The organism is Rugamonas aquatica, assembly GCF_009380215.1.
Classification (GTDB): Bacteria; Pseudomonadota; Gammaproteobacteria; order Burkholderiales; family Burkholderiaceae_D; genus Rugamonas; species Rugamonas aquatica_B.
The window spans coordinates 167,645-225,315 of record NZ_WHUG01000006.1 but is presented as its reverse complement, the minus strand read 5'-3'; the positions used below and the strand labels follow the sequence as shown (position 1 = coordinate 225,315).

The window sequence follows — 57,671 nt, the reverse complement described above, 5'->3', positions numbered from 1 at the left end:
GCGCCACCACCGGCCGGTTCAGCGCCGAGGCGATGTGCAGCAGGCCGGAATCGTTGGCGACCACGGCGGCGCTGGCGGCGATCAGCGCGATGGCGTCGGCCAGGCTGGTGGCGCCGGCCAGGTTGAAGGCGGCCGCGCCCGGCACGCCTTGCGCCACCTCGGCGCAGGCGTCGCGGTCCTTGGGCGAACCGAGCAGCACGATTTGCGTCGCGCCCTCGCGTTCGAGCACGGCGCGCGCCAGGCCGGCGAAATGCGCGGCCGGCCAGCGCTTGGCGCCGCCGAACTCGGCGCCCGGGGCGAAGGCGACGATGGGCCGCGCCGGATCCAGGCCCAGGCGGGCGCAAACGGCGGCGATCTGCGCCACGCCGGCCGCCATGCGCGGACGCGGCAGCGCGGCGCGCTGCGCAGCCTGCTGCGCGGCCTGCGGCGCCGCCGCCAGCGCGGCGTAGAACGCCACCATCGGCCGCGGCGGCGTTTCGTCGTGGTGCATCACGTTGATCAGGCCGTGCCGGCTTTCGCCTTTGTAGCCGACCCGGCGGCGGATGCCGGCCAGCCAGGGGATCAGCGCGTACTTGATGGTATTGGGCAGGACATAGGCTTCGGCATAGCCGCGCTGGCGCAGCAGGCGGGCGTATTTCCAGCGCTCGCGCAGTTGCAGCGCGCCGTGGCGGAACGGGGTTTCCAGCACTTCGTCGACTTCGGCCATCTGCCGCCACACCGGCGACACCGCAGGCGGCGCCAGCACGTCGATCGGCCGTTCGGGATGCGCGGCGCGCAGCAGTTGCAGCAAGGGCTGCGCCATGACGGCGTCGCCGATCCAGTTGGGGGAAATGACCAGGATGCGCGCTGCGGTCCCGGCGGTGACGTTTTTTTGTGGCAACACGGATTCTTTCATCATCGTCAGGCCGGTGGCCCATGCCGGCTCGATTATCGCCCATCGCGGCCCCAGCGACAAGCGCCTGCACAGCGCCGCCACCCTGGCCGCGAGCGCGAAAAACCGCCGAAATAGCGCGGCCTTGGCGCTATGGCGTGCTGCTATAATCGGGGCTTTTGCTCAGCCACCCCGGCCTCCTCTCGCGTGACCATGACTCCAGCCAGCCCCTCGACGCCGCAAATTGAATATGGCGGCCCGCTCTCCTCCACGATGATCTTCCTGCTGCCGGCGCTGGCGATGTCGAGCAAGGTCGGCCTCGGCCTGGTGCAGTTGATGATCTTATTGCTGCTGATACGCCGCCGCCGTCCGCTGCTGGCGCTGTACCGGCGCCACTGGGACGATATCGGTGGCGTGATGCTGGCCTTCGGCAGCTACTTCCTGGTGTCGCTGGTGCGCCTGCTGCTGGACCACCAGCGCCTGAACACCCTGGATGGCCCGTCGCGCCTGCTGTTTGGCCTCAGCTGCATCGGCGTGGTCTACTACCTGCGCCCGCGCGCCCGCCATTTCTGGCTGGGCCTGTCGTTTGCCGCCGTGCTGTCGGCGGTGATGGCGCTCTACCAGGTGACGCTGGGCGGCATGGACCGGGCGCTCGGCTTCACCCACCACGAAATCACCTTCGGCGACCTGGCGCTGGCCTGCGGCCTGCTGTCGCTGTGCGGCCTGGCCGACCTGCGCCATACGCGCATGAGCTGGCTGCCCGGCCTGGGCCTGGTGTGCGGCCTGCTGGCTTCGATGCTGTCGGGCTCGCGCGGCGGCTGGCTGGCGCTGCCGCTGGTGATGATCCCGGTGGCCCGCTTTGGCGTGCAGATCTATGGCCGCCGCCTGCTGACGGTGGGCGCGGTGCTGCTGGCACTGGTGGTGCTGGCCTTGGCCGTGCCGGCTACCGGCGTGGCGCTGCGGATCGAACAGGCGCTGGCGGAAATCCAGCGCTACCTGGCCATCGGCGACGCCACCACCTCGGTCGGCATCCGCCTGGAGCTGTGGAAGGCGTCGCTGATGATGTTCGCCGAACACCCATGGCTGGGCGTGGGCCGCGATCAATTCGACGTCGCGCTGCATGCGCTGGCGGCCCAGGGCCGGCTGCAGCCATCGCCGGCGCTGATCTATAGCAGCAGCCACAACGACATGCTGCACTGCCTGGCCACCGGCGGCCTGCTGGACTTCAGCCTGCTGCTGGCCATGTATATCGCCCCGCTGCGCTTCTTCTGGTCCCAGCTGCACCGTCCGGACCAGGGCCAGCGCGCACTGGCGCTGGCCGGGGTGATCGTGGTGGTGGCCTTCTTTGCCTTCGGCCTGACCGACGTCATGTTCTGGCTGATGATGCCCAAGGTGTTTTACGTGATGATGGTGTGCAGCCTGGTCGGCCTGTGCCTGGCGGCGCAGTATCCGGCGCCTGAGCCGCGCCGCATCCTGATCGCCCGCACCGACAATATCGGCGACGTGGTGCTGACCTTGCCGCTGGCCGGCTACCTGAAGCAGCGCTATCCGCAGGCCGAGGTGGTGTTCCTGTGCCGCCGCTACGCCGCCGCCGTGGTGGCGCAGTGCCGCCATGTGGACCAGGTGCTGACGCTGGAAGAGCTGGGCGACGACTGGGCCGACGGCCTGGCGCGCAGCGGCTGCGACACCATGATCTTCACCTTCCCGATGCGCACGCTGGCGGCGGCCGCGCGCCGCGCCGGCATCAACCGCCGCATCGGCAGCAGCCACCGCATCCACCACTGGTACCACTGCAACCGCCTGGCCACCTTCAGCCGCGCCGATTCGCCGCTGCACGAGGCGCAGCTGAACTTCAAGCTGCTGCTGCCGCTGGGCATAGACCACGTGCCGCCGCTGGAACAGTTGAAGACCATGTACGGCCTGAACACGCCGCGCCATCCGGCCGCCGACGCCGTGCTGGCCAAGCCCGGCTTCAGCGTGATCCTGCATCCCAAGTCCAACGGCAACGGCCGCGAATGGCCGCTGCAACACTACACGGCGCTGGCCGCGCTGCTGGGCAAGGTGGACGGCGTGCGCGTGCTGGTGACGGGCAGCGCCGCCGAGGGCGAGCTGCTGGCGCAACAGGCGCCGGCGCTGCTGGCCTTGCCGAATGTGGAAAACCTGTGCGGCAAGCTGGACCTGGATGGCTTCACCGCGCTGATCGGCGGCTGCGGCGGCCTGATCGCCAGCGGCACCGGGCCGCTGCACCTGGCGTCGGCGCTGGGCCGGCCGTCGGCCGGGCTGTTCCCGCCGCTCAAGCCGATTGATCCGGTGCGCTGGGGCGCGCTGGGTCCGCGCGCGCGCAGCCTGGTGACGTCGCCGGCCTGCGGCCACTGCGCCGATCCGGCGCGCTGCACCTGCATGCTGGCGATCACGCCGGAGCAGGTACTGGTGGTGGTGATGGAATGGCGCGCGGAAGCGCTGGTCGAGGCGACGCCTGCTTGAAACACCGAACAATGGGGGTCAAGTCTGACATTCGGACACGAGCTCTGCCGTAAAGGTCTCTACGGCAGAGCTCGTGTCCGAATGTCAGACTTGACCCCCATTGTTGACCCCCATTGTTTAATCCTGCATCGTAATCCGCACCAGGTCGGCGACGTTGTCGACCCCCAGCTTGGCCATCAGCCGCGCCTTGTGCACTTCCACCGTGCGCACGCTGATGCCCAGCGCCGGCCCGATCTCGCGATTGTGGCGGCCCGTGACCACCAACTCCATCACTTCGCGCTCGCGCGGCGTCAGCTCGCTCAGCAGGCTGACGTTGCGGCTGCGCTTCTGCTGCTCGCTGTGCACGCTGCGGGCGCGCGCCAGCGCCTCGTCGATGGCGCCGATCAGCTTGGCGTCGTCGAAGGGTTTTTCCAGGAAGTCCACCGCGTCGGCCTTGAACGCCGCGCGCGCCATGCTGACGTCGCCGTGGCCGCTCATGATGATGACCGGGATGCGGCAGCCGCGCCGCTGCAGCTCCAGCTGCAGGCTCAGGCCGTCCATGCCGGACATGCGGATGTCGATCAGCATGCAGCCGCTCCAGGCCGGCTGCCACGATTGCAGGAAGGCTTCGCCGCTGGCGAACATGGCGGTGCGGTAGCCGCGCACGCCCAGCAGCAGGCCCAGCGCGTCGCGCACCGAGGGATCGTCGTCGACGATGAATACGGTCAAATCATGCTGCATAGTGCTCTCCATCCTGCTCCAACGGGCGCGCCAAGGGCAGCGCCAACCTGAAAATTCCGTGCTCGCCCACCTCGGCCCACAGCGAACCGCCGTGTGCCTCCATGATGGCGCGGCTCAGCACCAGTCCCAGCCCCAGGCCACTGGCCTTGGACGAGACGAAGGGCTCGAACAAGCGCGCCGCCAGCGCCGCCGACACGCCGTTGCCGCTATCCTCCACCGACAGCTGCAAACAGCCGCCCCGCAGCGGCGCCTGCCCCGGGCGGCGCTTGCCGTCCAGCCGCTGCGCCGACAGCGTGATGCGGCGCGCGCCGGCGGGACGCTCCTGCACCGCCTCCAGCGCGTTGGCCAGCAGATTGCGCAGCACCAGCTCCAGCTGCAGGCGGTCGGCCAGGACGGCCAGCGGCGGGATCTCGCCCACCTTCAGCTCGACGCCGTGCTCGCGCATCTGGCTGAAGAACTGCTGGCTGATGCCCGACACCAGCTGGCCGGCGTCGACCGCCTCCAGCTTCATCGCGCCGGTGCGGAAGAAATCGCGCAGCCGCCGCACCACGTCGGCGGCCCGGCCCGACTCGGCGATCATGCGCTGGATCGCGCCCTTGAGCACGTCGCCGCTCTCGCCCCGCTCCAGCAGGAACTCGCAGGCCTTGCCGTAGGCGCCCAGCGCCGTCAGCGGCTGGTTCAACTCGTGCGCCAGCGCGGCCGCCATCTCGCCGGCCGCCGCCAGCCGCAGCGTCTGTTTCAATTCGCTGGCCACCTTGCGCAACTCGTCGACCGCGATGCCGATCGAAAAGCCCACCAGCGCCAGCACCGCGTCCAGCATCTGCAACTCATGCACGGCGATGTTGACCGCGTGGTTCCACTTGACCAGCGCGCCGATGCCGGCCTGCAGCACAAACACCATCAGCGCCGTCCCGAACAAGCCCTGGCGGAACGCCGCCCAGATCACCGGCAGGAACAGGAAATAAAAATGCTTGAACTCCGACGTGGCGATGGTGCCGAATACCATGTACAGCACGCAGATTGCCAGTGCCAGATAGGCCAGCGTCTCGGCCCGCCACACGGTCGCCTTCAAGCGCTGGCGCCCGCTGGGGCTGGCCAGCATCCAGATCAGCGGCATCGACACCAGCACGCCGACCATGTCGCCGATGCCGAAGCGCAGCACCGCCTCGCCCCACTGCCCGGCCGGAATCAGCCCGGCCGCCGACAGCACAGTGATGTAGCCGACATCGTTGACCAGGGTGCCGACCACCACGATCAACAGCCACTGGAACAGGCGGTCGCGGCTGTCGAACACGCCGCCGTCGCCGAAGCGCCGCCGCAGCGCCGCGCCCAGCAGGCCGTAACCGGCCGCCAGCCACAACGAACTGAGCAGGCTCACCGTCCAGCCGGCCGGCATGCCGCGCACCAGCAGCTCGCCGCCGACCAGGGCCAGCAGCCACGGCAGCGCCGCGCGCCAGCCATGGCGCAGCCAGAACACCAGGCCCAAGGCCGGATCCGGATTCCAGGGCGTGATGTTCAAGCCGTACAGCGGGTCGATATAGGTGGCCCAATCGAACAGCAGGTACAGCGCGATAAACGCTGGGAATTCCAGATAGGACAAACGCGACGGGTTGGGAGTAAGTGGCATGGTGGCTTTGTATCGTTATGTAGCATTATGCATTGCCAAAATTCATCGCGCATTGCTTTTCACTACTACGCGTTCCCCTTATTCCTGCGCTTTCGCCTCTATACAACACTTACTTTTCCGAAGCAGCAATTATTAAGGGAAAACCGTAAGCCTTTACCCCAATTTACAATACGTTACACAGGATTTACGATGCTCACATGTCGTAATGGCACCTACCATTGACGAGAAGACACTAAAGCAAGCGTGCCGCCCCCATCCTCGTCGGCCAGTGATTGATGTCTCCCGTGCAGCTGCCGCCATACCACCCTTTGCAGCCCGTTTTTCCTGAGAGACGATCGATGTCGCAGTTAATCACTATCCGCTCCGGCGCCGCCGATTTCCACGGCCTGAAACAAATGCGCGAGACATTCAAACTGTCGCTGCGCGCCTTCCTGCACCGCCAGGCCACCTATGGCTGGCTGCAACTGCTCAATTCCCATCCGCTGTTCATGGACCTGGTCAAGGCCAAGCCGCGGCTGATCTACAAGATTTACCGCCCTTACCTGAGCAACACCATGGACTGCGCCCAGCGCGTCGAACTGTTGCAGCAGCACTACCGCTTCATCTTCCGCCAGGGCCTGGGGCCGCTGACGGTGCGCGCCGCGCGCGGCGGCGTGGTGCTGGGCAGCGTCGAGGGCAAGTCCGGCGTGCAATACCAGATCGAGCTGCGCGCCATCGAGCCGATGGAACGCGAAGGCGAACTGGTGCTGCAACTGAAGCAGGACGGCGAGCTGATCTACAGCTGCGCATTCAGCTTCCTGCAGGGCGTGCGCGGCATGCAGCTGGGCATAGGCTGCATGCAGGGATCGAAGAGCGAACACGGCCTGCAGGTCATCAAGGACGCCACCCGCGAACTGCACGGCCTGCGGCCGAAGAATTTGATGGTCAAGCTGCTGAGCCAGATCGGCCACGACTACGGCTGCGTCGAACTGCGCCTGGTCAGCAACGCCAACCGCGTGGTCTGCGGCGCCGCCCGCCAGGGCAAGGTGCACGCCGACTACGACACGCTGTGGCAGGAGCTGGACGCCAGCCGCCGCGCCGACGGCGACTGGCGCCTGCCGTGCGAAGCACTGGCCGCGCCCGACCTGGCGGCGATCGCCTCGAAGAAACGCTCGGAAGCACGCAAGCGCCATGAAACGCTGGCGGCCCTGATCGTGGCAGTACGCGCCGGCCTGCACGCGCCGCGCTTCGAAGCGGTACCGACCTCGCTGGGCCAGCACTACGCAACGCTGCCGTTGGACGCACACGACGACGAATACGCGCTGGCCTGAAAAATCCGGTACCATGGCTTTTTCGTCCAAGGAGAAATACCATGCGTGTGGATATTTATTGCCGAGATGAAGCAATGGGCAAGCACAGCTATCTGGCCGTGCCAGAGGGCAAGCCCATCCCTGAAGAAGCCACCAATACCGACTGGCATCCCGAAGCCAGGCAGGTGGAAGTCGACGATGACAGCGACGACCTGCCGCGCTACCACATCGTCCACCCGCTGGAGCAGATAGGCTCCAAGGGTTACGCCATCACCAGCATCAGCGAACAGCTCTGACGTCGTTCCCGCGCAGGCGGGAATCCATGCACTGCATGAATTCCCCCCATAGAACGCTGGCTTGGCATGCGACGCATGGATTCCCGCTTTCGCGGGAATGACATCAGTATTCGATCGCCACGTCCTTGGCGCCCAGCACCTGCTGGAGCGCCAGTTGCAGTTCGTCCGACGGCGCCACGCGCCAGGCTTCGCCCAGCTGCACCACGCAGCCCACGCCCTGCGGCGTGATGCGCGCCGACACCGGCAAGCCGTCCGCGTTGCGATGCGGCGCCAACACCTCCGCCATCTTGCGCACATCCACCGAGGCCGGCAGCGCCATGCCCAGCTGCTTGCCGTAGTTGATGCGCGCCGTGACGATGTCGAACACCTTCTCGGCCGAGATGCGCAACCCGCCGGAGAAACGGTCTTCCGACACCTTGCCGACCACGGCCAGGAACTCGTCATCCTTGAACATGCGCTTGTTCTCTTCGAACACTTCGCTGTAGACCGTCACCTCGACCACCGCCGTCTTGTCGTCCAGCGTGACGATCAGGATCTTGCCCCGCTGCGTCATCTGCGGACGGATGCCGGTAATCACGCCGCACAACATGCGCGGCTCGCGCGACGGCTCCAGCTCGGACAGCTTGGTGCGGGCGAAGCGGCGCGCTTCCGGCGCGAACGAGTCGAACATATGGCCGGACAGGTAGAAGCCCAGCGCTATCTTTTCCTCGGCCAGCTTCTGGCGGTCGGTGAACGGCGCGGCCTTCACGTACTCGGGCGGCGCCACCAGATCGGAATCGTCGCCGCCGAACAGGCTGACCTGGTTGGCCGCCTTGGCTTCCTGGTCGGCGCACTCCATCGCGAAGCTGACCGAGGCCAGCAGGATGGCGCGGTCGATCGCCAGGCAATCGAAGGCGCCGGCACGTATCAGCGATTCGATGGTGCGGCGGTTGATCTGCTTCTTGTCCACGCGCTTGCAGAAATCGAACAGGCTGGTGAACGGGCCGCCGGCGGTGCGCGCGGCGATGATGGCCTCGATCGCATTCTGGCCCGCACCCTTGCAGGCGCCCAGGCCGTAGCGGATCTGCGTGACCTTCTTGCCCGTCACCGAAGGCGGCGGGCCGTCCGGCATGAAGCGGAAGTCGGATTTGTTGATGTCCGGCGGCAGGATGGTCAGGCCGCAGATGTCGATCGAATCCTCGACCAGGATCTTGACCTTCTCGGTATCCTCCATCGCCAGCGACATATTGGCTGCCATGAACGCGGCCGGATGGTGGGCCTTCAGGTAGGCCGTGTGATACGACAGCAGCGCGTACGCGGCGGCGTGCGACTTGTTGAAGCCGTAGCCCGCGAACTTTTCCATCAAGTCGAAAATCTCGTCGGCCTTCTGCGCGGTCAGGCCATCCTTGGCGGCGCCGGCGCGGAAGATTTCGCGGTGCTCGGCCATCTCCTCGGCCTTCTTCTTACCCATCGCGCGACGCAACATGTCGGCGCCGCCCAGCGAGTAGCCGCCGACGATCTGCGCCATCTGCATCACCTGCTCCTGATACACCATGATGCCGTAGGTTTCGGACAGAATCGATTCGGTGCGCGGATCGGGATAGTCGAATTTTTCGCCGTGCTTGCGTTTGCAGAAGTCCGGGATCAGGTCCATCGGGCCCGGACGGTACAGCGCCACCAGCGCGATAATGTCTTCGAAGCGGTCGGGACGGGCGTCTTTCAACATGCCCTGCATGCCGCGCGACTCCAGCTGGAACACGGCCACGGTCTTGGCCTTGGTCAGCAGCTCGTAGGACGGGCGGTCGTTCAGCGGCAGGCGCGCCAGGTCGAACCCGGACTGCTCGGGATCGAGCATCTTGATGTAGCGGACCGCGCGGTCCAGGATGGTCAGCGTGGTCAGGCCCAAGAAGTCGAACTTCACCAGGCCGACGGCCTCGACGTCGTCCTTGTCGTACTGCGACACCACGCCGCCATCGCCGCCCTGCGTGTACAGCGGGCAGAAGTCGGTCAGCTTGCCCGGTGCGATCAGCACGCCACCGGCGTGCATGCCGATGTTGCGGGTGATGCCCTCGACCTGTTGCGCCAGGTCCAGCAGCTGCGCCACTTCTTCCTCGTTCTGCTGGCGCTCCTTGAGCATCGGTTCTTCCTCGATCGCCTCGGCGATCGACACCGGCTTGCCAGGCTTGAACGGAATCAGCTTGGAGACGCCGTCGCAGAAGTTGTAGCCGAAGTCCATCACGCGGCCGACGTCGCGGATCGCGCCCTTGGCCGCCATGGTACCGAAGGTGGCGATCTGCGACACCGCGTCGCGGCCGTACAGATCCTTGACGTGCTGGATCACCAGGTCGCGTTTTTCCTGACAGAAGTCGATGTCGAAGTCGGGCATCGAAACCCGTTCAGGATTGAGGAAACGTTCGAACAGCAGGTTGTATTTCAGCGGATCCAGATCGGTGATCTTCAGCGCGTAAGCCACCAGCGAACCCGCGCCCGAACCCCGGCCCGGGCCGATCGGCACGTCGTTGTTCTTGCCCCACTGGATAAACTCCGCCACGATCAGGAAGTAACCCGGGAACTTCATGTTGATGATGGTGTTGTTCTCGAACTCCAGCCGCTCCTCGTAGCGCGGCCGTTGCTGCTCGCGCTTGACCGGGTCCGGATACAGCTGCTCCAGACGCTCCTCCAGGCCCTTTCTGGTTTCCGCGCGCAGGAATTCGTCAATGGTCATGCCCGGCGTCGGGAAGTTCGGCAGCTGCGGCTTGCCCAGCGTCAGCGTCAGATTGCAGCGCTTGGCGATCTCCACCGAGTTTTGCAGCGCGGCCGGCAAGTCGTGGAACAGCTCGCGCATCTCGGCCTGCGACAGGAAGCGCATCTGCTCGTTGAACTTGCGCACGCGCTTGTTATTGGCCAGCATCTCTCCTTCGGCGATACAGGTGCGCGCCTCGTGGGCGATGAACTCGTCCTTGTTGATGAACTGCACCGGATGCGTGGCCACCACCGGCAGGCCCAGCTTGGCGGCCAAGGCCACCGCGTGGCGCACCTGGGCTTCCTGGTTCGCCTGGCCGGCGCGCTGGATCTCGATGTAGAAATGGCCGGGGAAAATCTGCGCCCACTTCTCGGCGTTCTTTTCGGCCAGCGCCGGGTTGCCGTTTTCAATCGCCATGCCGACATCGCCGAAGTGCGCGCCGGACAGCACGATCAGGCCGTTGGCCGGATTGACGTCGGGCAGCAGCGGATAGGTCTTGGCGGTCAGCTCGGCCAGCCACTCGGTGCGGATCTCGGCGCGGCCCTTGTACTGGTTGGTCAGCCAGGCTTGCGACAGCAGTTCGCACAGCTGCAGATAGCCCATGTGGTTCTTGGCGAACAGCATCAGGCGATGCGGCTTGTCGCGGTTGTCGTCGTTGGTGATCCAGACATCGACGCCGACCACGGGCTTGATGCCCTTGCCGCGCGCGGCCTTGTAGAACTTGACCATGCCGAACATATTGGACAGATCGGTGACGGCCAGCGCCGCCTGCTTGTCCTTGGCGGCGGTGCCGACCAGGTCGTCGATGCGGACCAGGCCGTCGACGATGGAGTATTCCGAGTGCACCCGCAGATGGACGAAATCCGGTCCGGTAGGAATAACCGCTGCCGGTGCCGCCACTTCTTGTTCGTTTGCTACCATGTTCATACGCCGCTCAATGCTGGTTCAATAACCAGCTATTTTACCGTGCGGCGGCCGGGTGCGATAATCCTTTCACTGCCTGTTTTTTGGGCAGAAAAAGCGCGTATAATGTCGGCTCTTCACATTTTTTGCTCTTATCCACCATGCACGCTAATACTGCTTTACAAGCTGAAGCGCATGCCGCCGCCATCGCTGCCGCTGCCGCTCACGTCAACATCGCCGCCTACAAATTCGTCACCTTCGACGACACCGAGGCGATGCGCCCGCTGTACCAGGACATTTGCCAGCGGCTGGGCCTGAAGGGCACCATCCTGCTGACGCCGGAAGGCATCAATATGTTCCTGTCCGGCCCGCGCTCGCACATCGACGAGTTCCTGGCCTGGGTCCGCAGCGACGCCCGCTTCGCCGACCTGGAAGTGAAGGAAAGCTATTCGGCCGAACAGTCCCACAAGCGCATGCTGGTCAAGATCAAAAAAGAAATCATCACCATGCGCATGCCGCTGATTAAGCCGGAAGAAGGCCGCGCGCCCTTCGTCGAAGCGCACACGCTCAAGCGCTGGCTCGACAGCGGCGTCGACGACAACGGCCGCCCGGTGGTGATGGTCGATACCCGCAATGATTTCGAAGTCGATGTCGGCACCTTCGACCACACGGTCGACTACCGCATCAAGAAATTCACCGAGTTCCCGGAAGTGATCGCCGCCCACAAAGACGACTTCGCCGGCAAGACCGTGGTGACGTTCTGCACCGGCGGCATCCGCTGCGAAAAAGCCGCGATCCACATGCAGAACATCGGCTACGACAACGTCTACCAGCTCGAAGGCGGCATCCTCAAGTATTTCGAGGAAGTCGGCGGCGCCCACTACACCGGCGACTGCTTCGTGTTCGACTACCGCACCGCGCTCAATCCGAAGCTGGAACCGACCGAGACCGTGCAATGCTTCGTCTGCCGCTCGGTGGTGACGCCGCGCCAGCAACTGGCGCCGGAATACGTGTACGAGAAATCGTGCCCGCATTGCTACGGCAAGCACCAGGCGGCGTAAGCATCGCCCAAGAAAAAAAGCCGCGCATCCTACGATGCGCGGCTTTTTTTATTTCATTTGCTGGATTACTGCTTGGTGACTGGCAGCAGCAACTGCAACGCCGACTGATAGGCATTCCGCGCAGTCTGGTAGACCGCCAGCTTGGCGGTCAGGTCAGCGATCTGCGCATCGACAAATTGCAGGTTGGTCACCTGCTCCTGCGCGGCATCGCTCAGCTCGCGAACCTTGTAGCTGACGCCATTGACAGTCACCTCCAACTCGTCATCCATCATCATGACTCGGCGCGGAAGTAAGGCGCTATCTCCTGCACATCAGTCTCGGACAGCGTACCCGCTGCCGCACGCATGCGCAGTGTGTTCAACAAGTAGTTGTAGCGGGCCTGCGCCAGGTCGCGCTTGTTGGTGAAGAGTTGCTGCGTGGCGTTGAGCACGTCCAGATTGATGCGCACACCGCCCTTGACGCTTTGCTGCGTGGCCTTGATCAGCAGCTCCGACGACGCAACGGCCTTCTTCAACGCATCGATGCGCGCCACACTGCTCGCCAAGGAATCGTAGTCCTTGCGCAGTTCAAGCAGCACCTTGTCTTTTTGCCCCTGCAGATCCGCCTTGGCCTTTTCCTGATTGGCCACGGCCTGACGACTCTGCGCACTGACGGCGCCGCCGGAATACAGCGGAATGTTCACCTGCACGCCGATACTGCGGACGATGTTGTCTTGATTGAAGGTCTGCACCGTATCGGCAGAACTGCGGCCATAGGATGCGACAAAATCCACGCGCGGCGTATGGCCCGAGTAAGCCTTGTTGACTTCCTGCTTCGCGATCTCGACACCATACACCAGCGTCTTGATATCGGGATTGCGCTCCAGCGCGACGGTCTTCCACGCCTCATAGCCCTGCGTATCGGCCGGCCGGGTTTCAAAGTTCGACACCAGTCTGTCCAGCTCGCCGACATCGCCGCCGATCACGGCCGCCAGCGCACTGCGCGAATTGTTCAGCGCATCCTGCCCTTCCAGCACGGTCGCTTCGGCCGCATCCAGACGCGCCTGGCTTTCCAGCATATCGGTGCGGGTGCCTTCGCCTTTTTCGAACAGCCGGTCGTTGACCTTGCGCTGCTCGACGTAGACATCGCGCTCAACCTTGAACAGTGCCAGCAGATCCTGCTTGTACAGCACATCAAAATAGGCGTTCACCACGCGCGAGATCACTTCCTGCTGCTGGCTTTCGAACTGCGCCGCCGCGTAGTTGCTCTGGGCGGCACCCTGCTTGTAACGCGCATAGGCATCCAGGCTGAACAGTGTTTGGCGCACCTGTATCGTGGCGTTGCGGCTGATGTAGTCGCGCGCCACCGACGCACTGCCCTCGGAGATGGTAGTCCGGTTCTTGCTGGCATTGTAGCTGCCCGAAATCGACGGCAGCAAATTGGAGCGGCCGAGGAGGCGGTTCTCTTTGCCAGCCTCGCTGGCATAGTATGCCGCGCGGTACGCCGCATCGTTCTTCAGCGCGGCTTGATACGCTTCCACCAAGCCCAGGGCACTGGCGGCAGGCGCGTACAGCAGCACCGCGCCGGCCACTGCCGCCGCGACTGTCTTCAGCGTCTTGCCTTGCTTCGAGAGGTAGCTCACTTTACTCCTCCGTCATCGAAGTTTTGGCACGGTCAAACAAAGGCTTGAGCAGATAACTCATCATGCTGCGCTCACCCGTTTTGACGAACATCTCGACCGGCATGCCGGGGATGACGTTCATTTTCTTGGCAGTGATCATCTTCATGCCTTCCGGCGTAACCCTGGCCCGGACCTTGTAGTAAGGCGAGCCGTTGTGTTCGTCGATCGAACGGTCGGCAGCGACTTGGACAACGGTGCCGCTGATGTGCGGCGTCTTGTTGGTATTGAAGGCAGCAAAGATCAGTTCCACAGGCAAGCCATCATGCACCTTGTCGACCAGATTCACGGCCAACTGGCCCTCGACCACCAGCGTATCTTCGGTCGGTACAATCTCCATCATCTTCACGCCGGCACCAACGACACCGCCTTTGGTGAATACCGTAGAGCCGAGCACGATACCGTCAGCCGGCGACTTGACTTCGACGTTGCCAACATCAAATTGCTGCGCTTCCAGCCGCGCTTCCAACGCCGTGGCTTCTTTTTGCACATCGCTCAGCAGGCCACGCAGTTCGCGTTGGGTATCCTGCGTACGTTGAATTTTCTTCAGACGCAGTTCCGCAATCTGCCGCTTGGCACGGCCGATGTTCCCGATGTCTTCGGAGATCGCACCTTCGACTTGCGAATACGTGCGTTGAATATCGAGGAAGCGGTTACGCGCCATATAGCCATCACGCACCAAGTCGCGAGCACCGTCGAGCTGCTCCTTCAACATCGCCAGCTGCTCCTTCTTGTTGCCGCGGGATTCCTCCAGCCCCCTGGACTGGCTTTCAATACCTGCGATGTTCTCATCGGCACCAGCAAGCTCGGAGCGCAGTGCCGATTGACGCGAGTTCATCAACTGATTTTGCAATTCCATCATTGAAGCCACGCGCGGATCTGCTTTATAGGGCACCAGCGCCTCAGGGAACGGCACGCTTGATTTATCCGCCAATTCAGCCAACAGGCGTGCTTCGGAGGCGCGCGCACTCAGGTACTGGGCCAACGTGACGTCCAGGGAAGATTTAACCTGGATATTATTCATCCGCACAAGTACCTGACCTTGCTTCACATGGTCGCCGTCATGCACCAGAATGTCTTGCACAATACCGCCGGCCATATACTGAACGGCTTTGCGGCTGTTTTCCTTCACCACCGTGCCGGATAGCGGTACCCCCTTATCCAACGGCGCCAAGGTCGCCCAAATCAGAAAGCCGACCACCCCGGCCAGCACGATAATCCAACCGAGTTTGGCATAGGCGCCAGCATCGGTATTGACCGTCAACGGTTCAACGTCATGGCTGATCACCTCAACCGCCGGTTGCTCTTTCTTGATAATGTTCATCGCTTATTCCTGTTCTGCTTGTTGCGCAGCGGCCTGCTGCGCTGCCTGCTGCTGTTGCGCTACCCGCATCGCATCCTCTTGCGCCGCACGCTGAGCCGCTTGCGCTTGCTGTTGCTGCGCTTCCAGCTGCTTCTGGGTTGCGTCCTGCAGCGCCTGCAGCACCTGATTGCTTGGACCGAAAGCAGCCACCGCGCCATCGCGCAATAGCAACAGCTTGTTGGTTGCGCTAATCACGCTGGTACGGTGAGTAATCAGCACAATAGTCTTGCCACGCGAACGCAGGTCATTGATCGCTTGCAGCAGAGCCTGTTCGCCGATATCGTCCAGGTTAGAATTCGGTTCGTCCAGCACGATCAGCGATGGGTCGCCATACATGGCGCGGGCCAGTCCCAGACGCTGACGCTGGCCGCCGGACAAGCCGGCGCCGCCGTCGCCCAGACGGGTGTCGTAGCCGTCCGGGAAATGCAGAATCAGCTCGTGCACACCGGCGCGTTTAGCCGCCAACACCACCTTCTCTGCGTCCACCTCGCCAAAACGGGCGATATTTTCACTGATGGTACCGCCGAACAATTCGATATCCTGCGGCAGATAACCGATATGCGGCCCCAGTTCGGCCTTGTTCCAATGATAGATATCGGCGCTGTCGAGACGCACTTTACCCAGGCCTGCGGGCCAGACGCCAACCAGCAGCCGCGCCAGCGTCGACTTGCCCGAGCCGCTAGGGCCGATCACGCCCAGCACGTCGCCGGCCTGGATCGCGAAATTCACACCGCGCAGTACTGGCACATTCGTGCCAGGCACTGCGGCCGTGACCGACTCCACCGACAAGTTGCCTTGCGGTCTAGGCAGTTCCATGCCCGCCGTGCGGGCAGGGTTTGCAGCCAACAAATTATTAAGGCGTTCATAGGCGCTGCGCACCGTACTGAACGATTTCCATACACCGATGACTTGCTGCACCGGCGCCAAGGCGCGCCCCACCAGAATAGACGCTGCAATCATCATCCCGGGGGAGATTTTATTCTCCAGCACCAGCAATGCACCGAAACCCAGTACCAGCGATTGCAGTGAGACTTGCACGAATTTGGTCACTGCGCCGACTACACCGGCCTTCTCGCTAGCTTCGGCTTGCAGGTGAAGGAACTTGCCATGTAACTTGTACCAGCGCCCCATCAGGTTCGGCAGCATGCCCATGGATTCGATCACCTCCGCATTGCGCAGATTATTGGTCGCCAGCGTATTCGCGGCGATCGACATGGAATTCGCCTCCGACAGCGGCTTGTGCGAAACGCGCTCATTGACGTACGCGCACAACACCAGCAGCGCAGTGCCACACAACGAAAACAGCCCCAAGCTAGGTTCAAAGACAAAGATAACGATTAGGTAAACCGGGAACCACGGCGCATCGAAAAACGCAAACAGCGCGTTACCAGTAAGGAATTGTCGGACACTGGTCAGATCTGCCAGGGACTGGCCGGCGTTACCGCCCGCGCGCTTCAGATTCTGTTCAAACGCCGCCGTATAGACGCGCTTGTTGAGCTGCATGTCGAATTTCGCCCCGACTCGCACCAGCACAAAACTACGGATCAATTCCAATGCTCCCATGAATGCATACGCCCCCAGGATCATCAGGGTAAGCATCAGCAGCGTAATCTCGTTGCGGCTACCCAGCACGCGATCATACACCTGCAACATGTACAGCGATGGCGCCAACATCAGCAGATTGCTGATCGCACTGAAAGTGCCAACGGTAACGAACGTTCCTTTGAAGGTGCGCAGCACCTGTGCAATTTCGCTATTCGGGTCTATTAACTGTTTTTTCATATCATTACGCGCAGAGCGCGGCCTATCAATGGTGCTAAATTGACAACCACCCTATATCAATATAGTCGCGAGGATGGGGAATGGTCAAAGAATTCGCTGGTACAGCGAGAGCAGACATTATCGCCGAATTTCCACAAAAAATGTGATGCTCATCACATTTTTTACAAAGACCCAGCAACAAAGAAGAAATACAAGAGGGATGGCGACTTTTTTTACGACACCAATAAACAAAGGCCGAGCGTGAGCTCGGCCTTTGCGGGTCGGAGAGCCAACTGCGCTCTCCGAATCAATACGACTCTAGCGAGCGATTAGCCCAGGGTTACGATACCAGCAGCAGCGGTCGTCGCGGTCGAGCTAGCGTGGTAGCCGACCAGGACGATGCTTTGACCAGCAACAGCACCGGTAGCGTCGGTGTCGTAGGTCACGATGGTGTCAGCACCGCTAGCACCGTAGTTGAAGATGCCGTTGGCTGCGTCATAGGTACCCGAAGCGAATACCACTTTACCGTCAGCAGCTGCCAGGTTGGTAGCGCCGAAAGTCAGGTTGGCGGAAACGTAGGTGAAGCCGGTGATGCCGGACAGATCCAGCTTGTCGCCAACAGCGATACCTTTAACCACGTCGAACGAACCGGTCAGAACCGAGGTCTGGGTATTCAGGGCGGTGTTATTGCCCGAATCACCAACACCGGCGCTAGCCGAAGTTTGAACGATGGTGTCCACTTTGCCTACGTGAGCAGCCAGGGTGATGGTATCGGCACCAGCACCACCTTTGATCGAGTTGGCACCCGAACCTACGGTGATGATGTCGTTGCCAGCTTTAGCATCGATGGTGTTCGAACCATTGCCTGCGGTGATGGTGTCAGCAGCAGCGCCGCCGGTAACTGCATTGGTGCCGCCAGCAACGGTGATGGTCAGCGCTTTGGTAGCGTTGGTGCCGTCGATGATGTCGCCGCCGTTTGCCGAACCTTTGATGGTAGCAGCAGCAGCCAAGTTGGCAGTTGCCCACTGGAAGCCGGTGCCTGCTGCGCCGGTGCCGGAAACAACCAGACCCGAAGCGTCAGCCGAGGTGATGGCGGTATCGGTATCGATCAGGGTCAGACCCATCGTGCCGTTACCGGTGATTGCCAGCTTGGCTGCCGAGCTAGCCGACAGGGTCAGCGTTTCGGAGAATGCAGCGTGACCAGCGGTGGTGTTGGTATCAACTACCGAGATGTTCACGGTTTCGATGCCAGCAGCCGACACGTTGTTTGCAGCAGCAGCAGCGGCGCTCAGTTTCAGGCTCAGCACGTCGGTCAGGCCGGTGGCGTTAGCCAGCGAGTAACCAACGGAGAAACCAGCAGCGCCGGTGATGGCCAGATCTGCGCCACCAGCTACGTTACCGAAGACCACGTTACCTGCAACGCCGCTAGCGATCGACAGGTGAGCGAAGCCGGTAGCGTCGAAGGTGTTACCGCCACCAGCCAGAACACCCAGACCCAGGGTTTCGAAACCGGTGATCTTGGTGTTGCCGGTCAGGATGTCGGTCAGCGAGTTTTCGATGATCACGTCAGCGGTACCTGCGCCACCGTCGATAGCTACGGTAGGAGCAGTTGCCACGGTCACGGTGTCAACACCCGAACCGCCTTTGTAAGCGGTCAGAGCTGCGTTCAGGGTGATGGAGTTAGCACCGCTCGAACCCGAAGCGTCAACCGAGGTCAGTACCGATTGAGCCGATACGTCAGCTTTCAGGCCGCCAGCACCGGTTACCGTTACGGTAGCCAGTTTGTTGGTGGTGCCGAAGGCGCTGATGGTGGTCAGGGCGCTGTCGTTGACGGTCAGTGCGGTTGCCGCAGCTGCGTTCAGCGAGGTCAGGGTCAGTGCCTTGTCGCCGCTCAGGGTAACAGCGGTTGCAGCAGCAGCAGCCAGGGTTACGCCGGTGCTCTTCGCATCGCCAGTGCTCTTCACGGTCAGCGTGGTAGCAGTGTTGTCGGTGATGATGCCACCGGTCAGCGAGTTCACGGTCAGTGCCAGTGCGCGGGTAGCAGCAGCAGCGGTAACGGTAACGTTCTGGTTGCCGTTAGCAACACCCAGGGTGGTCAGCGCGTCGGACTGGATGGTTGCAGCACCCGAGTTGCCGTCCAGGGTAACGGTGGTCAGCTTGTCGACCAGGGAACCGCTGGCGTTGGTTTGAACGTCAACAGTGCTACCGCCTTTAACGTTGGCGGTGGTCAGGCCACCAGCGTTACCAGCGACGATAACAGCGCCAGTAGCAGCGTTAACCTTGGTAACCAGGCCACCGGTCACGGTCACAGCTGCATTAGCGGTGTCGGTAACGGTGGTGGTGGTGGTTTCCGAAACTTTCAGGTTCACCGAACCAGCTGCATTTACGGTCACGTTGGTCAGACCGCCGAAGCCGGAAACGTCGTAGACTGCGTTGGTCGAACCAGCGACAGCAGCACCGTTAGCGGTTGGGGTGGTTACGGTGATGGTAGCAGCATCGCCAGCAACCGAGAACGACGAGAAGCTGATAACTGGCAGCGCGGTACCGGCCACTGGTGCAGTCACGTTAACCGAGGTGCCGGCGCCAGCGGTGGCAACGGTGCCGCCAGCCAGTGCGTTGATGGCAGCGATGAAGTTAGCCTGGTTGGTTGCCGCAGTTGCGGTCAAGTTCATCGTGGTCGACAGGGTGCCGTAGTTCACAACAACGGTGTCAGCGCCAGCAGCAGCAGCGAAAGCGTAGTTGTTCACTTGTGCAGTTGCTGGGGTGCCAGCAGCGCCAACGGTACCCAGGCCAGCAGCGGTGTTTACCGAGAAGGTTTGCACGTTTTTCACGACTACGCCAGCAGGAACCGAACCACCCAGTACGCCAGCTGCGTCGGAGATTACCAGCGAGTTGTTACCAGCGCCGCCGTCGATGCTGTCCAGAGCGGAGAAGGTGGTGCCGGTGCCGTTGAAGACATCGTTACCAGCGGTGCCCAGCTGAGTTTCAGGACCAGCAATCAGGGAGATTGGGTTGGTCACTGGAATGATCAGGTTAGCGATGGCCGTGGTCACGTTAGCGTGGAAGGCGGTCAGATCGGTGGTCGAGTTGACTTGCAGCAGCAGGCCACGTGCAGCAGCAGCAGCAGCATCACCCGAGAACGAGTTGATCTTAGGGATGGTGTCCAGCGAGTTGGTGAAGTCGATAGCGACCGCTGCGGTGTTTTTCACCAGAGCGGCGTCGATCAGACCTTGTGGCGAGGTGTTACCCAGCGCGCCTTGGGTGATCGCCAGGGCTGCGTTTTCTTTGCTCACGCCACCGGAAACGATAGCGTTGATCCAGTAAGCGCCGCCTTCGTTGTCTGCATCGCGGTGCAGAACGTTTTGGTAGATGGCATTGACAAATTTCGAGATCGAGCCGATGTCGGTGCCGGTGCCGTACAGAGCAACTGCTTCTGGCTTGCCTGCGAAGCTAGCAACCAGTTTGCCAGCTGCCGAAGTTGGGTTAGCTTGAGCGTAGGCGCTCAGAGCTTCGGTGGTAACCAGGGTGCCGCCGGTGGTGTCTGCAGCTGCCAGTTGGGTCGTGAAAGCCTGCAGAGCGTAGTAATCGGCAGGACGGCCGAAGTAGGAAATGTACAGTTGTTGTACTACTGCTGCGTAATCAGTTGCCGCCATGATGATATTCCTTAAAAAGTTTTGGTTTAAACCATAAATTCTGCTGTTCAGAGCATACAGCGCCGTATCACACTGAACACTTCTTGCAGAGGTGGGTGTATATTGCCACACCACGCCACAAACTTTGTGACGGGCATCACAAATCAAAAAGTTTTTCCGCCCAATTTGAAACTATTTGTATCCAACTGCTCAATAATTATGCAAATAGGTCAAAAAAACTACTGCTGAACTGACAGCGGGCATCATTCTATCCGCTCATTCAGCACGACGCCATCATGCAAAAAAAATCGGATAATGTCGCGCATGCGATATTACCCGATTATTAATACTGACAGCAAATTAAGCAGCAATCATTAATCCCACTCTGCAGCCTAATATATGCACATCATTTCTAGCGCGACCAGGTGGTTCCACCGGTGACGGTAACTCCAGGCTGGATATTCTGGAAGATATAGGCAGCCTCAGTGGCATTGGCGCCTCCCAGATAACCACGAACGATGGTACTACCCAGCGTCGGGTTGACGAACATGCCCTTAGAGATAATGCTGTTGGTAATAGTGCCGCTGGAACTAATCGGCACCCGCAAGCCATCGCCGACCACGGTAAGGCCGGTATCAAAGGCTTTGGTGGCGAAATTCACGTTCAGGTGCGCATCCTCGACGGCCGCCACTACCGCATCGCGTCCGGTTCGCTGTAGCGTCGCATCACTACTGGTCAAGGCAAATGACACACTGCCCTCTTTCGGCATCGTCAAGTTGTTCGCGATCGGGCGGGTAATCTGATAACCGCCGGCAAACAACGGCGCTTCGTACTTGCCACTATTAAGCTTAGCCTGCAACTCAGCATCGACCTTGGCGCCGGCGATCGCCTGGTAACGCCCCCAGAAAACTTCTGGCTCAGAACGCACCACAACCGGCGGCGTCACATCGACCGGAGGATTGACCAACGGTACGTCCGGCTTTTGATCCACCAGCGGCGGCACCGTCGTGCCACCACCGGGGTTATTATTACTGGTCTGAGTAATCTGCTTGCTATTATTCAGTACGTTATTGGACTTCTGCGCGTCGAGATTGACATCGCCGCTCGGGCTGGTCGCACCAACTTTACCCGCAGGCTCGTCAGGACGCGCCGGCGCCCCCTGATCGGCCGGCGACATCACCGGGCTGCGCAGCAGTTGCGGGCTGGTCTGGCCGCGCTGCACCTGCAGCATCAGCCCGGCCTGGCCGGCGAACAGTTCACGGCTGGCGCCGCCCTCGCAAGGGCCGCCGCCTTCCGGACCGCAGCCGCCGGCAAAGCCGCTGACCACCACGCCGCCCGACACCACGGTCACGCGCGACGTCTGCTGGTCGGTGTAGACGACGAAATCGGTGCCGCGCACGCCGATCGCGGCGACCGGCGTATTGAAGCGGAAGTTCTGCCGCGCCTGCTTGACGCCGGCGCCGGAGATGCTACGCGCCACGCCCTGCAGCAACTCCAGCTTGACGCGGGTGTTGGCCGGGTTTTGCGTATCGATATGGTAGGCGACGATGCGGGCCTTGCTGTTCGGGCGCAGCACCAGGAAACCCTGGTCGACGGTCTTGACGTAGACATAACCGTCGGCGCCGGTGGTCAATTCGTCACCCTCCTGGATGGCCGCGTCGAGCGCGACAGGACGCGTGCCGACACTGGCCTGGCCAGCGACGAACACGACCTTCCCGGCTTCGCCAGCCTGGGCGGCGGATGCCAGCAGTCCCAGGCCCAGCAACATGGCCGCTAATATGGTGTGAAATTGATTGCGCATAATAAGTTTCTCCCTCAGCCTACATTCTCCGCTATCCTCCTTGAAAGTATGTGACTCGGGTCACATTCTTTCATTTGGATACAATTGAGTGGAGGCCGCCGCCACACCAGTCGCTGTGATTTTGGAAACAATATAAAAAAAATAATTCGCACTATTCCTTCCCAGCACAAGCCGTTATACTGGGCGATTATTTTACCGCAGCAACTACTTTATTTTGCGCGGCCCACCAGCGGCCGCCCCACCTGGATCACCGGCTATTTTGCGCATTCCGTTCCCCTCCACCTCTGTCGCGCGCAGCTGCATCGCCGTTGCCGCGCTGCTGATCACCGCCTGGGTCCAGTGGGACCACGACGGCGCGGCGCAGCGGCTGGACAACTGGCTGCGCGACCGCTCCACCCTGCTGCGCGCCAGCCCCCAGCCGGAACAGCGCATGCTGCTGGTGGACATCGATGAAACCAGCCTCGAACGCTACCCCTGGCCCTGGCCGCGCACCCGCATGGCGGAAATGGTGGAAGCCCTGCTGGCCGACGGCGCCCGCGGCGTCGCGCTCGACATCCTGCAGGAAAAACCGGCCGACGCCGCCGGCGACGCCCGCATGACGATGCTGTCCCAGCACGCGCCGCTGGTGGTGGCCCAGCTGTTCGATTTCGGCCAGCGCGAAGATCCGCTGCACAGCGGCATGCTGGCCGGCGGCGCGCCCGGCGCCGTGCCCGGCGGCGTGCCGGCCTACGGCTACATCGCCAACCACGCCGGCCTGGCGCAGGCCAGCCACTTCGGCAACATCGGCGTCGCCCCCGATCCCGACGGCGTGCTGCGCCAGGTGCCGATGCAAACCGTCTTCAACGGCCGCAGCTATCCGACGCTGTCGCGCGCGCTGTTCGACTGCTGCGCCGGCGGCCGCCCGCTGCCGGACACCGCCAACGGCTGGGTACGCATCCCCTACACCCGCGACTGGCCCGCCTACGAGGTCGCCAAGGCCGCCGACCTGTTGGACCAGCGCGTGCCGCCCGAGTTCATCCAGGGCCGGCTGGTGCTGATCGGCTCTTCCGCGCTGAGCATCGGCGACCGCGTCGCCACGCCGCTGGGCGCGCTCAGCGCCGGGCTGATGGTGCACGCCTCCATGCTGACCGGCCTGCTGGACCGCCAGGCCGGCCTGGCCCCCGCGCCCTGGCCCGGCAGCCTGATCGCGCTGCTGTTCTGCCTGGGCGTGACGGCGCTGGCCACCTACACGCTGCCGCGCCGCACGGCCGCCGTCAACGTCACGCTGCTGGTCGCCAGCTCGGCGCTGTGGCTGCTGCTGGCCTACGCCATCGCCCCGCACGACGCCAGCTTCGGCCCGTCCGGCCCGCTGCTGTCCAATCTGTTCCTGCTGATGGTGGCCGTGCCGTTCCACTGGCAGCAGGCGCAGACCCGCTCGCGCCGCCTGCTCGACACGCTGCGCCAGTACGTCGCGGGCGACGTGGTCGACGAACTGTTGCGCAGCAACCTGCAAGACCCGCTGGCCCCGCGCCAGCTGGACGTGACCACGCTGATCGCCGACATGGAAGGCTACACCACCCACGTCGAATCGCTGCCGGTCGAAGAAGCCGCGCGCCTGACCACCGAATTCCTCGACTGCCTGACCCGCCCGGTGCTGGCGATGCGCGGCACCCTCGACAAATACACCGGCGACGGCATGGTCGCGTTCTGGGGCGCGCCGCTGCCCAATCCCGACCACGCCAACCTGGCGCTGGACGCCGCCCGCGCCATGCTGCAGGCGGTCCGGCACTTGAACACGCGCCGCGCCGCCGCCGGCCTGCCGCCGCTGCGGGTACGCATCGGCATCGAAAGCGGGCTGGCGATGGCGGGCGACTTTGGCACCGCCATGCGCAGCATCTATACTGCCGTGGGTGACAGCGTCAACACGGCCTCAAGGCTGGAGCAGGCGGCGCGCGATTACCCGTACGACATCATCATCGGCGAAGGCACGGTGAGCCGCGCGAGCCGCCACCGTTTCCGCCAACTGGGCCAGCGCGTATTGCGCGGCAAGGAGCACCCGATTAATCTGTACACCCTTGAGGACGCGCCATGCGCGCCGTAAGCCCGCCGCTGCTGCTGGCATCGCTGCTGCTGCCGCTGCTATGGAGCGGCGCGTCGGCGGCCGCCCAGGCGCAGGCGGCCGCGCCGCAGCGCGACATCGTGGTCGCCTCGGCCGATGCCGGCGGTCACGCGGACGCCAATGCCGAGCCGTACGCGCCCATCCAGCAGGAAGAGCTGTACCTGGAAGCGATGCGCGCGCTGGCGGCCGACCAGCCGGAGCGCGCCAACGCCCTGCTGCTGCGCTTCCTGGAAGGCGAGCCGCGCCACGCCGGCGCCTGGCTGGACCTGGCGTTCAGCCAATGCACGCTGGGCCACGGCGCCGAGGCCGAACGCCTGTTCCGCGAGATCGAAACGCGCTTCAAGCCGCCGCCGGCCATTCAGGAACTGATCGACCAGCACCGCGCGCGCGGCTGCAACACCAAGCCATCGTGGCGGCCGCTGTGGGCGGTGTCGCTGGGCCGCGGCTACGACAACAACATCAACCAGGGCGCCAGCAGCAACCAGTTCTTCATCGGCAGCGGCAGCACGCAGACGCAATGGGAGCTCGACCCCGAGTACTGGCCCAAGCCCGACCGCCTGACGACGGTAGGGGTAGACTACCTGCAACAGCTCGACGAGACCGGCTCGCTGCTGATCGCCCAGCTGCGCATGCGCCAGAACGACAATGTGCACACGCAGGACACCGGCTCGCTGCTGCTGGGCTACGAGCGGCCCTGGCAATGGGGCGGCTGGCGCGGCTACGGCACGGTCGCGCTCAGCGCGCTGCAACTGGAACGCCAGCTTTACCAGCGCCAGGAACAGCTGCAGGTACGCGCCACGCCGCCGCTGGACTTGCCGGAAAACCTGCAATGGTCGCTGCTGGCCAGCGTCAGCCATGTGCGCTACCCGACCCGCACCAAGTACGATTCCAACACGCTGGAGCTGGGCACCAATCTGTACTGGCGCGGCGCGCAGCAGGTATCGTTCTCGCTGAGCGGATTGTCGGACCAGGGCCAGAACGGCCGCCTCGGCGGCGACCGCCACGGCTGGTACAGCTCGCTGCAACTGACCCAGCCGCTGCCCTTCAATCTGAAGGGGGAGCTGGGCTGGACGCGCCAGGTCTGGCAAAGCAGCGAGGTGTATTCGCAGAACATCATCGACATCATCCGCCACCAGGACATGCGGCAGTTGCGCGCGGCCATACAGATGCCGCTGGGTAGCCATCAGAGCCTGCAGCTGGAATGGCGCGCGGTAAGAAATCAGGAAAACATCCCGCTGTTTCAATATAATAGCCATGCTATCCAGCTCAATTGGCGCTGGGACAACTTTTAATAACAGCTATTTGCCGCAGGTTCGCCGCGTATTCCATGATTCCAGTCCGCCTCATCTCCTCCGCCAACGCGGCGCCGTCGCCATGACTACGCCCGAAGCAGACCTGCCGGCAGCTCCGCCATTGGACCCGGTAGCGGCGGCGCTGGAGTCCGGTCAGCCAGCCAACTTTCAAATTCACCTGCGCAAGATTCCGCTGTTGGCCGAGCTGACAGACGAGGAGATGCTCAAGGTCCGCGCCGACATCCGCATCCGCCAATACGCCAAGCGCGATGTGGTGCTGCAAAAAGGCGCGACCGGCGACAGCCTGCTGTTCCTGCTGCAAGGCCAGCTGCAAGTGGTCGATATTACGGAGGATGGCCGCGCGATAGGCCTGCGCATGCTGGTGCCGGGCGACTTCTTTGGCGAGATCGCCGTCATCAACGGCACCATGCGTTCGGCTTCGGTGGTGGCGACCACGCCGGTGCTGGTGGCGCTGCTGCCGCGCGCCACCGCGCTGCATCTGTTCTCGCACTCGCCGTCGGTGGCCAACCAGATGCTGCGCTTCCTGGCCGCCAAGGTGCAGCGCGATTCGGAATTCCGTGCTTTGCTCAGCATCCACAACACCGCCAAGCGCATCTACGGCTTCCTGGAACTGGTCAAGGAAAAGAAGGACGGCGAAGAAGAAGTGGTCGAGAACCTGCCGACCCACCAGGATATCGCCAACATGATCAACACCAGCCGCGAGACCGTGACCCGCACGCTGCTGGCGCTGACCCAGCAAGGCATCATCAAGAAGGGCACGCACCGGCTCATCATCGTCGATCCGGAAGCGCTGCAGAAACTGGCCCAGAGCTAACGTCGTTCCCGCGTAGGCGGGAACCCATGCTGAGTGTCCTGCCCGGCGAAATATTGAGGGAATTCAGGCAATGTATGGATTCCCGCTTTCGCGGGAATGACGTGTCAAGCCTTGCCGGTCAGCGCAGACAGCCAGCGCTTGAAGCGGCCGCCACTGGCGACTTCCGCCGCGACCACCGGTTCAGGCTGCACCTCGGCCGGCGGCGCCGGCTCAGGCTCGGCAACCGGCGCCTCCATCTTCAACTCGCCCTGCCGCACCCCCGCCTCGAACAGCATGATGCCCAGCGAACGCCGGTCGTCGCCGCCATGCGCCTCGGCCGGCACAAAGGTCGGCGACAGCAGGTCGACACGGTACAACTGCCCCTGCTTCAGGCTCACCGGCAACTCGGCGTCGATCATCTGGTTCTGCACGCCGAAGAACACCTGCTGCTGCACCACCTCGCCGAACTCCTTGCCCTCCTGGACGCGCACCTGCACCGTCAGCGGCGTCGCGCTGTCGTAAATGCTCATGATGCGCAGATTGAGGATATTGCTGTCCTGGCGCGCCAGGAAATACAGCCAGCCATTGCCGTTCGACCAGCGCCCGCCGATGCCGTTCATGTCCGGCTCGAACGGATGCCAGCCGCGTCCGAACTTGTCGAACTTCGTGGCGCGCTCGTCCCTGGCCTCGCTGTCGAACACGAAGATATTGCCCTGGCAGCGGCGGCACACCTCGGACTTCATCGAATCCTTGGCGATGGCCTCGCGCTCCGGCGCGCGCAGCAGCTCGACGATCGAGGTGTCGCGCATATTCGGCAAGCCCATCTCACCCTCGTAGTCCAGGCAGCACAGCGACATCTGGCCGTCCGCCAGCATCGACACATTGTGCGCCATCGAGCAATCCAGCGCTTCCTCGCGCTCCTCCACGTAGACCACCGATTCCTTCGGCAGGAAGGTCTTCATGAAGGTCTCTTCCTTGGTCCACAGCCCGAAGGTCTTGAAACGGATGAAGCAGTTCGGCGCGAACATATAGCCCCAGAACTGGTCCTCGGTCATGTCGATCGCGCCGTCGGGGATGGTGTCGCGGCTGGCGGCCAGGTGGTTGCGGCCCAGCTGCTCGGCATACTGCTGCAGCGAGCGCACGCGCTCGGTCTCGAACTGTTCGGGGAATTCCGCGCGCAGCTGCTCCGAGAAACCGTCAAAACGGTTTAGCAGATTCAGCACGAAGGCATCCTTGTCCTCGACATCGAACGGATCCCACATATTCAGGTCGAAGTCGGACTGGATGGTCGAATCGGCGCGCATATTCGAGGTCGACGTCACGTGCACCTCCACCCGCGACTCGCTGCCGGCAGCGAACTTTTCGCGCAGCGCCGGGAAGATGCGGTCGAAATACTGCTCGAAGTTCAGCTTGTCGTAGCCGCGCATGCGCTTGTACGAATCCTCGGTCGGCGTCTGCAGGCTGAGCACCAGCGCAACGTTGTCGTGCTGGAAGATCTTCTTCGCGCGCTCGGCGTCCAGGATGGCGAAATTGCTGATCAGGTAGACCTCGATGCCGTACTGCTCGCACAGGTCGATGTATTTGTAGATCTTCTTGTTCAGCAGCGGCTCGCCCAGCACGTTGAACTGGATGGGCTTGTTCAAGCCCAGGTCGCGCACCTCTTCGATGAAGCGCACCGCCAGCTCGTCGTCCGCGTTGCCGCGCTCCTTCTTCAGGTAGTCCGACGGGCAGAAGGTGCAGTGCATATTGCAGTGGTTGGTCAGTTCCAGGAAAAACACTTCCGGCTGCACCGCCCAGTCGTTGACCGGCGCCGGCCGCGCCTCCGTCACGGGCAGCGGTGGAGCGGCGGCGGCGCTGTCGTTCTGGAGATGGATTTTGATCATGGGAGGCGGCTGGGACGGGTGACTGGAAACATCTGGATACAAATTCTATCCGCGATCTGAATGACGGGGATTATATAGCAGTTATCCCCGTCCCTGCTGGGTCGCCGCCCCGTTTGGCGCGCTCGGGCGTACAGTTGCCCATGTTATAATCCGCCGCTTTGCCACCCGGCCTGTGCGCCACCGCCCCATGACGAAAATCACCTGCCCGCTCCACCGCCGCACCCCGCGCCGGACCACCAGCCAGAGCGGAGTGGCACGATGATTTCCCGCGCAATGTTCAGCGGCCTGTGGCGCTATCGCGGCTTCGTGCTGGGCAGCGTGCAGCGCGAGTTCCAGTCGCGCTACCGCAACTCCCTGCTGGGCGCCACCTGGACCATCCTCAACCCGCTGGCCATGATCCTGGTCTACACCGTGATCTTCTCGCAGGTGATGGGCAGCCGCCTGCAGGGCAGTACCGCCACCTTCGCCTACAGCATCTACCTGTGCGCCGGCGCGCTGACCTGGGGCCTGTTCGCCGAGATCACCGGGCGCAGCCAGTCGGTCTTCATCGACCATGCCAACCTGATCAAGAAACTCCAGTTCCCGCGCATCTGCCTGCCCATCATCGTGGTGCTCAATGCGCTGGTCAACTTCGCCATCATCTTCGGCCTGTTCACCGCCTTCCTGCTGATCTCCGGCAGCTTCCCCGGCTGGGTCTACTTCGCGGTGTTCCCGGTGCTGCTGCTGCAGATCGTCTTCGCGATCGGCCTCGGCATGGTGCTGGGCGTGCTCAACGTCTTCTTCCGCGACGTCGGCCAGTTCTTCACCATCGTGCTGCAATTCTGGTTCTGGTTCACGCCCATAGTCTACCCGGCCAGCACGCTGCCGGCGCCGGTGCGCGAGCTGCTGGTGTGGAATCCGATGGCGGCCGTGATCGGCGCCTACCAGCACATCCTGGTCAACGGCCAGATGCCGCAGTGGGGCAGCCTGCTGCCGGTCGCCATTGCCGGCCTGCTCTGCTGCGCGCTGGGACTGCAACTGTTCCGCAAGCGCGCCGGCGAGATGGTCGATGAACTGTAAGCGCCACACCGAAAGCACACCATGGGCACCATAAGCGTCAAACAACTGGGCAAGGCCTACAAACAATACGGCAACCGCTGGAGCCGCCTTGCGGAATGGATGTTGCCGTCGCTGGGCAAGCGCCACCGCCTCAAGTGGGTGATCCAGGACATCAACTTCGAGCTGACGGCGGGCGAAGCGGTCGGCATCATCGGCATCAACGGCGCCGGCAAGAGCACGCTGCTCAAGCTCATCACCGGCACCGCCCAGCCCACCACCGGCAGCGTGCAGATCACCGGCCGCGTGGCCGCGCTGCTGGAACTGGGCATGGGCTTCCATCCCGAGTTCAGCGGCCGCCAGAACGCCTACATGGCGGGCCAGCTGCTGGGCCTGACCGTCGAGGAAATCAGCACGCTGATGCCCGAGATCGAAGCCTTCGCCGACATCGGCGAATACATCGACCAGCCGGTGCGCGTGTACTCGTCCGGCATGCAGATGCGGCTGGCCTTCAGCGTGGCCACCGTGCGCCGCCCGGACGTGCTGATCGTCGACGAGGCGCTGTCGGTCGGCGACGCCTGGTTCCAGCACAAGAGCTTTGAGCGCATCCGCCAGTTCCGCAAGCTCGGCACCACGCTGCTGATCGTCAGCCACGACCGCGCCGCGATCCAGTCGATCTGCGACCGCGCGCTGCTGCTCGACCGCGGCCACCTGGCCTTCCAGGGCAAGCCGGAAGAAGTGATGGACTACTACAACGCCCTGATCGCCGAGCGCGACGGCGTCAACATCGAACAAACCACCGGCGCCGACGGCCGCACCCAGACCAGCTCCGGCAACGGCAAGGCCACCGTCACCGCCATCAGCCTGGAGAACGCCGACGGCGATCCGGTGGAGACGGTCAACGTCGGCGTGCCGGTCACGCTGCGCATCAAGGTACAGATCCACGCAGACCTGCCGCGCCTGGTGCTCGGCTACCTGATCAAGGACCGCCTGGGCCAGCACATCTACGGCACCAACACCCACCACATGGAGCAGCCGCTGACCGATCTGCGCGCCGGCGAACAGATCGAGTATTGCTTCCGCTTCCCGCTCAACCTCGGCCCCGGCAGCTACTCGGTGACGACCGCGCTGACCAGCAGCGAAACCCATCTGGCCGACAACTACGAATGGCGCGACCTGGCGCTACTGTTCCTCGTCATGAATATGAACCGCAAACCCTTTGCAGGCACCAGCTGGATGGAACCGGCGATCGAGATCGCCCGATGAGCGCCGGCTTCTACCGCGCCTTCGAAGACCGCTACCGCGGCTCGCGCGAGCTCATCAAGCAGCGCCTGCGCGCCTACGAGCCCTTCTTCGCGCCGCTGCGCACGCTGCAAGACCCGCCCGCCGCGCTCGACCTCGGCTGCGGCCGCGGCGAATGGCTGGAGCTGCTGGGCGAACAGGGCTTCCGCGCCCACGGCGTCGACCTCGACGACGGCATGCTGGCGGCCTGCCGCGAGCGCGGCCTCGACGTTGAACTGGGTGACGCCATCGCCTGCCTGCGCGCGCTGCCGGACAACAGCCTGGCCGTGGTGTCGGCCTTCCACCTGGTCGAGCACATTCCCTTCGAACTGCTGCAGACGCTGGTGGCGGAAACCCGCCGCGTGCTGCTGCCGGGCGGCCTGCTCATCATGGAAACGCCGAACCCGGAAAACCTGGTGGTCGGCGCTTCCAGCTTCTACCTCGACCCCACCCACCTGCGGCCGATCCCGCCGCAGCTGCTGGCCTTCGTCACCGAGTTCGGCGGCTTCAGCCGCCACAAGGTGGTGCGCCTGCAGGAGGAAGCCGGCCTGCGCGGCGACACGCCGATCGCCCTGATCAACGTGCTCGACGGCGTCAGCCCGGACTACGCGGTGGTCGCGCAAAAAGATGGCGCGGCCGCCGTGCTGGCGCCGTTCGAAACCGCCTTCGACGCCGGCTACGGCCTGGCGCTGGGCCAGCTGGCGCAGCGCTTCGAGCAGCGCCTGGTCGACCGCGACGACGCCCTGCGCGCCGCGCTGGCCCAGCTGGAACAGCACACCATCGACAGCAAGCTGCGCCTGGCCGGCGCCGAATCCGGCCTGGAAGGCCTGACCCGACAAGGCCAGACCAACGCCGCCCGCAGCGAGGAACTGGCGCACGCGCTGGCCGCACTCGACGGCCGCATGCACGCCGCCGAACAGGCGCTGCAGCAGGCCGAACAGGCACGCCAGCAGGCGGCCCAGCAAGTCGCCGCGCTGCTGGCCAGCAGCTCGTGGCGCATCACCGCGCCGTGGCGCATGGTCGGCGGCTGGGTGCTGCAGGTGCGCGCCCGCGCCCGGCTGCGCACGCGCGCCAGGACCGCCTTGCTGACCGTCGCCCGCGCCCTGATGCGCCGGCCGCGCATCAGGCGCCTGCTGCGGCCGCTGCTGCGGGTGCCGGGCGTGATGCAGATCTACCAGGCCAGCATCGCCGCCAGCCAGGCCATGCCGCCGCAAGCCCCGGCGCCGTTGGGCGACATGTCGCCGCGCGCGCTGCGCGCCTATCGCGATCTTCAATCCGCGCTCAAGAAGACAAGGAAACATTGATGCGTATCGTCATCGATTTGCAGGGAGCCCAATCCGAAAGCCGCTTCCGCGGCATCGGCCGTTATTCGCTGGCGCTGGCGCTGGGCGTGGCGCGCAACGCCGGCCCGCATGAAGTGTGGCTGCTGCTGAACGGCGCGCTGGCCGACGCCATCGCCGACCTGCGCACCGCCTTTGCCGGCCTGGTGCCGCCCGAACGCATCTGCGTGTTCGACGTGCCGGCGCCGCTGGCCGAACTGCACACCGACAACAGCGCGCGCACCCGCGCCGCCGAGCTGCTGCGCGAACACGCGATCGTCCAGCTGAAGCCGGACGCGGTGCTCGTCACCAGCCTGTTCGAAGGCTATGTCGACGACGCCGTGGTCTCGGTCGGCAACTTCGCCGGCGCCGAGCGCACCGCCGTGGTGCTGTACGACCTGATCCCCTTCCTCAATCCCGACGCCTACCTCGGCACGCAGACCCAGCGCCAGTACTACGACCGCAAGATCGCCTCGCTGCGCAACGCCGGCCTGCTGCTGTCGATCTCCGACTACTCGCGCCAGGAAGCCATCGACGCGCTGCAACTGGCGCCCGAGCACGTGGTATCGATTTCCACCGCGGTCGACGACAGCTTCCACCCGGCCGCGCCGGACGCCCGGCGCTGGGGCGAGCTGCGCAGCCGCTTCGGCCTGACGCGCGCGATGCTGATGTACGCGCCCGGCGGCTTCGACACCCGCAAGAACATCGACGGCCTGATCACCGCCTACAGCCTGCTGCCAAAGGCGGTGCGGGCCGGCCACCAGTTGCTGATCGCCAGCAAGCTGGGCCAGCACGACCGCGATCAGCTGCTGGCGCACGCGGCGCGCGCCGGCGTAGTCGCGGACGAGCTGGTGCTGACCGGCTACGTCAGCGACGCCGACTTGGTCGAGCTGTACCGCAATGCCGCGCTGTTCATCTTCCCGTCGCGCCACGAAGGCTTCGGCCTGCCGGCGCTGGAAGCCATGGCCTGCGGCGCGCTGGTGATCGGCGCCGACAACACCAGCATTCCGGAAGTGATAGGCTGCGACGAAGCGATGTTCAACGCCGACGATCCGGCCGCCATCGCCGCCAAGATCGCCGAAGTGCTGACCGACGACGCCTTGCAGCAACGCCTGCGCGAGCACGGCCGCCAGCAAGCCAAACGCTTCTCGTGGGACGTGACGGCGCAGCGCACCGTGCGCGCGCTGGAGGCGTGGCGCTCCCAGGCCGACGCCGTGGCGGCCCCGGCCAGGCCGGCGCGCAAGCCCAGGCTGGCCTTCGTCACGCCGCTGCCGCCCGAGCGCACCGGCATCGCCGACTACGCCGCGCAGCTGCTGCCGGCCATGCTCGACCATTTCGACATCGAACTGGTGCTGCAACAGGACAAGCTGACGCTGTCGCCCGAACTGGCCGCGCTGCCGCAACGCAGCGTCGCCTGGTTCGACGAGCACGCGGACGGGTACGACCAGATCCTCTACCAGTTCGGCAACAGCCCCTTCCACACCCACATGTTCGACCTGCTGCGCCGCCATCCGGGCGTGGTGGTGCTGCACGATTTCTTCCTCAGCGGCGTGCTGGCCTACGAGCAGCGCACCGGCAACATGCCGGGCGTGTGGTCGCAGGCGCTGTTCGACAGCCACGGCTACCCGGCCCTGCTGGCCGGCCAGCACACCGACCACGCCGAAGCGACGCGCATCTATCCGTGCAACCTGGCGGTGCTGCAGGACGCCACCCGCGTCATCGTCCATTCCGAGCACGCCCGCAGTCTGGCGCGCCAGTGGTACGGCGCGCAGGCGGCGGCCAACTGGAACGTGGTGCCGCTGCCGCGCGCGCTGCCGGCGCAGCAGGATCGCGGCGGCGCCCGCAAGGCGCTGGGCATCGCCGACGACGCGCTGCTGGTGTGCAGCTTCGGCTTCATCGCGTCGACCAAGCTGACGCTGGAACTGATACAGGCCTGGCTGGCCTCGCGCCTGCACGCCGACCCGCGCTGCATCCTGGTGCTGGTGGGCGAGAACCACGGCGGCGACTACGGCGCCGACGTGTCGGCCGCCATCGCCGGCCACGAGCGCATCCGCATCGCCGGCTGGACCGACGACGCCGTCTACCACCAGTATCTGCAGGCCGCCGACATCGGCGTGCAACTGCGCAGCGTATCGCGCGGCGAGACTTCTGCCGCCGTGCTCGACTGCATGAACTACGGCCTGGCCACCATCGTCAACGCCAACGGCTCGATGGCCGCGCTGCCCACCGACACCGTCTGGCAACTGCCCGACCACTTCGAACTGCCGGCGCTGACCGCCGCGCTGGACGGCCTGCGCGACGACGCCGGCCGCCGCCAGGCGCTGGGCGCCGCCGCCGCGCATCTGCTGCATACCGCGCACAGCCCGGCGCAATGCGCGCAGCTGTACGCCGACGCGATGGCCGAAGCCGCCATCGATGCGCGCAGCGACCGTCCGGCGCTGCTGCAGGCGCTGGCCGCGCGCGACGACTTGCCGACCGACGAAGCCTCGCTGCAACAGCTGGCCGCCGCCATCGCCCGCGCGCCGGATGCGACGCAGCCGCGCCAGCTGCTGGTCGACGTCACCGCCATCGCCCGCCACGATTTGAAGACCGGCATCGAACGCGTGGTGCGCACCCAGGCGGCCGAGCTGCTGCGCGCGCCGCTGCCGGGCTGGCGCGTGGAACCGGTGTACCTGAGCGACGAAGGCGGCCGCTGGCATTACCGTTATGCGCGCCGCTACACGGCGCAGCTGCTGGGCATCAACGCCGAGCTGCACGACAGCGTGGCCGACACCAGCGCCGGCGACGTGTTCTACAGCGCCGACTACACGCCGGGTTCGGTGGTTGCCGCCGCCCAGGCCGGCCTGTACGCGCAATGGCGCGCACACGGCGTACAGGTCAACTTCCTGGTGCATGACTTGCTGCCGGTGCTGCGGCCGGAATTCTTCCCGTCCGGCGCGGCCCAGGGCCATGGCACCTGGCTGCGCTGCATCGCCGCCCAGGCCGACCGCATCATCTGCATCTCCGACGCGGTGCGCCAGGAGCTGCGCCTGTGGCTGCAACAGCAGGACGCCCAGGCTTCGCTGCCGCAACTGGCGGTGCTGCACCATGGCGCCGACATCGGCGCGGCCACCGCGCCGTCCGCGAGCAACGCCGAGCTGGCGCGCTACACCCAGCTGCCGAGCTTCCTGATGGTGGGCACGATCGAGCCGCGCAAAGGCCATCTGCAGGCGCTGGACGCTTTCGAGCAGCTGTGGGCGGATGGCGTGCAAGCCAATCTGGTCATCGTCGGTTCGGAAGGCTGGAAGCCGCTGCCGTCGCACGAGCGGCGTACCATACCGCAGATCGTGCAGCGTTTGCAGCAACATCCGCAGCTGGGCAAGCGCCTGTTCTGGCTGCAAGGCCTGGACGACGACGCGCTGCAGCAGTTGTACCGCGACAGCGCCTGTCTGCTGGTGCCGAGCGAGGGGGAAGGTTTCGGCCTGCCGCTGATCGAAGCGGCCAGCCACGGGCTGCCGTTGCTGGCGCGCGCGCTGCCGGTGTTCCGCGAGGTGGCGGGCGGGCATGCGCAGTATTTCGACGGCACCGACGGCGCCGCATTGGCGGAGGCCGTGCGCGCCTGGCTGGCGCTGGATGCGGAAGGCAAGGCGCCGTCATCGGCCGGCATGCCGTGGCAGACCTGGGCCGACAACGCAGTCGAACTGCTGGCCGTGCTGCGCGGGGAGCGCTAGCAACCCGTCACTCCCGCGAACGCGGGAGTCCATACTGAGCTTGCTTGCATACGCCGTATGGATTCCCGCTTTCGCGGGAATGACATGCATCGGCCTAGGGCTTTTCGTGGAAGCGTTCCAGACCGTATTGCAGCGTGCCCGTGGTGGCGCCGCCGTCGTGGTACAGGATCAGCAAATCCATATTCTCGCGGTCGCGGAACAGATACTCTTTCAGGCGGCGGATCTGGTCCGTGCTCAGCTGCGAGATATTGTTGGTCGCCACCTGCTCCACTTCCGAATAGTAGCGCGCATACCAGCCCGAGATCTTGGAACCGAAGGAATCGGTCAACATCACCAGCCGGCGCTTGGGCGCCTTCGGATTGCGGAAGCGCGAGATGTCATACAGCGTTTCCGCATACTCCTTGAATTCCGGGAAGCAGCGCCCGCCGTAGCAGGACTCGACGCCGGCCTTCGCGAAGTCGGCCTCCTCCACCGTGTTGTCGATGTCCAGGCCCTGGAACAGGTTCTGCACGTCCGAGCGGAACTTCGTGCTGACGATGCCGAAAGCCGGCGCCGGCGTGCCGCGCGGCTTGCCCCACATCGGCAGCGTCAGCTCGGCCACCTCGGCCAGGCCGGGTCCGTTCCAATGGAACCAGTGCTTGGGGAACAGCATCATGCGGCTGCGGATGTCGCGCATTTCCTTGAGCGGATAAATGGTCGACTGGCGCACCAGCGGATCGAGCGCATTGCCGGCCAACAGCTTGCCCATCGGCGTATCGGTGGAGGCGCAGCGGTCCGAAATCCAGCGCGGCAAATCCTGGTACTCGACCACCGGGCCGGACGGCACGATCACCATGCGCGGATCCAGGCCCTGGGCGTGGAAGTCGCGGAACAGGCGGTTGATGTATTCCGGCGTGCCGGCGCGCACCACGGCGTCGCCGGCGCACACCCCCGTCACCGCCGAGAACGGCGGCACATTGGTGCTGTGCGCGGTCAGGAACATGCGGCCGTGGCGGCCGGCCGTCACCTGCACCGACGGGAATTCGTGGAACAGGCGGTAACGCAGCTGGTTGTGGGTGTGCAGCAGCTCCTCGCGGAAGCCGAAATTGTCATTGATCCAGGCGTCCAGCTTGGCCGGCAGCGCCAGCAGCGAAGCCCAGTCGGTGGGACGATCTGGCAGCGAGGCCAGCACGCGGTTTTCGCTGCGGCGGTCGGCCACGGCGTGGTCGGCGCCGACGATGGCGGGGATGGCCAGCAGCGCGACCAGCGCGATCTTGGCCGCGTGGCGGCGCAGCGGGCCGGCGGGAGTAGCGGACGTCATCATCAGAAACGGAAATAAATAAACGGGTTATAGGTGCCGGCGGCCATGTTCAGCACGCACAGCATGAAGGCGGCGGCCAGCGCGGCCGAGCGCAACGGCGCCGCCTGCAGCAGCGTCGCGGCGCGGCTGCGCAGCGTGGCCGGCGTCAGGCGCACGGTGGCGATCAGCGTGCCGATCGCCAGCGCCAGCGCCGACGAGGCGGTGAAATCGATCTGCCACGGATGCGGCACGGCCGCCTCGCCCTGCAGGCCGAACATGGTGCGCAGGAAGGACAGCGCATGCGGCACGCTGTCGGCGCGGAAGAACACCCAGCCCAGCATGACCATCAGCAGCGTGTAGGCTTGCGACACCAGCGACGGCAGCCGCGCCAGCAGCGCGCCCAGGCCCAGGCGCTCCAGCACCAGCAGGGCGCCGTGCCACAGGCCCCAGATCACGAAGGTCCAGGCGGCGCCGTGCCACAGGCCGCACAGCAGGAACACCAGGCCCAGGTTCAGGTAGGTGCGCAGCGGGCCGTGGCGGTTGCCGCCCAGCGGAATGTACAGGTAGTCGCGGAACCACGACGACAGGCTGATGTGCCAGCGGCGCCAGAATTCCGTCATCGACAGCGAGGCGTACGGGCGCTGGAAGTTGGGTGGATAAGTGAAGCCCAGCATGTGGCCGATGCCGATCGCCATGTTCGAGTAACCGCCGAAGTCGAACAGGATCTGGATGGTGTAGCAGGCGATGCCGATCCAGGCGCCGGCCGTGGTCAGCTGCGACGGGTCTTGCGCGAACAGGCGGTCGGCCGACAGCGCCACGGTATTGGCGATCAACATCTTCTGCGCCAGGCCGATGATGAACTGGCGGAAGCCCGCCCACAGGCGCGCGTTCGGCAGGTCGCGGTGTTCGATCTCGTGGGCGATCTGGCGGTAGCGCACGATGGGGCCGGCGATCAGCTGCGGGAACATGGCCTTGTACATGGCGAAGCGCCAGAAGCTGCTCTGCACCTCGATGTCGCGGCGGTACAGGTCGATCAGGTAGGAAATGCCCTGGAAGGTGAAGAAGGAGATCCCCAGCGGCAGCACCACGGCCGGCACCGTGACGCCGTGGCCGAACGGCTGCGCCAGCTGGTTGTAGATGCCGGCGAAGAAGCCGATATATTTGTAATACATCAGGAACGCCAGGTTGGCCAGCACGCCCAGCACCAGCATGGCCTGGCGGCGGCGTTCACCCCGGGCGGCGTTGATCAGCCAGCCCACCCCGTAGTTCAGCAGCGCCGACGCCAGCAGCAGCGGCACGAAGCGCGGCTCGCCCCAGGCGTAGAACAGCAGGCTGCCGATCAGCAGTACGCCGTTTTTCCACGGCAGCACATAGTATAAGAACAGGAATAAGGGGAAAAAATAGAATAAGAACGTGGCGGAACTGAAAACCATGAATAACCTCAAAGAGACCGGCCGTGTCGCTGCAGTGGCATTTACATAACGGAAGGGGGGCATGATAAACCAAAACCCCAACGCTACCGCCTACCGGGCAAAAAATTGCTGTAGTGAACATTATCTCAGACCTGCCGTATAATCACGCCGGGCATACTTGCCTTATATGTAACGGGCTGTAACGGCACTTGCCGCGCAGATAGCTGCCGCTTACCTTGAACGCCCTCCGTGCCGGCCCAACACAACCACCGAACTCACCACCGAAGAATATGCAGCAGACCAACCCCCCTTCCGTCGCCGTCGTCATTCCCAGCTATAAAGTGACGCGCCACATCCTCGGCGTACTGGCGGCGATCGGCCCTGAAGTCGACCGCATCTACGTGGTCGACGACCGCTGCCCTGACCAGTCCGGCGCCTATGTGCGCGCCCATAACACCGACCCGCGCGTGGTGGTGGTCGAGCATGCGGAAAACCAGGGCGTGGGCGGCGCCGTCATGACCGGCTACCAGGCCGCGATCGCCGATGGCGCCGACATCATGGTCAAGGTCGACGGCGACGGCCAGATGGATCCGTCGCTGATCCCGGCCTTCATCGCCCCCATCCTGGCCGGCGAGGCCGACTACACCAAGGGCAACCGCTTCTTCGACCTGGAGCAGATCGGCAGCATGCCGCCGATGCGCCTGTTCGGCAACGCCATGCTGTCGCTGCTGACCAAGCTGTCGTCCGGCTACTGGGACTTGTTCGACCCGACCAACGGCTATACCGCGATCCACCGCGACGCCGCGCGCCACCTGCCGTTCCACAAGATCAGCAAGCGCTATTTCTTCGAGACCGACATGCTGTTCCGCCTCAACACGCTGAACGCCGTGGTGCACGACGTGCCGATGGACGCGGTCTACGGCGACGAGGTCAGCAACCTGAAGATTTCCAAGATCGTCACCGAATTCATGGCCAAGCACGTGCGCAACTTCAGCAAGCGGGTGTTCTACAACTACTACCTGCGCAATATGTCGCTGGCCTCGATCGAGCTGCCGCTGGGCTTGCTGATGGTGGCGGGCGGCAGCGTCTACGGCGGCCTGCACTGGATCGATTCGGCGCGCGCCGGCCTGCCGACCGCGGCCGGCACCGTCATGCTGTCGGCCATGCCCATCCTGATGGGCATGCAGCTGCTGCTGGCCTTCCTGGCCTACGACATCGCCTCGGTCCCGCGCCGCCCGCTGCAGAACCGCGGCCGCCTGGTGCGCAGCATCATCGCCCGCAGCTGACGGCACCCAACCCTACTCGATCGCCCATGCGCCTACTTCAACGCTACACGCCCCGCCTGTCCAATTCGGCTTTATTCCTGACCGCCCTGCTGGCGGTCTTCCTCTACTTCACCTTGCGCAACGTCGGCCTGTATCCGACCGTGTTCGGCGACGAATGGTCGTACAGCAGCTTCACCCGCCTGATGCCGTTCCGCGACACGCAAGTGCCGTCCTATCTGTTCTACACGGTGTACCGGCTGACCAACTACTGCGGCGATGGCTTTCTGGAGTGCGCGCGGCTGATCAACGCCGTGTTCTTCGTCGGCGCCGCGCCCTTCATCTACCTGATCGCGCGCCAGTACATGACGCGCCAGATGGCGGGCGTGATCGCGGTGCTGGCCATCCTCACGCCGAGCAATACCTACACCGGTTACTTCATGCCGGAAGCCATGTACTTCTGGGGCTTCTGGGTGTTCAGCTGGAGCGTGCTGCGCGCGCTGGGCCGGGTCGATGTCCGCACCGTCATGCTCAGTTCGGCGGCGCTGGGACTGCTGGCCATGGTCAAGGTGCACGCGCTGTTCCTGATTCCCGGTTACGTGGTCTACCTGGCCTACGCCACCTTCGCCCAGCGCGGCGCCAGCGGCAACTGGCGCTGGCTGCGCCAGGCGCTGCTGCTGGTGGCGGTGGCGCTGGCCACGGCCGCCGTGGTGCGCCTGACGGTCGGCTATCTGTACGCCGGCCGCAACGGCCTCTACCTGCTGGGCACCATCTACGCCAACCAGGCCCAGGCGCGTCCCGCGCTGAGCGTGCTGATCCACCTGGCGCTGGTCAGCCTGCAAGGCCACCTGATGGCGCTGGTGCTGATGTTCGGCATGCCACTGGCCGCCGCCGCGATGCAATGCGCCAGCCGCCGCCAGCGCCACGGCGCCGCGCGCGGCAGCAGCACGCTGCTGGCCTACTCGGCGCTGATGATCCCCTCGCTGGTGGCGGTGACGGCGCTGTTCACCGCGCTGGTGGCCGGCGGCGGCAACGAGAGCGGCGTGCGCCTGCACATGCGCTACTACGATTTCGCCCTGCCGCTGCTGCTGATCCTGGCCGGCGCCCAGCTGGTGTCCCAGCGTCCCGGCGTGGCGTGGCGCGGCCGTCTGGCGGTGGCGCTGCCGCTGCTGGCGGCGATGTGGGCGGCCGGCCGCTACCTGATCCCGGCCTACACGCCCAACCACATCGACAGCCCTACGCTGTTCGGCATGGTGCACGACGGCGGCAGCTTCCCGGCGCTGATCGGCTTCAGCATGGCGGCGGTGCTGCTGTGGATCGCCAACGCCCGCCTGGCGGCGCGCTGGTTCGTCTACATCGTCGTCCCGGTCACACTGATCATCTCGGGCGACAATGTCAACCTGTATGTGCGCATGGCGCAGCGGCCGGACGCCTACGTCAAGGCCGGCGTGTACGCCCACCAGTACCTGACCCAGGAAGAAGCCAGGCGCCTGACCATCGTCGGCCCCGACATCTTCAATCTGTTCAAGAGCCGCTTCTTCGTCGACAACACCAACGTCAACCTGATGCTGCTGCCGGCCGGCCAGCCTATCCTGCTGGCGTCGCTGACGCATCCGGACGGCTGGCTGCTGGTGGTGGGCGACTATCCGCTGCCGGAGGGCGCGGTGCGCCACAGCGGCTTCCGCGAGTTCACGCTGGCGCGCGTCAAGCCGCCGGGCGACGTTACGCTGCACCGCTTTGCCGAGACCGAGGATGACAGCATGCGCAGCACCGGCCTGTCGTCCATGGAAGACTGGGGCCGCTGGTCCGAGGGCAGTCAGGTGACGCTGAACTTTGCCAAGCCGCTGCCCAAGCATTTGCTGCTGCGCATGGACGTGGCCGCGTACGGCCCCAACGCCAGCCTGGGCTTCGAGGTGACGGCCGGCGACCAGACCCTGCCGCTGAAGGCCGACGGCGCGCACGGCGTGCGGGAGCTGCGCTTCAACACCGACGGCACGGCGCGCGTCATCACCATCAAGATACCGAAGCCGACCTCGCCGCAGGAACTGGGCTTTGGCGGCGACCAGCGCAAGCTGGGCATTGGCCTGTACAGCATGGAAACCATCGACGCGGACGCGCCGCGCCCATAAAACACGGGGGTCAAGTCTGACATTCGGACACGAGCTCTGCCTTAGCGGCTGCTAAGGCAGAGCTCGTGTCCGAATGTCAGACTTGACCCCAGCTTATTTATGCACCACGGCGCAGAACTGGTAAGGCTGGTAGTTGCGGCCGATGTAGGCCGGATACACCCGGCAGTCCGACGCCGGGTCCAGCCGCAGGCCGTGACGGTCGAGGATGACGGCGGCGTCGCGGCGCGCCGCGCTGTCGGCTTCGTCGCCCTGGCGGCGGCGCTCGGCGCGCGGCTGTTCCGCCGGGTCTTGCTGGTTCGACGTCAGCAACACGTAGAACGGCCCGCCGCGCTCGGCCATCATGGCCGCCACGCGCTGCTCGTACAGCGGCGAGCCCGGGAAGCCCCCACTGATTGACACAAACGCCAGCGACGCCGGAAAGCCCGCCGTGTACCAGCCGACCGGCGCCTGCGTGGTCAGCACCAGGCTGCGTTCGGGATGGGCCATCTCCGGCACCGTCACGCGGAACGCTTCGCTGCTCCAGCGCGCGCGGCCCCAGTGCGGCGTCGGCAGCGCCAGCAGCACGGCCAGCAGCACCGCGCCGCCCGCCACGCGGCGCGCCGTCGACGGCGCCAGCAGCCGATGCGCCAGCAGCCACAGCACCAGCGGCGCCAGCAGCTCCAGCGGCACCAGGTAGCGGTAGATGCTGAACAGCGCCTGCCAGCTCAGGTAGGACAGCACAAAGAACGCCAGCACGAAGCGCGCCTGCGGCGACAAGGCCGCCTGGCCGACGGCGCGCGGCCGGCGCCAGGCCCGCAACGCCGCCACGGCCAGCACGATGAAGCCGATGTAGAGCAGCGGCCACAACAGCAACCGCATGCGGATCTCGGTGACGCGCTCGGGATGCAGCGCGAAGATCACCGGCCACAGCAGCTTCTCGGTCCAGCCCTGCGGCAGCCAGTGGGTGTCGCCGATGCCGATCGGCGCGGCCAGCGGCGAGCGGAAGATATCGTTGAATTGCGGATACAGCGGATTGCCGAATTCCAGCCACATGCGCCAGAACCAGTGGCCCGCCGTCAGCGCGATGCCGGACAACACGCCGACGCCGAACACGAAGGCGCGCGACCAGGCGCGCCACCAGCCGCCCGGCAGCATCAGCAGCGCCGCGCACAGCGCCAGCGCGTAGGTGGCGTTGGTCAGCTTGAGGCCGGCGCCCGCGCCCATCGCCAGGCCGGCCAGCAGCGCCAGCGCCAGGCCGCGGCCGTCCGCGCGCGCCAGACCATCCCAGTGGCGCAGCGCCAGCGCCAGCGCGCTCAGCACGCACAGGGCGGTCAGGTTGTCGCCCATCGAATTGCCCAGCTGGCTGAAGAAGGCGCAACCCATGCAGCCGGCCAGCGCCAGCAGCAGCGGCAGGCGCTGCGCGCCGGCCTGCGGCAAGTGCGCCAGCAGGCGGCGCGCGATGGCCAGCACCAGCAGCGCATTCAGGCCGTGCAAGGCGCCCATGGCGAAGCCGGCCAGCGGCGCCGGCAATGCGCGCAGCAGGCCGTAGTAGACCAGGTCCAGCGTCGGGTTGAAATAGCTTTGCCACTGGCCCGGCGCCAGGTCCAGGTTGACCTTGCCATTGAGCAGAGCGAACGGGTTGTACAGGTGGTAGTTGCGCAAGTCCCAGTTGTCGTCCTGCCCCAGCAGCAGCGAGAGCAGGCCGAACAGCAAGGGCAGCAGCCAGGGCCGGGCATCCAGCAGCGCCAGGCAACGCGCCATCACGGCGGACAAGACGGTAAACGGGCGCGACAGCATAGTCATAGGCGGTGGATCAGCGTTGAAAGACAAGGAATTTGGCGCTCAGGAAGTTCAGCGCCAGGCCGGCCAGCGTGCCGCAGCACACCGCCAGCAGGGGCGCGGCGGGCAGCAGCGGCGCGGCCGCCGGCCAGCCCGCCATCAGCGCGATGACGGCGGCCGAGACGCCGTAGTTGACGGCGCCGCCGAAGGCCATGGCGCCGATGTAGCGCCACCACTGGCGCCACGGCGAGTCGGCGGCGGCGTCGAAGGTGTAGCGGCGGTTGATCTGCCACGTCACCCACACCGCCGACAGGAAGGACAGCACGCGGCCGGCGTGGAAGCCGGTGCCCAGCGCCAGCGCCAGGTACAGCACCAGCACGTCGACCGCCAGGCCGGCGACGCCGGCCACGGCAAAGCGCAGCAGCTGGATGCGGACGTGTGGCTTAAGCATGCATCAGGCGTCGGAGGCCGGCGCCGACGCCGGCACCGCCAGGTAGGCGTAGCGCTTCTGCTCGATGCGGCCCTTGGTGACGGTGTCGAGTATCAGGCCGCACGACAGGAACAGCACGCTCAGCATGCCCAGGCCGGTGCACAGCACGGCCGTCGGCAGGCGCGGCACCAGGCCGGTCTGCAGATAGGTGGCGACCAGCGGCTCGGCCAGCACCAGCGCCAGCAGCGCGCTGACGCCGGCGCCGATGGCGAAGAACGGCAGCGGCTTTTCGTACTTGAACAGCTTGAGGATCATCCACAGGATGCGGATGCCGTCGCGATAGGTGCTGAGCTTGCTGACCGAGCCTTCCGGCCGCGCGCCGTAGCGGGTCGGCACCTCGGCCACCGGCATGCGCAATTCCAGCGCGTGCACGGTCAGCTCGGTCTCGGTTTCGAAGCCGGCCGCATGCGCCGCGAAGGACTTGGCGTAGCGGCGCGAGAAGATGCGGTAGCCCGACAGCATGTCGGTGAAGGTGTTGCCGAACACCGCGGCCACGCAGCCGGTCAGCAGGCGGTTGCCGAAGCGGTGGCCGAAGCGGTAGGCTTCCTGCTGGTCGGCATGGCGGGTGCCGACCAGCATGTCCAGGCCCTCGTCGAGCAGCTGGCGCACCATCTGCGGCGCCACGCTGGCGTCGTAGGTGTCGTCGCCGTCGACCATCACGTAGACGTCGGCGTCGACGTCGGCGAACATGCGGCGGATGACATTGCCCTTGCCCTGCTGGCGCACGCTGCGCACGATGGCGCCGGCCGCGCGCGCCACGGCCTGGGTGTCGTCGCTGGAGTTATTGTCGAACACGTAGACCGGCACGCCGGGCAGACAGGCGTTGAAGTCGCGCACGATGGCGGCGATCGTCAGAGCTTCGTTGTAGCATGGGACTACGATGGCGATGCGGTGCTGAGGAAAGATGTTCAATTGAGCATTTGTAAGTGTCAGTTGCGAAATTGTACATGACTATGGTCGCGCCGCACACTGCAGCGGCCTCCGCTTTGCCCCTGCGGCGGGCGGACACTGCTAAAATGGCAGCCCTTCGGCGCCATCGACTATCAAGGACACTCCTGCCGCATGAAACACCTGATCTCCCATGTATAAGCGGCTGTTCCTGCAACGCCAGTTCCTGGTATTCGTCGCCGGCGGCCTGCTGACGGCGCTGATCGACATCGGTCTGATGCAACTGGCGCTGCGCGCCGACCTGCCCTCGCTGACGGCGGCCAGCATCGGCTTCGTGGCCGGGCTGGCGGTCAACTACCTCTTCCACGCGCGCGTCACCTTCGCCCGCCTGAGCCAGAGCCACAGCATGTGGCGCTACCTGGTGGTGGTGGCCATCAACTACGGCCTGACCTTGCTGCTGGTGGCGCTGGCGCAAGCGCTGCTGGGCAATCCGCTGGCCGGCAAGCTGATCTCGCTGCCGGTGGTGGCCGCCAACGGTTTCCTGTTGAGTAAATTCTGGGTATTCAAATGACTGCTGATACTGCCGCTGCCACTCCCACGCTGACCTTCGCCCCGGTGCGCTACGACGAGGCCGCGCTGGCCAAGTACGGCGCGCTGTTCGCCGCCTGCTTCCCGGACGCCAGCAAGTTCACGCCGGCCTATCTGCGCTGGCTGTACGCCGACAATCCGGACGGCGCGGCGGCCGGCTACGACGCCTGGGATGGCGAGCGCCTGGCCGCGCACTATGTCTGCGTGCCCGGCGTGGCGCGCATCGGCGGGCAGGACGTGCGCGTGCTGCTGTCGCTCAACACCGCCACCCATCCCGACTATCAGGGCAAGGGCTTGTTCACCAGGCTGGCGGCGCTGACCTACGATAGCGCCCGCGAGCAGGGCTATGACGCGGTCTACGGCGTGGCCAACGCCAACAGCACGCCCGGCTTCATCCGCAAGCTGGGCTTCCAGCTGGTGCGGCCGCTGGAAGCGCGGCTGGGCTGGGGCGGCGTCGGCACGCGGCCGCACGGCCAGGGCGCGGCGGTCAGCTTCGAACGCCAGCGCAGCCCGGCCGCGCTGGCCTGGCGCTGCGCCAATCCCGACAACCCGGTACGCATGCGCCGGCGCGGCGCGCTGTGGCAGTTCGACGCCGCCGCGCTGAGCGTGGCGCGCGCCTACGGCGAGCTGGCCTTGGCGGCCGGCGCCGCGCCGGACCACAACACTGTGGCCGGCGCCTGGGCGCCCGCGCGCCTCTACCTGGGCCTGGTGCCGGACAGCGAACGCCGCTACACCGGCTATCCGGCTATCCCGCAGCGCCTGCGGCCGTCGCCGCTGAACCTGATCTACCGCTCGCTGTCCGGGCGCGTGGCCCAGCTCGACCCGGCGGCGATCCGCTTCAGCTTCCTCGACTTCGATGCCTACTAAGCCCGACGCCCTGGCCGCGCTATTCCTGTTCGCCCACCAGGACGACGAGTACGGCGTCTTCCACGCCATCGAGGACAGCCTGCGGCGCGGGCGTCGCGTGGCCTGCGCCTATCTGACCGAGGGTGCGGCCGGCAGCGGCCCGCGCCGCAACGCCGAATCGCTGGCGGTGCTGACCGCCATGGGCGTGGACGCGCGCGACATCGTGTTCGCCGGCGACAGCCTCGGCATCGTCGACGGCAGCCTGCCGCGCCACATGGATGCCGCCGGCCGCTGGCTGCGCGACTGGATGGCCGGCTTCGGCCAGGTCGAACTGATCTGCGTCACCGCCTGGGAAGGCGGCCATCACGATCATGACGCGCTGCACTTCCTGACCGCCCACACGGCGCAACGCCTGGGCCTGATCGCGCGGCTGCGCCAGTACTCGCTGTACAACGCCTGGCAGCGCAAGGCGCCGTGGTTCAACGTGCTGGCGCCGCTGGCGGCCAACGGCGCGGTGGAACGCGCGTCCATCGGCTGGGGCGCGCGGCTGCGCCACCTGGGCCGGCTGCTGCGCTATCCGAGCCAGTGGAAAACCTGGGTCGGCCTGTTCCCCTTCGTGCTGTGGCACTACCTGCGCCACGGCAGCCAGCAGCTGCAACCGGTCGCGCTGGAGCGGCTGGCGCAGCGGCCGCACGCCGGCCCGCTGTACTACGAGCAGCGCCGCTTCTACACCTACGAGGCGATGCAGCAGAACATGGCGGACTGGCTGGCGCGCTAAGCATCACACGTGTGGAATTTGGTGAGATTGTTTCATGGGCAAACAGTTAGAATTGCGGCGCCCTCACAACACCGAAAGTCGTCCGCTGCAATGAATCAAGAAAAAAACCTGCACTGGGTGCAGTTGCTGCGCGGCGTGGCCGCGTTGCTGGTGGTACTGACCCACAGCCGGTATGCGCTGCTCGGCACGCCCTCCTGGCCGCTGGCCGACCAGCTGCTGACGCCAGGCGCGATGGGCGTCGACCTGTTCTTCATCATCAGCGGCTTCATCATGTACTACTCGACCGCCGGCAGCGCCGGTGGCGCGGGCGAGGCGCTGCGCTTCCTCATCAAGCGCTTCGCGCGCGTGTGGCCGGCCTACGCGATCGCCACGCTGGCCGCGGCCTACGTACTCAACGGCGGTTTCAGTTACTTCGATTCGGCGGCCAACCGGCTGACCTTCCTGCGCACGCTGGCCATGGTGCCGGCCGATCCGCACCAGGCGCCCTACTTCGGCCTGACGCTGGTGGTGGCGTGGACGCTGGAATTCGAGATGTACTTCTATCTGATCTTCGCCGCCAGCATGCTGTTCAAGCGCCTGCGCTGGTTCGTGCTGGCGTCGTGGGTGCTGCTGACGGTGATCCTGCTGCCGCTGGGCCACGCCGGCTTGAGCATGGAGGTCAACCGCGACCACGGCTTCACGGCCCGCTACATGAGCATCGTCACCAGTCCCTTCGTGCTGGAATTCCTGATCGGCGTGATGATAGGCTGGGCGCACCGCCAGCCATGGCTGCGCATCCCCGGCCGCCAGATGCCCTGGCATGCGCTGGGCCTGAGCCTGTCGTTCGTCATCTTCGCCATCTACAGCCGCGCGGTGGAGGGCCACGGCCCGACCCACTACGGCTGGCCGCTGGCGCTGCTGGTGCTGGTGATGGCGCTGGCCAGCAAGACCGTGCAGATCCGCACGCCGGCGCTGTGGCTCTGGATGGGTTCGATTTCGTATTCGCTCTACCTGACCCACCCGGTCGCGCAGGGCCTGGAATTGAAAGCCTTGCAGATGAACGGTCTCAACAGCTTGTGGTCCAACTGCTGGTCGATCCAGCTGTCGATCGCCTGCGCGCTGTCGGTGGCGGCGCTGTCGCACCGCTATCTGGAACAGGGCTTGTCCAACAAGGTCCGCAACGTGTTGCTGCGGCTGGTGACGCGGCGAGTCGAAGCGCCAACGCCTGTCGCCCCAGCGCAAGCGATCAAGCGCAGGGCTTGAAAGCGCTGGCCTATCGTTCAATCTTGCTATACATTTAATGCCTCGCTTGAGTATTGGTTCAAACAGGGGATTACATGGATTGTCTGGTTTGCAAACAACAAACGGCGCCGGGGCTCTCCGCCTGGCACCGCGTCTGTCCGTCCTGCCGCTACGAGAGCGCGGCGCTGCTGCCCACGATTAACGACGCCGAAGTCCATGTGCACGTGGACGAGGCCCAGCGCGAAGCCGGCCTGAAGGCCATCCGCCAGGAAAATTTCAAGACCATCGTCGGCTATGCGAAAGAGCTGGCGCCGGCCGGCGCGCGCCGCCTGCTGGACGTGGGCGCCGCCCACGGCTGGTTCCTGGAAGCCGCCCGCGACGATTTCGATGTGCTGGGCATGGAGCCCGACACGGCCGTGGCCAACAAGACCGCCGCGCGCGGCCTGCCGGTGCGCAACGGCTTCTTCCCCGATGCGCTGGAGGCGGACGAACGTTTCGATGTGATTGTGTTCAACGATGTGATCGAGCATATCCCCGACATCAAGTCGGCGCTGGCGGCCTGCCGCGAGCGGCTGACGCCGGGCGGCATCCTGATCCTGAACCTGCCCAATAGCCGGGGCTTCTTCTATCGGCTGTCCAAGCTGTTCGCGCGCGTGGGCTGGCGGGCGCCGTTCGAACGCCTGTGGCAGAAGGGCTTGCCGTCGCCGCACGTGCACTACTTCGAAGCGGGGAATTTGAGCAAGCTGGTCGGTGGTCAGGGACTGGAGCTGCGGCTCAAGGCCGAGCTGCCCGCGGTGCGCGCCAAGAGCATGCTGGAGCGCTTGCGCTGTGCCGGCCAGGGAACCTGGCTCAGCATCTACGCGCAATACGCCGCCGTCATGATGACGATCCCGGTACTGCGCGCCTTCCCCAGCGATATCGTGGTCTGCGTCTACCGCAAACCCTGAACGCCGGGGCGCTTGCTGTTACTGCTTCGGTGCGCCGCCCAGCAGGAAGGCAACCTTCTGCTTGGGCTTGGCCGCTGCCGCGCTGCCCAGCGTGGCGGCCGGGGCCGGTGCCGGCGCCTTGGCCGGCTCGTACGGCTTCAGGAACCATGGATCGACCTTCTCGCGGCGCGCGCCGTAAGCCGGTGCGCCCGGAGCGCGTGGCGACGGACGGTCGCTGCGTTCACCGCGGTCGCTGCGTTCGCCACGGCCGGCAGGCGCCGACGACGAAGCGCCACGGCCACCCTCTTCACGACGCGGACGGCGTTCTCCGCGCTCGTCGCCGCCATAGCTCGGGGCCGGGTTGAAGCCGTCCAGTTCGCCGCGACGGATGGTTTGCTTGATCAGTTTTTCGATGTCGGCCAGCAGGCGTTCATCCTTGTCCGAATAAATCGACAGCGCGTCGCCCGAGGCGCCTGCACGGCCGGTGCGGCCGATGCGGTGCACATAGTCTTCGGCGTTGTACGGCAGGTCGTAGTTGATCACGCACGGCAGGTCGGTGATGTCGAGGCCGCGCGCGGCGACGTCGGTGGCGACCAGGATGTCGATCTCGCCCTTCTTGAACGATTCCAGCGCGGCCATGCGTTCCTGCTGCGTCTTGTCGCCGTGGATGGCGACCGCTTTCATGCCTTCCTGCTCCAGCCCCTTGGCCAGGCGCGAGGCGCCGATCTTGGTGTTGGAGAAGATGATGACCTGCTTCAGTTCGCGCTGGCGCAGCAGATGCGCGGTCAAGGCGTGCTTCTGGTTTTCCGGCACCTTGTAGACCACCTGCGTGACCTTGTCGGCGGTCTGGTTGCTGCGCGCCACTTCGATCGTGACCGGGTTGGTCAGGAAGGTGTTGGCCAGCTTCTTGATCTCCGGAGAGAACGTGGCCGAGAACATCAGGTTCTGGCGCTTGGACGGCAGCAGGTTGATGATGCGTTGCAGGTCGGGCAGGAAGCCCATGTCCAGCATGCGGTCGGCTTCGTCCATGACCAGCATCTGCACCTGGCCGAGGCTGATGTTCTTTTGTTCGACGTGGTCCAGCAGGCGGCCCGGGGTGGCGATGACGATTTCGACGCCGGCCTTCAGGATCACGGTCTGGCCCTTCATGTCCATGCCGCCGAAGACGACGGTCGAGCGCAGCGGCGTGTGCTGGGCGTAGGCCTTGACGTTCTCGGCCACCTGCACCGCCAGTTCGCGGGTCGGGGTCAGGATCAGCGCGCGCACCGGGTGGCGCGCCGGCGAGGTGCTGGTGCTGGCGTGGGCCAGCAGCATCTGGATGATGGGCAGCGCGAAGCCGGCGGTCTTGCCGGTGCCGGTCTGGGCCGCGCCCATGACGTCGCGTCCCTGCAGCAGCACCGGGATGGCCTGGGCCTGGATCGGCGTCGGATGCACATAGCCCTGGTCGGTCAGCGCGCGCAGGATGTGCGGCGACAGGCCGAAATCGGCGAAGCGGACCTGGGCCGGCTCGGCGGCGGCTTCGGCCACGGCGGCCGGCGCGGCAACCACGGCTGCGGCTTCGGCCGGTGCGGCGATAACTTCGGCGGGCGCCGGTGCGGCTGGTACGGCAGTCTCTACGGCTTCGGCGGCCACGGCTTCCGGAGCGGCGGGCACAATAACGGTCGGGGTGATGATCTCGGTTTCGGACATAATGTGTGCGGCGGCCCTGCGGCGGACAGCCAAGCTTTCTTCAAATAACAACATATTTGCACTGCCGGCCCTGGCTGATGGTCAACTTGGAGGAAGTGCGGAAGGACCGGCGGGGCGGCACGCGATAACAGCAGGATACAATGAGCGCCGTAAACTATACCCTAATTTCCGGCAACTGCGCTAAAAACCACCGGCTTTTATATCGAAACCATTGCATCAATGGTATGTATAATAGTTAATCTGACCAGAAATCTCCCGCCATCGGATTCCCCCCATGCTCCTGTCATCGCCGGTTGTACGCCGTTTGCTCCTGCCATTCCTGCTGCTGATTGCCCTGCTTGCCACGCTGCCGCTCGCCCCGCAGGCCGATGCCGCGCCGGCGCCGTCGCTGCGCTTCAAGAAACTGGGCCCGCTGGGCGGCGACGAGCCGTCGATGCTGTCGCTGATGCAGGACAGGAAAGGCTTCATCTGGGTCGGCACCCATACCAACGGCCTGTACCGCTACAACGGCTACCAGGCGGTCAAGTACATCAACAATCCCGGCGATCCGAACAGCCTGCCGCACGACCGCGTATCCGCCATCTACGAGGACAAGCAGGGCCGCATCTGGGCCGGCACCCAGAACGGCCTGGCGCGCTTCAACCCGGAGAGCAACAACTTCACGCTGTTCGCGCCGCCGGGCAAGGCGCCCAAGAACCACCGCATCATCAAGAACATCATTTCCGACGGCAAGAACGGCATGTGGGTGGGCAGCTGGGGCGGCCTGCAGCACTTCGATCCGGCCACCGGCAAGTTCACCGTCTACGCGCACGACGAGGCCGATCCCGACAGCCTGGCCAGCAACGACCTGAACGCGCTGGCGCTGGACGCCAAGGGCGGCGTCTGGATCGGCACCTGGCCCGGTGGGCTGGACTACCTGGCGCCGGGCGCCACCCGCTTCCGCCACCACCAGGTCGACCCGGCGCCCAAGCCCGACGCCCGCGTCAACATCGTGCGCGCGCTGCAGTTCGACCAGAACGGCATGCTGTGGATAGGCACGGAATCGGGCGTGATCCGCTGGGACGGCAAGAGCGACTGGGACACGCGCAAGGCCATCGCCTCGCCGTACAGCCGCATCACCAACTTCAACATCGACAACAAGGGCACGCTGTGGTGCACCACGCTGTCGGCCGGCCTGCTGCGCTGGAATGAATCGACCGGCGAGTTCGACCAGTTCGTGCACGCGGCCGACGACCCGTACAGCCTGCCCGGCGACAATCTGCGCGCGGTGATGCAGGACCGCGGCGGCATGCTGTGGATCGCCTCCTTCACCGACGGCATCAGCCTGGCCAACCTGTCGAGCGAAGGCTTTACCCGCCACGTGCCGTTCCGCATCGACAGCCGTTCGGCGCCGGCCAGCAACGCGCTGTTGAGCCTGTCCCGCGCGCCGGGCGGGCGCATCTGGTTGGGCGGCAACGTCGGCATGAGCTTGTACGATCCGGCCACCAGCACCGTCATCAAGAGCTACCGCGCCGACGACAAGAAGCCCGGCATGCTGAGCCACTCCATCGTCTACAGCATGTACCAGGACGACGACGGCAAGGGCCCGCTGTGGCTGGGCACGTCGAACGGCCTGAACCGGCTGGACACGCCGGACAGCCCCTTCCAGGTCATCCACTTCGGCAACACCGCCAGCGACTACATCAACGCCATCGCGCCCGGCGCCGGCGGCATGCTGTGGCTGGCCACCGGCAACAGCCTGATACGCTACGACACCAGAACCGACGCCCGCAAGATCTACTACAACGATCCGCAAGACCCGGGCACGCGCAGCGTTAACGGCACCTCGGCGGTGCTGGAAGACCGCGCCGGCCGCGTGTGGGCCGGCTCGGAATGGAATGGCGGCGGCCTCGACCTGCTCGACACGGCCACCGGCAAGTTCCGCCACTACCGCCACGCCGGCAACGACAAGAACAGCCTCAGCGACGACAACATCGCCAGCCTGCACGAGGACGCGCAAGGCCGCATCTGGGTCGGCACCAGCAAGGGGCTGGACCTGGTGGTGTTCAAGCCGGACGGCACGATCAGCTTCAAATCGTATGCGGCGGCCATGCGCGCGCCCAAGATCCTCGCCATCCAGCACGACCTCGACGGCAAGATCTGGTGCAGCACCATCGCCGGCCTGTACCGCCTCGATCCGGCCACCGGCCAGGTGGCGCGCTTCACCGCCTCAGACGGCCTGACCGAGGGCTTCACCGTCAACTCTTCATCGATGGGCGAGAACGGCGTGCTGTACTTCGGCGGCGTGCACGGCATGACGGCGGTGACGCCATCGGCGGTGCGCACCAGCTCGGTGCCGCCGCAGGTGGCGATCACCGACATCACCGTGTTCAACCACTCGCTGCAAGACGGCAAGCCGGGCGAGAACGTCAAGGCCGAAGGGCCGGTGACCTCGCCGACCGCGCTGACGCTGTCGGCGCAGGCCACGGTGTTCTCGCTGGAGTTCGCCGCGCTGCACTACACCGAGCCCAGCGAGAACCGCTACTCCTACCAGCTGCAAGGCTTCGACCGCGACTGGGTGGAGACCGACGCCGCCCACCGCAGCGCCAGCTACACCAATCTGAATCCGGGCCACTACGTGTTCCGCGTCAAGGCGGCCAACCACCTGGGCGTGTGGAACCCGGAGCCGGCCACCTTGAACATCACCATCACGCCGCCGTTCTGGCAGCGCTGGTGGTTCCGCGCCGGCGGTGCCGCGCTGATCGTCGGCTCGCTGATGCTGGCGTATAAAATCCGCATCCAGCGCCTGACCCGCCGCGAGGCCGAGCTGAAGCAGCTGGTGGCGGCGCGCACCGGCGAGCTGGAGGAGTCGAACCGCAAGCTGGCCGCGCTCAGCACCACCGACGGCCTGACCGGCGTCAGCAACCGGCGCGGCTTCGACCTGGCGCTGGAGGCGGAATGGCGGCGCGCGGCGCGCACCGGCCAGACGCTGGCGCTGTCGATGCTGGATGTCGACTACTTCAAGAAATACAACGACCACTACGGCCACCTGGCCGGCGACTCGACGCTGCGCACCGTGGCCGACCTGATCACCACGCACGGCCGCCGCACCACCGACCTGGTGGCGCGCTACGGCGGCGAGGAATTCGCGCTGCTGGCGGCCGCCACCGACGCCGCCGACGCCTTCGGCATCGCCGAGGAAATCTGCGCCGAGCTGGCGCGGCGCCAGTTGCCGCATGAGCAATCGCCGTTCGGCATCCTGACCATCAGCATCGGCGTGGCGGTGATGGTGCCGACCGAGGACAGCTCGCCGGAGCTGCTGGTGCAGATGGCCGACCGCGCGCTGTATCGCGCCAAGGAAAAGGGCCGCAACATGGCGCTGCTGGCCATGCCGCCGATGTGAGGATGGCGATGAGCGATACCGCCGCCGACGATCCCAAGCCGCAACCGCCGCAGCCGCCGCAACCGGGCGACTGCTGCCACAGCGGCTGCACCTTCTGCGTCGAAGACATGTACCAGGACGAACTGGACCGCTACCGCGCCGCACTGAAGGCGTGGCAGGAGCGCCATCCCGGACATGGGTGATAGGATAGTCAAACACTACACGGAGGCAGACGATGACACGAGTTCGCGTTGAATGTTTCACCATCTCGCTCGACGGCTATGGCGCGGGTCCGGACCAGGACATCGACCATCCGCTCGGCGCCGGCGGCAACGAGCTGCACCAGTGGATGCTTCCCACGCGCACCTTCCAGCAGGCGGTGCTCGGCCGGGACGACGGCACGACCGGCGTCGACGATGATTTCGCCAGCCGTGGTTTCCGGAATATCGGCGCCTGGATACTCGGACGGAATATGTTCTCGCCCGATCGCGGCAACTGGCCGGACCCGGACTGGAAAGGCTGGTGGGGCGACAGCCCGCCGTACCACACGCCGGTGTTCATCCTGACCCACCATGCGCGCGCGCCCATCGAGATGGAGGGCGGCACCACATTCCACTTCATCACAGGCGGCATCCACGAAGCGCTGGAGCGCGCGCGCGAGGCCGCAGCCGGCAAGGACGTGCGCATCGGCGGCGGGCCGGACACCATCCGCCAGTATCTGCGCGAGGGCCTGATCGACGAGCTGCACATCGCCATCTCGCCGGTGCTGCTGGGCCGCGGAGAGCCGCTGTTCGAAGGCCTGGACTTGCGGACGCTGGGATACACCTGTGTGCAATCGATCGGGACGGAGAAAGCCACGCACATCGTGTTGCGGCGGCAGGAGCCCACCGGCACCTGAGCCGTCGTTCCCGCGCAGGCGGGAACCCATACGCCGCTTGATCGCAGGCGAAGTATTGATTCCCGCCTGCGCGGGAATGACGCATCGGCAGCGCGGTTAAAACGTTTCCCACTCGTCGCCGGCGGCGGCGCTGGCCTTGGCCGGCTTCTTCAGCGCCGGCCTCGGCGCAGCGGCAGGCTTGCTGTGCGGCGCCGGACGAGCCGGCGGCGCGCTGGAGGCCAGCAGCTTGAACACGCTGACCACCTCGCTCAATTTGGCCGCCTGATCCTGCATCGACTCTGCCGCCGCAGCGGCCTCCTCCACCAGCGCGGCGTTCTGCTGCGTCACCTGGTCCATCTGCACGATGGCGGTGTTGACCTGCTCGATGCCGCTGCTCTGCTCGACGCTGGCCGAGGTGATCTCGCTCATGATGTCGGTCACGCGGGTGATGCTGGCGACGATTTCATTCATGGTGGCTCCAGCCTGGTCGACCAGCTGCGAACCGCTCTCCACCTTCTCCACCGAATCGCTGATCAGCTGCTTGATGTCCTTGGCCGCAGCCGCCGAGCGCTGCGCCAGATTGCGCACCTCGGACGCCACCACCGCGAAGCCGCGCCCCTGCTCGCCGGCGCGGGCGGCTTCCACCGCCGCGTTCAACGCCAGGATATTGGTCTGGAAAGCGATGCCGTCGATGACGGCGATGATGTCGACGATCTTGCGCGACGACTCGTTGATCGACGCCATCGTGCCGACCACCTGCCCCACCACATCGCCGCCCTTGATGGCGATGCCGGAAGCCGACTGCGCCAGCTGGTTGGCCTGGCGCGCATTGTCGGCGTTCTGCTTGACGGTGCTGGTCAGCTCTTCCATCGACGAAGCCGTCTCTTCCAGCGAGCTGGCCTGCTGCTCGGTGCGCGACGACAGGTCCTGGTTGCCGCTGGCGATCTGGCTGGACGCGGTGGCGATGGTGTCGGTGCCGCTGCGCACCTGGCTGACCAGGTTTTGCAGATTGCCGGTCATGTCCTTGAGCGCCTGCATCAGCTGGCCCGTCTCGCAGGCCGATTGCACGGCGATGGAGCGCGTCAGGTCGCCGTCGGCCACGCCGCGCGCCAGCACCACCGCTTCCCGCAGCGGCGCCGAGACGATGCGCGCCACCCATAGCGCCAGCACGACGCCGATGCCGATGTTCAGCGCCAGCAGTCCGATCGCGGTCCAGCGGGCGGTGTGGAAGGTGGAGGTGGCCTGTGTGCTGGCCTCATTGCCGCCGTCGATATTGATCTTGACGAGCTGGTTGACTTCCTCGATCAGCGTGCCGATGGTGGCGGCCGAACTGCCGACGATGACGGCGCGCGCCTCGGCCTTCTGGCCGGCGCGGGACAACGCCAGCAACTTGTCATTGTCTTTCAACAGCTCCTGCAGGGATAGCGCGAAGCGCTCGTAGGTGGCTTTTTCTTCAGGGCTGGAGATGAGTTTTTCGTAGCGTGCGCGGTCGCTCGCCAGCGCCGCCAGCGTGGCGGTCATGCGCTGGTCGTACTGCGCCATGGCCTTCTCTTCGTCGACCATCAGGTGCGACAGTTCCCAGCGCCGCAGTTCGCCGATATCGACGCGCAAGGCCAGCACCGCCTGTACGCTGGGCATCCAGTTTTCCGCCAGGTCGCTGGAGGCCTGGTTGACTTGTCCCATCGACAGAAGCGAACAAACGCCCATGATGAGCGTCAGGAATAAAACTGTACCGAAAGAAACTATGAGCTTGGTGGCGATTCTCAGGTCGTAAAACCATTGCATGGCGGTCTCCTCATCGTTGCTCGGGACTATCAAGTATGCAACGATGCGGAGTCCGCCACCAGCGCCGTGATAGGGCTGTGTTGAGCTAGCAACAGCGGCTGGCGTGGCCAGCCGCCGCCGCAGGATTACAGCTTGCCGTTCAGCGTGAAGAACACCTGGCGCGGCGCGCCGGTCAGCAGCGTCTGCGCGGTGCCGCCGACATCGCTGGCCTGGAAGCCGTTGGTGCCGATCGAGCTGATGTACTGCTTGTCGAACAGGTTGGTGACGTTGACTTGCAGCGACAGGTCTTTCAGCATGCCCAGCGATTTCAGCTTGTAGCCGGCCGACAGGTTAGCCAGCCAGAACGATGGCACGCCGCCGTCGTTCAGGTAGGTGTAGTAGCGCTTGCCGGTGTACTTGCCGCCGGCGCGGGCGAACCACGTACCGCTTTCGTACGACACTTCGGTGTTGAACAGCGAACGCGGCGCGTCCACCACTTGCTTGCCGCTGACGGCCACCAGCTTGTTGTTGTCGGTGTAGTCCGATTTGTACTTGGAATCGTTGAAGGTGTAGGAGTTGAACCAGCTGATTTCGCGGTTGAACTTCCACACGGCGATCGCTTCCAGACCCTTGGTGTCGATCTTGCCGACGTTGACGAAGGTCGATGGGCAGCCGACGATGCCGGCGCAGGTGGCCACGCTCAGCAGACGGTCGTCGAAGCGGGCGTTGTAGACCGCCACCGAACCCTGGATGTCGGCGCGCTTGAAGCGGTAGCCGAAGTCGA

Annotated in this window: 40 protein-coding genes (2 of these 40 running past the window's edge); 21 read left to right on the top strand and 19 right to left on the bottom strand. The window is 65.1% G+C overall.

Annotated features, from left to right (window positions below; all coding sequences use genetic code 11):
- Positions 1 to 895, bottom strand: partial view of a lipopolysaccharide heptosyltransferase II gene (gene waaF / locus GEV02_RS17210; RefSeq protein ID WP_152839242.1) — the 5' portion only. 209 nt of this gene lie to the left of the window's left edge; 895 of the gene's 1,104 nt are visible here — the first part of the coding sequence; its start codon is at positions 893 to 895; its stop codon lies off the left edge, out of view.
- Positions 896 to 1,084: 189 nt separating this feature from the next.
- Between waaF and GEV02_RS17205 the strand changes: the two genes are divergently transcribed.
- Complete coding sequence (locus tag GEV02_RS17205; RefSeq protein WP_152839140.1) at positions 1,085 to 3,355, top strand: O-antigen ligase family protein; 2,271 nt, start codon at positions 1,085 to 1,087, stop codon at positions 3,353 to 3,355.
- A 117-nt stretch (positions 3,356 to 3,472) separates the two neighbouring features.
- Here the strand turns inward: GEV02_RS17205 and GEV02_RS17200 are convergent, their stop codons facing one another.
- Together GEV02_RS17200 and GEV02_RS17195 are read right to left on the bottom strand one after the other, a co-directional pair.
- Positions 3,473 to 4,075, bottom strand: coding sequence for a response regulator transcription factor (locus GEV02_RS17200; protein WP_152839139.1), 603 nt, complete (start codon positions 4,073 to 4,075; stop codon positions 3,473 to 3,475).
- Positions 4,065 to 5,702: a sensor histidine kinase gene (locus GEV02_RS17195; RefSeq protein WP_152839138.1), complete on the bottom strand. Its 1,638-nt coding sequence runs from the start codon at positions 5,700 to 5,702 to the stop codon at positions 4,065 to 4,067. Before GEV02_RS17195 ends, GEV02_RS17200 begins: the two co-directional genes overlap by 11 nt.
- Before the next feature lie 338 nt (positions 5,703 to 6,040).
- Between GEV02_RS17195 and GEV02_RS17190 the strand changes: the two genes are divergently transcribed.
- Positions 6,041 to 7,012, top strand: coding sequence for a VirK/YbjX family protein (locus GEV02_RS17190; protein WP_152839137.1), 972 nt, complete (start codon positions 6,041 to 6,043; stop codon positions 7,010 to 7,012).
- A gap of 41 nt (positions 7,013 to 7,053) precedes the next feature.
- Positions 7,054 to 7,287 carry a DUF6139 family protein gene (locus GEV02_RS17185; protein WP_152839136.1) on the top strand — a complete coding sequence of 78 codons (234 nt, stop codon included), beginning with the start codon at positions 7,054 to 7,056 and terminating at the stop codon, positions 7,285 to 7,287.
- 103 nt (positions 7,288 to 7,390) lie between these two features.
- On the opposite strand, the gene dnaE is transcribed toward GEV02_RS17185, so the two are convergent.
- A complete protein-coding gene (dnaE, locus tag GEV02_RS17180) occupies positions 7,391 to 10,936 on the bottom strand; it encodes a DNA polymerase III subunit alpha (protein ID WP_152839135.1) in 3,546 nt (1,181 codons plus the stop codon).
- A 137-nt stretch (positions 10,937 to 11,073) separates the two neighbouring features.
- Here dnaE and GEV02_RS17175 point away from each other — a divergent pair, with 137 nt between their 5' ends.
- A complete protein-coding gene (locus GEV02_RS17175) occupies positions 11,074 to 11,973 on the top strand; it encodes a sulfurtransferase (protein ID WP_152839134.1) in 900 nt (299 codons plus the stop codon).
- A 65-nt stretch (positions 11,974 to 12,038) separates the two neighbouring features.
- Here GEV02_RS17175 and GEV02_RS17170 read toward each other — a convergent pair whose 3' ends face one another.
- From GEV02_RS17170 to GEV02_RS17145, 6 genes are all read right to left on the bottom strand, one after another.
- On the bottom strand, positions 12,039 to 12,248 hold the full coding sequence (locus GEV02_RS17170; protein ID WP_235922808.1) for a DUF6447 family protein: 210 nt from the start codon (positions 12,246 to 12,248) through the stop codon (positions 12,039 to 12,041).
- Positions 12,245 to 13,594, bottom strand: coding sequence for a TolC family outer membrane protein (locus GEV02_RS17165; RefSeq protein WP_328595837.1), 1,350 nt, complete (start codon positions 13,592 to 13,594; stop codon positions 12,245 to 12,247). Before GEV02_RS17165 ends, GEV02_RS17170 begins: the two co-directional genes overlap by 4 nt.
- 1 nt (position 13,595) lies before the next feature.
- Positions 13,596 to 14,954 (bottom strand): HlyD family type I secretion periplasmic adaptor subunit, encoded by a 1,359-nt coding sequence (locus tag GEV02_RS17160; RefSeq protein ID WP_152839133.1) that lies wholly within the window; start codon positions 14,952 to 14,954, stop codon positions 13,596 to 13,598.
- A gap of 3 nt (positions 14,955 to 14,957) precedes the next feature.
- A complete protein-coding gene (locus tag GEV02_RS17155) occupies positions 14,958 to 16,775 on the bottom strand; it encodes a type I secretion system permease/ATPase (protein ID WP_152839132.1) in 1,818 nt (605 codons plus the stop codon).
- Positions 16,776 to 17,083: 308 nt separating this feature from the next.
- Positions 17,084 to 20,407 carry a beta strand repeat-containing protein gene (locus GEV02_RS17150; RefSeq protein ID WP_152839131.1) on the bottom strand — a complete coding sequence of 1,108 codons (3,324 nt, stop codon included), beginning with the start codon at positions 20,405 to 20,407 and terminating at the stop codon, positions 17,084 to 17,086.
- Between the two features lie 391 nt (positions 20,408 to 20,798).
- The gene (locus GEV02_RS17145) at positions 20,799 to 22,187 is read right to left on the bottom strand and encodes a FecR family protein (protein ID WP_152839130.1); all 1,389 of its coding nucleotides are present in this window, start codon (positions 22,185 to 22,187) and stop codon (positions 20,799 to 20,801) included.
- 259 nt (positions 22,188 to 22,446) lie between these two features.
- Between GEV02_RS17145 and GEV02_RS17140 the strand changes: the two genes are divergently transcribed.
- The 3 genes from GEV02_RS17140 (at position 22,447) to GEV02_RS17130 (ending at position 26,412) form a co-directional block, all read left to right on the top strand.
- The gene (locus GEV02_RS17140) at positions 22,447 to 24,267 is read left to right on the top strand and encodes a CHASE2 domain-containing protein (RefSeq protein ID WP_152839129.1); all 1,821 of its coding nucleotides are present in this window, start codon (positions 22,447 to 22,449) and stop codon (positions 24,265 to 24,267) included.
- The gene (locus tag GEV02_RS17135; protein WP_152839128.1) at positions 24,255 to 25,577 is read left to right on the top strand and encodes a tetratricopeptide repeat protein; all 1,323 of its coding nucleotides are present in this window, start codon (positions 24,255 to 24,257) and stop codon (positions 25,575 to 25,577) included. The genes GEV02_RS17140 and GEV02_RS17135 overlap by 13 nt, the downstream gene beginning before the upstream one ends.
- 82 nt (positions 25,578 to 25,659) lie before the next feature.
- On the top strand, positions 25,660 to 26,412 hold the full coding sequence (locus tag GEV02_RS17130) for a Crp/Fnr family transcriptional regulator (RefSeq protein WP_152839127.1): 753 nt from the start codon (positions 25,660 to 25,662) through the stop codon (positions 26,410 to 26,412).
- Positions 26,413 to 26,516: 104 nt separating this feature from the next.
- On the opposite strand, the gene GEV02_RS17125 is transcribed toward GEV02_RS17130, so the two are convergent.
- The gene (locus GEV02_RS17125; protein ID WP_152839126.1) at positions 26,517 to 28,274 is read right to left on the bottom strand and encodes a radical SAM/SPASM domain-containing protein; all 1,758 of its coding nucleotides are present in this window, start codon (positions 28,272 to 28,274) and stop codon (positions 26,517 to 26,519) included.
- A gap of 258 nt (positions 28,275 to 28,532) precedes the next feature.
- Between GEV02_RS17125 and GEV02_RS17120 the strand changes: the two genes are divergently transcribed.
- Genes GEV02_RS17120 through GEV02_RS17105 form a run of 4 tightly spaced genes read left to right on the top strand, consistent with a single transcriptional unit; the run spans position 28,533 to position 35,619 of the window.
- A complete protein-coding gene (locus GEV02_RS17120) occupies positions 28,533 to 29,333 on the top strand; it encodes an ABC transporter permease (protein WP_152839125.1) in 801 nt (266 codons plus the stop codon).
- Between the two features lie 21 nt (positions 29,334 to 29,354).
- Positions 29,355 to 30,575: an ABC transporter ATP-binding protein gene (locus GEV02_RS17115; protein ID WP_152839124.1), complete on the top strand. Its 1,221-nt coding sequence runs from the start codon at positions 29,355 to 29,357 to the stop codon at positions 30,573 to 30,575.
- The gene (locus tag GEV02_RS17110; protein ID WP_152839123.1) at positions 30,572 to 31,894 is read left to right on the top strand and encodes a class I SAM-dependent methyltransferase; all 1,323 of its coding nucleotides are present in this window, start codon (positions 30,572 to 30,574) and stop codon (positions 31,892 to 31,894) included. Before GEV02_RS17115 ends, GEV02_RS17110 begins: the two co-directional genes overlap by 4 nt.
- Positions 31,894 to 35,619 (top strand): glycosyltransferase, encoded by a 3,726-nt coding sequence (locus GEV02_RS17105; RefSeq protein WP_152839122.1) that lies wholly within the window; start codon positions 31,894 to 31,896, stop codon positions 35,617 to 35,619. Before GEV02_RS17110 ends, GEV02_RS17105 begins: the two co-directional genes overlap by 1 nt.
- Before the next feature lie 94 nt (positions 35,620 to 35,713).
- On the opposite strand, the gene GEV02_RS17100 is transcribed toward GEV02_RS17105, so the two are convergent.
- Both GEV02_RS17100 and GEV02_RS17095 read right to left on the bottom strand, forming a co-directional pair.
- A complete protein-coding gene (locus GEV02_RS17100; protein WP_152839121.1) occupies positions 35,714 to 36,922 on the bottom strand; it encodes a hypothetical protein in 1,209 nt (402 codons plus the stop codon).
- Positions 36,922 to 38,331 carry an MBOAT family O-acyltransferase gene (locus GEV02_RS17095; RefSeq protein ID WP_152839120.1) on the bottom strand — a complete coding sequence of 470 codons (1,410 nt, stop codon included), beginning with the start codon at positions 38,329 to 38,331 and terminating at the stop codon, positions 36,922 to 36,924. Before GEV02_RS17095 ends, GEV02_RS17100 begins: the two co-directional genes overlap by 1 nt.
- 269 nt (positions 38,332 to 38,600) lie before the next feature.
- On the opposite strand from GEV02_RS17095, the gene GEV02_RS17090 reads away from it, so the two are divergent.
- Complete coding sequence (locus tag GEV02_RS17090; RefSeq protein ID WP_152839119.1) at positions 38,601 to 39,596, top strand: glycosyltransferase family 2 protein; 996 nt, start codon at positions 38,601 to 38,603, stop codon at positions 39,594 to 39,596.
- A 26-nt stretch (positions 39,597 to 39,622) separates the two neighbouring features.
- Entirely contained in the window at positions 39,623 to 41,701 is a 2,079-nt protein-coding gene (locus tag GEV02_RS17085; protein ID WP_152839118.1) for a DUF7024 domain-containing protein, read from the top strand.
- A 93-nt stretch (positions 41,702 to 41,794) separates the two neighbouring features.
- On the opposite strand, the gene GEV02_RS17080 is transcribed toward GEV02_RS17085, so the two are convergent.
- From GEV02_RS17080 to GEV02_RS17070, 3 genes are read right to left on the bottom strand one after another with little or no spacing between them, the layout of a single operon-like run.
- Complete coding sequence (locus tag GEV02_RS17080) at positions 41,795 to 43,483, bottom strand: glycosyltransferase 87 family protein (protein WP_152839117.1); 1,689 nt, start codon at positions 43,481 to 43,483, stop codon at positions 41,795 to 41,797.
- A 10-nt stretch (positions 43,484 to 43,493) separates the two neighbouring features.
- A complete protein-coding gene (locus tag GEV02_RS17075; protein ID WP_152839116.1) occupies positions 43,494 to 43,910 on the bottom strand; it encodes a GtrA family protein in 417 nt (138 codons plus the stop codon).
- 3 nt (positions 43,911 to 43,913) lie between these two features.
- Positions 43,914 to 44,861: a glycosyltransferase family 2 protein gene (locus tag GEV02_RS17070; RefSeq protein ID WP_152839115.1), complete on the bottom strand. Its 948-nt coding sequence runs from the start codon at positions 44,859 to 44,861 to the stop codon at positions 43,914 to 43,916.
- A gap of 169 nt (positions 44,862 to 45,030) precedes the next feature.
- Between GEV02_RS17070 and GEV02_RS17065 the strand changes: the two genes are divergently transcribed.
- The 5 genes from GEV02_RS17065 to GEV02_RS17045 all read left to right on the top strand — a co-directional run bounded on the left by GEV02_RS17065 (position 45,031) and on the right by GEV02_RS17045 (position 49,217).
- Positions 45,031 to 45,408: a GtrA family protein gene (locus GEV02_RS17065; protein ID WP_152839114.1), complete on the top strand. Its 378-nt coding sequence runs from the start codon at positions 45,031 to 45,033 to the stop codon at positions 45,406 to 45,408.
- Positions 45,405 to 46,292 (top strand): GNAT family N-acetyltransferase, encoded by an 888-nt coding sequence (locus tag GEV02_RS17060; RefSeq protein ID WP_152839113.1) that lies wholly within the window; start codon positions 45,405 to 45,407, stop codon positions 46,290 to 46,292. Before GEV02_RS17065 ends, GEV02_RS17060 begins: the two co-directional genes overlap by 4 nt.
- Complete coding sequence (locus GEV02_RS17055; protein ID WP_152839112.1) at positions 46,282 to 47,049, top strand: PIG-L deacetylase family protein; 768 nt, start codon at positions 46,282 to 46,284, stop codon at positions 47,047 to 47,049. The genes GEV02_RS17060 and GEV02_RS17055 overlap by 11 nt, the downstream gene beginning before the upstream one ends.
- Positions 47,050 to 47,139: 90 nt before the next feature.
- Positions 47,140 to 48,291: an acyltransferase family protein gene (locus GEV02_RS17050; protein ID WP_152839111.1), complete on the top strand. Its 1,152-nt coding sequence runs from the start codon at positions 47,140 to 47,142 to the stop codon at positions 48,289 to 48,291.
- Between the two features lie 74 nt (positions 48,292 to 48,365).
- Entirely contained in the window at positions 48,366 to 49,217 is an 852-nt protein-coding gene (locus GEV02_RS17045; protein WP_152839110.1) for a class I SAM-dependent methyltransferase, read from the top strand.
- Between the two features lie 18 nt (positions 49,218 to 49,235).
- Here the strand turns inward: GEV02_RS17045 and GEV02_RS17040 are convergent, their stop codons facing one another.
- Complete coding sequence (locus tag GEV02_RS17040) at positions 49,236 to 50,885, bottom strand: DEAD/DEAH box helicase (RefSeq protein ID WP_152839109.1); 1,650 nt, start codon at positions 50,883 to 50,885, stop codon at positions 49,236 to 49,238.
- A 274-nt stretch (positions 50,886 to 51,159) separates the two neighbouring features.
- On the opposite strand from GEV02_RS17040, the gene GEV02_RS17035 reads away from it, so the two are divergent.
- Genes GEV02_RS17035 through GEV02_RS17025 form a run of 3 tightly spaced genes read left to right on the top strand, consistent with a single transcriptional unit; the run spans position 51,160 to position 55,144 of the window.
- Positions 51,160 to 54,267 carry a ligand-binding sensor domain-containing diguanylate cyclase gene (locus tag GEV02_RS17035; RefSeq protein WP_152839108.1) on the top strand — a complete coding sequence of 1,036 codons (3,108 nt, stop codon included), beginning with the start codon at positions 51,160 to 51,162 and terminating at the stop codon, positions 54,265 to 54,267.
- An 8-nt stretch (positions 54,268 to 54,275) separates the two neighbouring features.
- Positions 54,276 to 54,449, top strand: a complete 174-nt coding sequence (locus GEV02_RS17030; RefSeq protein WP_152839107.1) for an oxidoreductase-like domain-containing protein — start codon at positions 54,276 to 54,278, stop codon at positions 54,447 to 54,449.
- A gap of 32 nt (positions 54,450 to 54,481) precedes the next feature.
- Positions 54,482 to 55,144: a dihydrofolate reductase family protein gene (locus GEV02_RS17025; protein WP_152839106.1), complete on the top strand. Its 663-nt coding sequence runs from the start codon at positions 54,482 to 54,484 to the stop codon at positions 55,142 to 55,144.
- 96 nt (positions 55,145 to 55,240) lie between these two features.
- Here the strand turns inward: GEV02_RS17025 and GEV02_RS17020 are convergent, their stop codons facing one another.
- Entirely contained in the window at positions 55,241 to 56,908 is a 1,668-nt protein-coding gene (locus GEV02_RS17020) for a methyl-accepting chemotaxis protein (RefSeq protein ID WP_152839105.1), read from the bottom strand.
- A 125-nt stretch (positions 56,909 to 57,033) separates the two neighbouring features.
- Positions 57,034 to 57,671: the 3' portion of a TonB-dependent receptor gene (locus GEV02_RS17015; protein WP_152839104.1), read on the bottom strand. 1,609 nt of this gene lie beyond the right edge of the window; 638 of the gene's 2,247 nt are visible here — the last part of the coding sequence; the start codon falls outside the window, past its right edge; the stop codon is at positions 57,034 to 57,036.

Bases quoted from the DNA above. Each gene is read 5' to 3' on its own strand.
- GEV02_RS17205 (WP_152839140.1), top strand. From the start codon at position 1,085: ATGACTCCAGCCAGCCCCTCGACGCCGCAAATTGAATATGGCGGCCCG.
- GEV02_RS17200 (WP_152839139.1), bottom strand. From the start codon at position 4,075: ATGCAGCATGATTTGACCGTATTCATCGTCGACGACGATCCCTCGGTG.
- GEV02_RS17195 (WP_152839138.1), bottom strand. From the start codon at position 5,702: ATGCCACTTACTCCCAACCCGTCGCGTTTGTCCTATCTGGAATTCCCA.
- GEV02_RS17190 (WP_152839137.1), top strand. From the start codon at position 6,041: ATGTCGCAGTTAATCACTATCCGCTCCGGCGCCGCCGATTTCCACGGC.
- GEV02_RS17185 (WP_152839136.1), top strand. From the start codon at position 7,054: ATGCGTGTGGATATTTATTGCCGAGATGAAGCAATGGGCAAGCACAGC.
- dnaE (WP_152839135.1), bottom strand. From the start codon at position 10,936: ATGAACATGGTAGCAAACGAACAAGAAGTGGCGGCACCGGCAGCGGTT.
- GEV02_RS17175 (WP_152839134.1), top strand. From the start codon at position 11,074: ATGCACGCTAATACTGCTTTACAAGCTGAAGCGCATGCCGCCGCCATC.
- GEV02_RS17170 (WP_235922808.1), bottom strand. From the start codon at position 12,248: ATGATGATGGATGACGAGTTGGAGGTGACTGTCAATGGCGTCAGCTAC.
- GEV02_RS17160 (WP_152839133.1), bottom strand. From the start codon at position 14,954: ATGAACATTATCAAGAAAGAGCAACCGGCGGTTGAGGTGATCAGCCAT.
- GEV02_RS17155 (WP_152839132.1), bottom strand. From the start codon at position 16,775: ATGAAAAAACAGTTAATAGACCCGAATAGCGAAATTGCACAGGTGCTG.
- GEV02_RS17150 (WP_152839131.1), bottom strand. From the start codon at position 20,407: ATGGCGGCAACTGATTACGCAGCAGTAGTACAACAACTGTACATTTCC.
- GEV02_RS17145 (WP_152839130.1), bottom strand. From the start codon at position 22,187: ATGCGCAATCAATTTCACACCATATTAGCGGCCATGTTGCTGGGCCTG.
- GEV02_RS17135 (WP_152839128.1), top strand. From the start codon at position 24,255: ATGCGCGCCGTAAGCCCGCCGCTGCTGCTGGCATCGCTGCTGCTGCCG.
- GEV02_RS17130 (WP_152839127.1), top strand. From the start codon at position 25,660: ATGACTACGCCCGAAGCAGACCTGCCGGCAGCTCCGCCATTGGACCCG.
- GEV02_RS17125 (WP_152839126.1), bottom strand. From the start codon at position 28,274: ATGATCAAAATCCATCTCCAGAACGACAGCGCCGCCGCCGCTCCACCG.
- GEV02_RS17120 (WP_152839125.1), top strand. From the start codon at position 28,533: ATGATTTCCCGCGCAATGTTCAGCGGCCTGTGGCGCTATCGCGGCTTC.
- GEV02_RS17115 (WP_152839124.1), top strand. From the start codon at position 29,355: ATGGGCACCATAAGCGTCAAACAACTGGGCAAGGCCTACAAACAATAC.
- GEV02_RS17110 (WP_152839123.1), top strand. From the start codon at position 30,572: ATGAGCGCCGGCTTCTACCGCGCCTTCGAAGACCGCTACCGCGGCTCG.
- GEV02_RS17105 (WP_152839122.1), top strand. From the start codon at position 31,894: ATGCGTATCGTCATCGATTTGCAGGGAGCCCAATCCGAAAGCCGCTTC.
- GEV02_RS17100 (WP_152839121.1), bottom strand. From the start codon at position 36,922: ATGATGACGTCCGCTACTCCCGCCGGCCCGCTGCGCCGCCACGCGGCC.
- GEV02_RS17095 (WP_152839120.1), bottom strand. From the start codon at position 38,331: ATGGTTTTCAGTTCCGCCACGTTCTTATTCTATTTTTTCCCCTTATTC.
- GEV02_RS17090 (WP_152839119.1), top strand. From the start codon at position 38,601: ATGCAGCAGACCAACCCCCCTTCCGTCGCCGTCGTCATTCCCAGCTAT.
- GEV02_RS17085 (WP_152839118.1), top strand. From the start codon at position 39,623: ATGCGCCTACTTCAACGCTACACGCCCCGCCTGTCCAATTCGGCTTTA.
- GEV02_RS17080 (WP_152839117.1), bottom strand. From the start codon at position 43,483: ATGACTATGCTGTCGCGCCCGTTTACCGTCTTGTCCGCCGTGATGGCG.
- GEV02_RS17075 (WP_152839116.1), bottom strand. From the start codon at position 43,910: ATGCTTAAGCCACACGTCCGCATCCAGCTGCTGCGCTTTGCCGTGGCC.
- GEV02_RS17065 (WP_152839114.1), top strand. From the start codon at position 45,031: ATGTATAAGCGGCTGTTCCTGCAACGCCAGTTCCTGGTATTCGTCGCC.
- GEV02_RS17060 (WP_152839113.1), top strand. From the start codon at position 45,405: ATGACTGCTGATACTGCCGCTGCCACTCCCACGCTGACCTTCGCCCCG.
- GEV02_RS17055 (WP_152839112.1), top strand. From the start codon at position 46,282: ATGCCTACTAAGCCCGACGCCCTGGCCGCGCTATTCCTGTTCGCCCAC.
- GEV02_RS17050 (WP_152839111.1), top strand. From the start codon at position 47,140: ATGAATCAAGAAAAAAACCTGCACTGGGTGCAGTTGCTGCGCGGCGTG.
- GEV02_RS17045 (WP_152839110.1), top strand. From the start codon at position 48,366: ATGGATTGTCTGGTTTGCAAACAACAAACGGCGCCGGGGCTCTCCGCC.
- GEV02_RS17040 (WP_152839109.1), bottom strand. From the start codon at position 50,885: ATGTCCGAAACCGAGATCATCACCCCGACCGTTATTGTGCCCGCCGCT.
- GEV02_RS17035 (WP_152839108.1), top strand. From the start codon at position 51,160: ATGCTCCTGTCATCGCCGGTTGTACGCCGTTTGCTCCTGCCATTCCTG.
- GEV02_RS17030 (WP_152839107.1), top strand. From the start codon at position 54,276: ATGAGCGATACCGCCGCCGACGATCCCAAGCCGCAACCGCCGCAGCCG.
- GEV02_RS17025 (WP_152839106.1), top strand. From the start codon at position 54,482: ATGACACGAGTTCGCGTTGAATGTTTCACCATCTCGCTCGACGGCTAT.
- GEV02_RS17020 (WP_152839105.1), bottom strand. From the start codon at position 56,908: ATGCAATGGTTTTACGACCTGAGAATCGCCACCAAGCTCATAGTTTCT.